Consider the following 55,679-nt stretch of genomic DNA (forward strand, 5'->3'; position numbering starts at 1 on the left):
GGCGCGGCCTGCGCCGCGGCGGCCGGGTTCGCCGGTGTCGGGGTGGGCGCGGCCGCGACGGCCAGCGGTGCCCCGGCCGGAAGCGCCGCGATCAGCACCACGAGGGCGGCCAGCACCCTGGTGAGACCCCGCGTTGCCACCGCACGCCGGCTTGCCTGCCCATGCTCGCGCACGACGTTCCTCCCCCGTTTGTACCGGCAGCCCGCCCGCCGTCGCGGCAGAATGCCATGGCGGGTGGCCGCCCGTCCAGGCGGGGCGGCCACCCGTGCGAAAGTCGCGGTTACTCACGCGCGGGAGCCCACCCCGGGTTCCATGCCGGCGGCACAACTCCGCCGGCGGATCCATGTGCGCGGCGCCGATGGTCCACTGTGTCCGCCAGGCGTTCGATGGCGGGATGAGAAGACTCCTGCCGGCCGCGGTCCTGGCCGTCCTCGCCGTCCTCGCCGCCGGGTGCGATTCGTCGGCACCGGCGGCCGGGGCCACCGCCGCGCCCACCCCCGCGCCGCAGGCGCGGTGCCTGAAAACCACGCCCTCCACGCCCACCGAGGTGACCACGGAGGACGGCGTGAAGCTCTCGGCCGCCCGCTTCGGCGACGGCGCGCGCGGCGTCGTGCTGCTGCACCAGTCCAACGGCGACCTCTGCGGCTGGTACGACTTCGCCGCCGACCTGGCCGGCACCGGCTACCACGTGCTGGCGGTCGACTTCCGCTGCTTCGGGTTCAGCGGCTGCGCGGACCGGGGCGAGTTCGTGACCGACGCCAAGGCGGCGGTGGCCGCGCTGCGCGCCGCCGGCGCCACCAGGGTGACCCTCATGGGCTCCTCGATCGGCGCGGCGACCGCCCTGGTGGTGGGTGCCCGCGAGCCGGACTCCGTCAACGCGGTGGTGGCGCTCTCGCCGCACCAGATGTACTTCCGCGCCACCACCGGGGACGGGATCGCCACCCCCTCCGCGGCGAAGGACGCGCTACGGGTGCCGCTGCTGCTCGTGGTCGGTCGCTCCGACCCGAGTTGCATCTCCGAGGCCGACGGGCAGGCGATCGTGGCCGTGGCACCCACGGAAGGCAAGCGCCTGATCGCGCTCAGCACCGCCACGCACGGCTGGGACCTGATCCAGGCCGGGGTGGGGGACGACGTCAAAACCTTCCTCGCCGCGAACGGCTAGCGGCCAGCCAGCCGGGCAGCCGTCCAGGCAGCGCGACGCCTGGACGGCCCCGGCCGGCGAAGCCGCGTCACTCGTAGAAGACGCGCTCGATCGCGGCCCGGCACCGGCGGGCGGTGCGCAGGTACAGGTCGACGAATTCGCCCGGGCCCTCGACCGCCGCCTCCCCGGGTCGCGGCCACCGGCGCGGGCCGCCGGTACGCGACGGCAGGTGCGCCTCGGGCCCATCGAGCAGGAGGACCACACCGGCCAACTCCTGGCCGTGCCGGGGCAACTGGTCCAGGGGGCGGCCCCGGACCAGGGTCAGCGCGTTGCGGACCCGGGACGCCAGCGTCCACCCGTCGGCCAGCGCGGCGGCGTCGGCCCGGTCGACCAGGCCGGCGGCCCGGGCGGCGGCGAGCGCCTCCAGCGTGCGGGTCGTGCGCAGGCCGGGCAGCCGGTGACCGTGCCGCAACTGGAGCAGTTGGACGGTCCACTCCACATCGGCCAGGCCACCCTGGCCGAGCTTGGTGTGCATGGCCCGGTCGGCGCTGCGCGGCAGGCGTTCCGCGTCCACCCGCGCCTTGATCCGGCGGATTTCCACGATCTGCTCGCGGCCCGGCCCGCCGGCCGGGTAGCGCACCCGGTCGGCCAGGGCGAGGAACTCGGCGCCGAGGTCGGCGTCCCCGCACACGTGGCGGGCGCGCAGCAGCGCCTGCGACTCCCACACTCTCGACCAGCGCGCGTAGTACGCCCGGTACGCGGCGAGGCTGCGCACCAGCGGCCCCTGCCGGCCCTCCGGGCGCAGGTCCGCGTCGACCCCGAGGGGCGGGTCCGGTGCGGGCATCCCGAGCAGCGTGCGCAGCCGCTCGGCGATCGCGTGCGCCACCCCGCTGGCCGCGTCCTCCGCCACGCCGGGCGGCGGCTCGTACACGAACAGCACGTCCGCGTCCGACGGGTAGCTCATCTCGTACCCGCCGAGCCGGCCCATGCCGATGACGGCGAACCGCAGGCCGGGCATGGCCCGCGCCGCACCGGCGTCCACGGTGGCCACCCGCAGCGCGGCGGCGAGGGTCGCGTCGGTGACGGCGGACAGCGCGTCGCCGACGGCGAACACGTCGATCGGCGCGGCCGGGGCGAGCGTGCCGGCGGTGCTCAGCGCGTCCGCGCAGGCGATCCGGAACAGCTCGCGGCGACGCTGCGCCCGGACGGCGCGGATCGCCGCCCCCGGGTCGGGCTCGCCCTCCAGGTGCCGGGCGGCGGCCGCGATGAAGCCGTCGGTCAGCGCGGCCACCGGGCGCGGGGTCAGCTCCGCGTCGTCGGCGAGCAGGCGCAGCGCCTCCGGGTCCCGGGTCAGCAGGTCGGTCACGTACCGGGACAGCCCCAGCAGCCGCGCCAGCCGCAGCGCCACCGGCCCCTCGTCGCGCAGCAGCCGCAGGTACCACGGGGTGCTGCCGAGCTTCTCGGAGACCTGGCGGTAGGCCAGCAGCCCGCGGTCCGGTTCGGGGGCGTCGGCGAACTCGGCCAGCAGCACCGGCAGCAGCGTCCGCTGGATGGCGGCGGTGCGCGAGACGCCGCCGGTCAGCGCCTCGATGTGCTTGAGCGCGCCGGCCGGCGCGGCGAAGCCGAGCAGTTCCAGCCGGCGCCGCGCCTGGGTGGACGAGAGCCGCAACTGGTTCGCCGGCACCCGGGCCACCGCCTCCAGCAGCGGCCGGTACAGCAGCTTGGCGTGCAGCCGGCGGACCTCGGCGGCGTGCGCCACCCAGTCGGCCCGGAACGCCTCGACCGCCTCCCGGCCGGGCAGCGCCGAATACCCGAGGGACTGCGCCAGCCAGCGCAACGCGGCCGGATCCTGGGGTACCAGGTGGGTGCGGTGGAGCCGCTGGAGCTGGAGCCGGTGCTCCACCGAGCGCAGGAACCGGTACCCGCGCACCAGCGCCTCGCCGTCCTGCCGGCCCACGTAGCCGCCGGCCACCAGTGCGCGCAGCGCGGCGAGCGTGCCCGGTTCGCGCAGCGACTCGTCCGCCCGGCCGTGCACGAGCTGGAGCAACTGCACGGCGAACTCGATGTCCCGCAGGCCGCCCGGGCCGCGCTTGATCTCCCGGGGCAGCTCCCTCGGCGGCACGTTCTCGATGATCCGGCGACGCATCGCCCGCACGTCCTCGACCGCCTCCGGGCGCTCCGCGGCCGTCCATACCAGAGGCTGAAGCTGCTCGATCCACTCCCCGGCCAGGTCGAGGTCGCCCGCCGCCGGGCGGGCCTTCAGCAGCGCCTGGAACTCCCACGTGCGGGCCCACCGGCGGTAGTACGCGGCGTGGCTGGCCAGCGTGCGGACCAGTGGGCCCCGGCTGCCCTCGGGGCGCAGCGCCGCGTCCACCTGCCACGCCACCTGGCCGCAGATCTCGATCAGCCGCGCCGCCACGGTGGTCGCGGGCGTCAGGTCCGCATCGGACCGTGCGACGAAGATGACGTCCACATCGGATACATAGTTCAGCTCGTTGCCGCCGCACTTGCCCATCGCCACGACCGCCAGCGCCGGCGGAGCCGGCGTGGGCAACTCGCCCACCGCCACGTCGTACGCGGCGCGCAGGGTCGCGTCCGCGAGCGCGGACAGCGCGGCCATGGTCTGCTCCAGGCGGCGCCCGCCGGTCAGGTCCGCCGCCGCGATGCGCAGCAGCGAACGCCGGTACGCGCGGCGCAGTCCGGGTACCGCCGTCAGGTCGCCCGCGAGCGCGCCGTCGGCGGTCGGGGTGAGCTCGTCCGGCCCGGACTCGACCGCGCGCCAGTCGCCGGGGTTGGCCACCAGGTGATCGCCGAGCGCCGACGAGGCACCCAGCACGGCGATCAGGCGGCGGCGCAGCCCGGCATCGTCGCGGAGCGCGGCGAGCAGCCGCTCCCGCCCGCCCGCCCCGGCCCGACGGCCGGCGGCGGCGAGGCGGTGCAGTTGGCGCAGCGCCAGATCGGGGTCGGCCGACCGGGAGAGCGCCACCAGGATCTCCGCCGCGCCCGGATCGGCGGGCTCCTGCGCGGCGGCGTCCCACAGCCCCAGGCCGTCCGGGCCGACCAGGCCCACCGGCGCCGGGCCGGCGCTGACCCCCAGCCCGTACCGGGCGAGCCGCCCCGTCGCACCGGGCCTCGTCATCGCTGCCTCGTCACGAACCCAGCAGCGGCAGCGTGCGGCGGGGCGTCTGCTCGTCGCCCCCACCGAGGGCGAGCTGGGCGAACCGGTACGCGAACGGCTGCCAGATCTCCTCCACCTCGGCCATCAGCGCGTCGCAGGCGGCGACCAGCTCGTCCGGGTCGATGCCCAACTCGGCCAGCACACCGCCCTCGGCGGCCGCCCAGCCGGCCAGCATCGGGGTGTCGCACTCGATGTGGAACTGCGTGCCCCACGCCCGGTCGCCCAGCCGGAACGCCTGCACCGGGTACCGGGTGGAGGTCGCCAGCAGCACCGCGTTCGGCGGCAGCTCGGTGATCTCGTCGACGTGCCACTGGAACACGTCCGGCAGGAACGGGACCCGCTGCCAGAGCGGGTCGGTCTCGGCCGCGTCCCGCCGGGCCACCAGGCCCGGGCCGATCTCCGGACCGGCGGCACTGCGCTCCACCGTCCCGTTGTGCGCCGTGGCCAGCAGCTGCCCGCCCAGGCAGACCCCGAGCGTGGGTACCCGCTCCCGGACCGCGCGGCGCAGCAGCCGCTCCAGCGCCGGGAACCAGGGGGCGCCGGGCGGGTATGCGTGCTGCTCCCCGCCCATCACCACCAGCGCGGTGTACCCCGCCAGGTCCGCCGGGACCGCCTCGCCGGCGTGCGGGCGCACCACGGCCAGCGGCAGCCCCGCATCGGCCAGCCACTCCCCCAGCCGCCCCGCCGGATCGGTCGGGTCGTTCTCGATCACCAGCGCGGGTGCCACCTGTCCAGCCACCCGTCGAGGCTAGCCGGTTACCCTCGGCCCTGATGAGTGACGTTGCCGGTGCCGAAGCCCCCGTGCGCCCGGCCGCCCTGCGGCCCGGCGACACCGTCATGTTGGTCTCCCCCTCCGGGCCGACCAGCCCCGAGCGGATCGCCCGCGGGCTGGAACTGCTCGCCGCCTGGGGGCTGACCCCGAAGCTGGGGCCGAACGCCTACGGCCGGCACGGCTTCCTGGCCGGCACCGACGACCTGCGCCTCGCCGACCTGAACGCCGCCCTCGCCGACCCGCGGGTCCGCGGGATCATCTGCACCCGGGGCGGCTACGGGGCGCAGCGCGTCGTGGACGCCCTCGACATGACCGCCGCCCGCCGGGACCCGAAGGTCGTGGTCGGCTTCTCCGACATCACCGCGCTCCAACTGGCCCTCTGGCGCGGCGCCCGGCTCGCCACCCTGCACGGCCCGACGATGGGCTGGGACGACGCCCGCCTGCCGGCCGGCTCCGCGGACTCGCTGCGCGCCGCCCTCACCACCACCGAGCCGGCGGTGATCCGCCCGGTCCCCGCCGAGGAGACCGCCGCGGTCGGGGTACCGGGGCCGCCGGTCACCGGCACGCTGCTCGGCGGCAACCTCTCGCTGCTGGTCTCCTCGATCGGCACCCCCGACCTGCCCGACCTGACCGGCGCGATCCTGCTCCTCGAAGAGGTCGACGAGCCCTCGTACAAGGTCGACCGGATGCTGACCCACCTGCGCCGGGCGGGCGTGCTGTCGGGCCTGGCCGGCGTGGCGATCGGCCAGTTCACCGGGTGCGGCGACAACTGGGGCATGCCGGTCGCCGCCGTGCTCACCGACCGGCTCGGCGACCTGGGCGTACCGGTGCTGGGCGGCCTCCCGGTCGGCCACGGCCCCGCCCAGGTGACGGTGGGGGTGGGCGTCCCGGCGACGCTGGACGTGGCGGCGGGCACCCTGACCGTCGAGCCCGCCGTCCGCTGACCACCGGCCGATCGGGCCGCGCACTTCATCGCACGCGGACAGACCACGAGATCTTGGTATAGACACGCCGATGTATGGACAGATCCGTACCAGGATCGCTGGGCGCCGCGAGCGCTCAGGCGGCCCGGCGCAGCGGCGCCGGAGGGGATGCGGGGACGGGGAAGTCCGCCGGTGTCAGCGACCGGACCGGGGCGGTCTCCTCCATGACCTCGCCGCGCCGCAGGCGGTCGGTGCGGAACACCCGGGGTGCCCCGCGAAGCCGGCACCAGGCCAGCAGGTACCCGTGCTCGCCCTGGTCGCTGAGCGCGACCGGCTCCACGCAGCGCTCGGTGAGGGTTCCCGCGCCGTCCGCGTAGCCGATGCGCAGCACCCGGTGCTCCCGCAGCGCCCGCTCCACGGCCGGCGGGACGGCGCCGGGAACGGCCCCGGAGGCCGCCGGAACGCTCGCGGGGGCCGCGGGCGGCTGGCCGGTGCGGGCGGCCAGGTGGCGGGCGGCGTCGGCGTCGCCGGGCGGCATGACGGCGGCGAGCTTGCGCAGCGCGGAGCGCGCCGCCGCGGCGAGCGGCTCGCTGCCCAGCCGGTGCAGGGCGACGGACATGGCCAGCGCCTCGGCGGGCGTGACGTTGAGCGGATGGAGGGTGAAGGAGCGCTCCAGCACGTACCCGCCGGAGCGGCCGGAGACGGCGTAGATGGGGACCCCGGAACTCTGCAGCGCGTTCACGTCCCGCTCGACGGTCCGGGTCGAGACCTCGAACCGCCGGGCCAGCCAGCGCGCGCTACGGGGCCGGGGCGCCACCGCACGCAACTCCTCCACCAGCGCGGACAGCCGATCCCTACGACTCATACCCCGCACCATACGAGCCCCCTACGACGAACCCACCCCCCTCAATCGTCTGACATCCCGTACGCGAACCATCCCCGCTCGGCGAACCCGGCCGCCTCGGCGACCCGGGCGGACGCGTGGTTGTCCAGGGCGTGCAGGTACGTGGGGATGCCCCGCTCGTCCAGGATCCGCCGGGCGGCCTGCGCGACCAGCGCGCGGGCCAGTCCCCGGCCCCGGGCGGCGGGTTCGGTGCCGACGGAGATCTCCCGCCCGTACCCGTCGTGCCGCTTGATCCCGACGCCCGCCAGGTACCGCCCGGTCTCCGGGTCGGTGGCGACGAGCACGCCGCCGTTGAACGGCTTGAGCCAGGGCGGCACCACCGGGTCGGCGGTGGACGTCCAGACGCCGGCGTCGGGCAGCGGGGCCGGCGCGGTGGTCCAGCGGAACGCAGCGCGAAAGAGGGGGCCGTCCCGGCCGACGGCGGCGGGCACCCGCGCCAGGGCCTCGTCGAGCGGGCGCCCCTGGACGGTGGCGCGCACCGCGCCGACCCGCTCGCGGCGGACCGACAGGAGCACGTCGGCGTCGTGGCCGACCCCGACGAGCGGGCGGACTCGGCCGTCCCACGCCGGCACGGCGCGCCGCCCGGAGCCGACCACGTCGAGCCCGCCGCGCGGCGGCCACTGGCCCAGCCAGCAGACCAGGTGCAGAAACAGCCGCCGGTCGATCATCGTGGAGCGGGCGGGTTACAGGGCGCCGAGGTAGCGCTGCCGCTCGTACGGGGTGACCTCGCGGCGGTACGCCTCCCATTCGGCGCTCTTGTTGCGCAGGAAGAAGTCGAACACGTGCTCGCCCAGCACCTCGGCGACCAGTTCCGAGGAGGCCATCACGTCGATCGCCTCGGAGAGGTTCTCCGGCAGCGTGTCGTACCCCATCGCCTTGCGCTCGGCCGAGCTGAGCGACCACACGTCGTCCTCGGCGCCCGGCGGTAACTCGTACCCCTGCTCGATGCCCTTGAGACCGGCGCCGAGCAGGAGCGCGAAGGCCAGGTACGGGTTGCAGGCCGAGTCCAGCGAGCGGACCTCGACCCGGGCCGAGTTGGGCTTGCCGTAGGCCGGCACCCGGACCAGGGCGGAGCGGTTCAGGTGACCCCAGCACACGTACGCGGGCGACTCGGTGATCCGGTCGAGCAGCGGCTGCGGGAACAGCCGCTTGTACGAGTTGACCCACTGGTTGGTGACCGCGGTGAACTCGCGGGCGTGCACGAGCAGCCCGGCGATGAACGCGCGGGCGACCTTCGACAGCTTCATCGGGTCGTCGGCGTCGTGGAACGCGTTGCGTTCGCCCTCGAACAGCGACAGGTGGGTGTGCATGCCACTGCCGGGCTGGTCGGTGAAGGGCTTGGGCATGAACGTGGCGCGCACGCCGTGGGTGATCGCCACCTCCTTGACCACATGCCGGAACGTCATGACGTTGTCGGCGGTGGTGAGCGCGTCGGCGTACCGCAGGTCGATCTCCTGCTGGCCGGGGGCGACCTCGTGGTGGCTGAACTCGACGGAGATGCCGATCCGCTCCAGCGCCAGCACCGCCTGCCGGCGGAAGTCGCGCGCGACGGAGTGGGTGGTGTGCTCGAAGTACCCGCCGGCGTCCACCGGCCTGGGCACCGAGCCGTCCAGCGGGCCGTCCTCGACGAGGAAGAACTCGATCTCGGGGTGGGTGTAGAAGGTGAAGCCCTTCTCCGCCGCCCGGGACAGGGCCCGGCGCAGCACGTGCCGCGGGTCCGCCCAGGAGGGCGTGCCGTCGGGTTGGAGGATGTCGCAGAACATCCGGGCGGACTCGCCGCTGGCCCCGCCCTCGAACGGGAAGACCTGGAAGGTCGTGGGGTCGGGCATGGCCACCATGTCGGACTCGTACACCCGGGCGAAGCCCTCGATGGCGGAGCCGTCGAAGCCGATGCCCTCGTCGAAGGCGGACTCCAGCTCGGCCGGGGCGACCGAGACGCTCTTGAGCGTGCCGAGCACGTCGGTGAACCACAACCGCACGAAGCGGATGTCCCGCTCTTCCAGCGTGCGGAGCACGAACTCCTGCTGACGGTCCACTCCCACCCCTCGCCCGGTTGCCCGACGGTCAGTCTCGCCCCGCCTCGTTACACAGACGTTACGCCATCCCGTACCGGCCGGCGGCGCAACCTGGGGCGCCCCGAGCACGTTGGTCATCAGCGGTGACGGGAGGGATGCGATGGGGTGGCGAACCGGGCGCACGGTGCTGCGCGGCGTGGTACTGGGCGGGGCGTTGCTGGCGGCGTTGACGGTGGTCGGCGCGCTGGCCCGGGCTCCGCGCGGGCCGGCCGGGCCCGCCCTCGCGCCGCCGTCGCCGAGCCGATCCGGCCCGCTGACGGCGATCCAGCCGGAGTTGCGCGAGGCCCTGCTCACCGGGGCGGATCTGCCCGGGTACGAGCCGCAGCCGCAGCCGCGGCACACCGGCTCCGGCCCCGGGCAGCGCGTGTGGGAGCGCGACGTCGCGGGCTGCGCGGCGCTGGTCGAGCGGCCGTGGGAGGTGACCGGGGAGCCGGTCGGCGAGCGGACCGAGATCGGCGACGGGCGTGGCCTGCTGACCCAGACGGTCACGCTGCTGACCGGCCCGGACCGGGAGGCGCCGGTCGGCCGGGTGGTCCGGACCGCGCGGGAGTGCCGGGAGTTCGCCGCCGAACTCGCGGACGGCGTGCCCGTCCCGGTACGCGCGAACCCGGTGGCGGTCGACGACACCGCGGGCAGCGGCACCGGGTACGCGCTGCGGTTCGCCGGCGGCGGGCGGTACGGCTACGTCGTGGTGTTCCGGCTGGGCCCGATGTTGTCGGTGCTCCGCGGCCTGGGTACCCGGCCGGTGACGGACGCCGAGGTGGTCCGGACGCTGCGGCTGGCCACGGCGCGGCTGGGTGACGCGACGCCCCCGAGGGGTACCCGGAGTGAGCGCGCACACTTGGTCGGTCCGGCCGCCCGGTGAGCCCGCGCCCCCGGGTGGGGGAAGATGAGGGCATGCCGACCCTGCGCCTCGCCCTCGCCCAGGTGGACCCGACCGTCGGTGACGTCGGCGGCAACGCCGCCATCGTCCGGGAGTGGGCCCGGGCGGCCGCCGACGCCGGGGCGCACCTGGTCGCCTTCCCGGAGATGACGCTGACCGGGTACCCGGTGGAGGACCTGGTCTTCCGGGAGTCGTTCGTGGCGGCGTCCCGGCACGGGCTGGGGGCGCTCGCCGCCGAACTGGCCGCGGACGGCCTCGGCGACCGGGTGGTCCTGGTGGGGTACCTGGACGCGGACGGTCCGGCCCGGGTCAGCGCCGACGCGCGGCCCGGCACCGGTCCGCGCAACGCGCTCGCCGCGCTGCACGGCGGCCGGGTGGTGGCCCGGTACTTCAAGCACCACCTGCCCAACTACGGCGTCTTCGACGAGGACCGCTACTTCGTCCCGGGCGACACGCTGACGGTGGTGCGGGTCGGCGGGGTGGACGTGGCGATGACGATCTGCGAGGACCTGTGGCAGGCCGGCGGCCCGTTCGCGGTGGCCCGCGCGGCCGGCGCCGGCCTGGTCGTCAGCGTCAACGGCTCCCCGTACGAGCTGGAGAAGGACGACCTGCGGCTGCCGCTGGTCCAGCACCGGGCGGCGGAGGCCGGCGCGACGGTCGCGTACGTGAACCTGGTCGGCGGCCAGGACGAGCTGGTCTACGACGGTGACTCGATGGTCGTCACCGCCGCGGGCGAGGTGCTGACCCGGGCGCCGCGGTTCGTGGAGCACCTCACGGTGCTGGACCTCGACCTCCCGGCGGCCGGCGAGCACCCCGCCGAGCAGGAGTTGGGCGAGATGCGGGTCCGTCGGGTGCGGATCAGCGGGGCGGCCGACCTGCCGCCGGTACCCCGGGCTCCGCTGCCCGAACCCGTCGTGGCCGAGCGCACCCCGGCGGAGGAGGAGGTCTGGCAGGCCCTGGTCCTCGGGCTGCGCGACTACGTGCGCAAGAACGGCTTCCCGTCCGTCGTGTTCGGCCTCTCCGGCGGCATCGACTCGTCGGTGGTCGCCGCGATCGCGGTGGACGCGCTGGGCCCGCAGCGGGTGGTCGGCGTCTCGATGCCCAGCCGGTACTCCTCCGAGCACTCCCGGGACGACGCCGCCGACCTGGCCAAGCGCACCGGCCTGGACTACCGGGTCCAGGCGATCCAGCCGATCGTGGACGCGTTCCTGGCCGAGCTGGCCCTGTCCGGCCTGGCGCTGGAGAACATCCAGGCGCGGGTCCGCGGGGTGATCCTGATGGCGCTGTCCAACCAGGAGGGTCACCTGGTGCTGACCACCGGCAACAAGACCGAGCTGGCGGTCGGCTACTCGACCCTCTACGGCGACTCGGTGGGCGGGTTCAACCCGATCAAGGACGTGCCGAAGACGATGGTCTGGCGGCTCGCGCTCTGGCGCAACGCCGCGGCCGGGGCACGCGGCGAGGAGCCGCCCATCCCGCGCAGCTCGATCACCAAGCCGCCCAGCGCCGAGTTGCGCCCCGGCCAGCTCGACTCGGACTCGCTGCCGGACTACGACCTGCTTGACGAGATCCTGGCCGGGTACGTGGAGGGTGACCGCGGCCGCGCCGAGCTGATCGAGGCCGGGCACGACCCGGCGGAGGTGGACCGGGTGGCGAAGATGGTGGACCGGGCCGAGTACAAGCGGCGCCAGGCCGCGCCCGGCCCCAAGATCACCATCAAGGCGTTCGGCCGGGACCGCCGGCTGCCGATCACCAACCGGTTCCGGGAACCCGAGGCGCCGCCGGAGGGCCGCAAGCGGCGACAGGCGGAGAGCGCTGTGAAATCTTCCACTGAAGGCTGACGGCGCCGCGGCGGCGGATGGCACCATCGGCCTTGACACCCCGGGGACCGCGGGCGCGGCCTCGAGGGGAGAGGAGACGATGATGTCCCAGGCAGAGGTGCCCAGCCTGTACGGCGGCGCCGCCAACCGGCGCGTGCGTACCCGCGACCTGATCGCCGCCAAGGAGCGCGGCGAGAAATGGCCGATGCTCACCTCGTACGACCAGTACACCGCCGCCGTCTTCGACCAGGCGGGCATCCCGGTCCTGCTGGTCGGCGACTCGGCCGCCAACAACGTGTTCGGGTACGAGACCACCGTGCCCGTCACCGCCGACGACCTGCTCCCGCTGGTGCGGGCGGTGGTGCGCGCCACCTCCCGCGCGCTGGTCATCGGGGACCTGCCCTTCGGCTCGTACGAGGAGGGTCCGGCCCAGGCGCTGCGCACCGCCGTCCGGTTCATGAAGGAGGGCGGCTGCCACGCGGTGAAGCTGGAGGGCGGCCGGCGCATCGCCGCCCAGATCGAGGCCATCACCGGCGCCGGCATCCCGGTCTTCGCGCACGTCGGGTTCACCCCGCAGCGCGAGTTCGGCATCGGCGGGTACCGGGTGCAGGGCCGCGGCGACGCCGCCGAGGAGGTCGTGGCGGACGCCCACGCGGTGTACGAGGCGGGCGCGTCGGCGATCGTGCTGGAGATGGTGACCGGCGACGTGGCCAAGCGCATCACCAACGACCTGCCGGTGCCCACGGTCGGCATCGGCGCCGGGCCGGACACCGACGCGCAGGTGCTCGTCTGGCAGGACATGGCGGGCCTGCGTACCGGCAAGACGCCGCGCTTCGTCAAGCGGTACGCGGACCTGGCCGGCGCGCTGACGGAGGCCACGCGCCGGTTCGCGGAGGAGGTCCGGGGCGGCCAGTTCCCCGCCGAGGAGCACACCTTCCGCTGACCCGCCGGGTCACACGTCGGTGATGCGCACCCCCGCGTGCGCCCGGTACCGGCGGTTGATCGCGATCAGGTTCGCGGTGAACGCCTCCACCTGGTGGGCGTTGCGCAGCCGGCCGCCGTAGATGCCCCGGACCCCGGGGATGCGGCCGGCGAGCGCCTGCACGGTCTCGGTGGCCGCCCGGTCGTCGCCCAGCACCAGCACGTCCAGGTGCATCTCGTCGACGGCCGGGTCGGCCAGCAGCGGCGCGCTGACGTGGTGGAAGGCGGCGCAGACGCGCGCCTCCGGCAGGATCGCGGCGGCCTGCTGCGCCGCGCTGCCCTCCTCGACCGGCAGCGGGTACGGGCCCTGCTTGTCGAAGCCGAGCGGGTTCACGCAGTCCACGACGATCTTGCCGGCGAGCGGCTCGCGGAGGCTCGCCAGCAGGTCGCCGTGCCCCTCCCAGGGGACCGCGACGATCACCACGTCGGCGCCGGCCGCCACCCACGGGTTGGCCCCACCGCGTGGCGTCGCCCGCACGCCCGGCAGCTTCGCCAGCTCCTCGGCGGCCTGCTGGCCCTTCTCCTCGGTCCGCGAGCCGACGAGGACGGGCACGCCCGCGCGGGCGAACCGGTACGCCAACCCCCGCCCCTGGTCGCCGGTGCCGCCCAGGATGCCGACCGTGATGCTCTGCTCCGCCATCCCGCCATCCTGTCAAACCTGGCGGCTCGGGGCCCCGGTACCGCCGCGGCCGGCGGCTGCCGGAGGTGCGGCCGTCAGGGGTGGCGGAAGAGGACGTGGCGGCGCTTCGGGTCGGCCTCGGCGAGGCGGACCGGCACCCGCTCACCCACCGGTAGCTCGCCCTCGCACCGGGCCCGCACCGCCGGCTCGTCGAGGGCGACCGTCCCGCGGGGCTGCCGGGTGGCGGCGCGGCGCGGCGCGTCCACGTCGATCACGGCGGCGTCGAAGGTCTCGCCGACCCGGCCCGCCAGCAGCACCGCCTCCGCCAGGTCCACGGCGCCCCGCTCGGCGGCGCCGGCCACCCGCCCGGTCGCCGTCATCACCTCCGGCAGCCCGGCCAGCGCGGCACGGGCCCATTCGGGTACCTCGGCGCCGGCGTGCAGCGCGAGGCAGACCTCGGTGGCGTACCGGTCGGCCAACCGGCGCAGCGGGGCCGTGACGTGCGCGTAGGGGGCGCCGACGCCCGCGTGCCCGGTGCGCTCCGGCGGCGCGCCGTCGAACGGCGTGTACCCGGCGCCGCGCAGCAACTCGGCCGCCTGGTCCAGGAAGGCGGCGCCGCGCGGGTCCCCGGGGTCCACTTCGGCCACCACCTCGCCGACCCGGGCCCCCGCCGGCCAGGAGACGCCCAGCGCCACCGCCGCGGCGCGCAGTCGCGCCACCGCGTCGACCGGCGGCGCCGGCATGGTCCGCAGCAGCCCGACGCGCCCGGCCAGCATGATCTCCCCGGCCGCCATGCCGGTCAGCAGCGAGATCTGGGCATTGAACTCCTCGACCGGCGCGGTGCTGCGCAGCACGAGCCGCCAGCCGCCCCCGTTCACCGGCGCGACCTCCTGCTCCGGCGTCGGCAGGTTGATGGCGCCCCGGTCCAGGCCCCGGCGCACGAGCAGGCGCCCGATCTCGGGCAGCAGCGCCACCGGCTCCGGCGCGGTGCCGGACTCCAGCGCGGCCTGCACGCCCGCGTAGTCCAGCTTGGCCCGGCTGCGGACCCGGGCCCGTTCCAGGCGCACCGCGACGGTCGCGCCGTCGGCGTCCAGGTCGATGGTCCAGAGCACGGCGGCGCGGTCGCCGTCGGGCAGGAGGCTGGCCGCGCCCTCGCTCAGCGCCGGCGGGTGCAGCGGCACGTTGCCGTCCGGCAGGTACACCGTCTGCCCGCGGCGCCAGGTCTCCCGCGCCAGCGCGCCGTCCGGGCGCACGTACGCCGCCACGTCGGCGATGGCGTAACACACGCGGAACCCGCCGCCCGCGCGCCGGCGCAGGCACATCGCCTGGTCCAGGTCGCGCGAGGACGGCGGGTCGATCGTCACCAGGTCCAGATCGGTCCGGTCGGTACCGGGCGGCGGCGCACCGGCCGCCTCCTCGGCCTCGCGCTGCGCCGCGGGCGGGAACCGCTCGGGCAGTTCCAGCTCACGGCGCAGCGCACCGAAGTCGATGCGGGGCGCTCGGACGCGTCGGGTCACGCGTCATTCTTACCCCGCCCGCCTCAGGAGGCCCTGGCCGCCTTCCGCGCCGCCTTGGTGGCGGACTTGGTGGCGGCGCTCTTCTTCGCCGGCGCGGTCTTGGCCGCCTTCTTCGCGGCGGCCTTCTTCGCCGGTGCCGCCTTCGTCGACTTGGCCGGGGCCGCCTTCTTGGCCGCCGCGGTCCGCGTCGCCGCCTTCGTCGCCGTCGTGGCGCCGGTGCGCTTGGCGACCGTGGTCTTCTTCGCGGCCGCCTTCCGCGCGGTGGTGCTCTTGGCGGCGGTGGTCTTCTTCGCCGTCGCCTTGGCCGCCGTCTTCTTGGCGGTGGCCTTCGTCGCCGCCGCGGACTTCTTGGCGGCCGTGCTCCGGGCGCCGGCGCTCTTGGCGGCCACGCTCTTCGACGGGGTCGCCTTCTTCGCCGTCACCTTCTTGGCGGCGCCCTTCGTCGGCGTCGCCTTGGTGGCGGCCGTCTTGCGGGTGGTGGCCTTCTTGGCCGGCGCCGTCTTCTTGGCGCCCGCCGCCTTGCGGGCCGTCGACTTCGCCGCCGACGGCCGCGAGGTCGTCGACTTGGTGGACCGGGCGGTACCCGTCGCCGCGGTCACGGTCTTCTTCACCGGCGCCTGCGCCGCCACGCTGGACCGCGCCGCTGCCTTCCGCCCGGCGGCCTTCGTGGCCGGCTTGGTCGCCGCCTTCTTCGCCGCCGGCCGCGTGCTCGACGCCCGCGTACCGGTCGCCTTCGCCGCGGTACCCCGAGTCGCCGCGGCCTTCTTCGCCGCCGGCCGCCCGGCCGCCTTGCTCCCGGCGGCCTTCGTCGCCGACTTGCTCGCGGTCGCCTTCGACGCGGCCTTGCTCGCCGTCGCCTTCGACGCGGCCTTCGACGCAGCAGCCTTCGACGCAGCGGCCTTGGTCGCCGTCGCCTTCGACGCAGTCTTGCTCGCGGCGGCCTTGCTCGCAGCAGCCTTCGACGCAGCAGCCTTCGAGGCGGCCTTGCTCGCGGCGGCCTTCGACGCCGTCGCCGTTGACGCAGCCTTCGACGAGGCAGCCTTGGTCGCAGCCGCCTTGGCGGCAGCCTTGCTCGCGGCGGCCTTGCTCGCCGCCGCCTTCGACGCGGCCTTCGACGCGGCAGCCTTGGTCTCAGTGGCCTTCGACGCGGCCTTGCTCGCCGCGGCCTTCGTCGCGGCCTTCGTCGCGGCAGCCTTGCTCGCGGCCGCCTTCGACGCCGTCGCCTTCGACGCGGCCTTCGACGCGGTGGCCTTGCTCGCGGCCGCCTTCGAGGCGGCCTTCGTCGCGGTGGCCTTGGTCGCCGTCGCCGTCGCGGCGGCCTTCGACGCGGCCTTGGCCGGCGCGGTGGCCTTGCTCGCCGCGGCCGGGCGACCCGTGGTCTTGCCCGCGGCCTTGCCGGCCGCCTTCCCCGCGGCCTTCGCGGCGGCCGTGCGGGTGGTCGCGGCCGGGCGCGTGGCGCTGGCCCGGCCCGCCGAGCGGGTCGCGGTCGCCGGGCCGGTCGCCTTGCCGGCGGCGCTCTTCGCCGCCCGCGCCGTCGTGCCCCGCGCCGCCGACGTGCCGCCCGTCTTGCCGCGCGCAACGGCGGTCTCGCGAGCCGCACCCGTCGCGGCCGCCCGCGCGGAGGTGCGCTTGGCGCTCGTTGCCTTCGCGACGGCAGCCCGGCCGCTGACCGCCCGCTCGCCCGTGCCCGCGGCCGCGGCCTTCGCCGCCGTCTTGGTCACCGCCGTCTTGGCAGCGGCGGTCTTCGCGGCGGCGATCTTCGTGGCCGCCGTCTTCGTGGCCGCGGCCCTCGTCGCCGTCTTCGTCGCCGGGGTCGTGCGGGTGCCGGCGGCGCGGCGCCTGGCGGTTGCCGGCTTGCTGCCCGCGGCGCCGGATTCCACGCCGGCCCTGTCGTTGTCATCCCCCGGGGTGACGGCGTTCTCCACGGACCCGGTCCCGTTCAGCACCGCACCCGCGACGCTCTTGACCGCGTCGATGGAATCGCTCGCGGAACCGTTCGCGGAACCGTTCGGCGGCATGGCGAGGTCGGCCGGGGCGGCTTCGGTGGCCGGGCGTCTGCCGGCCGGTTCGGTGGTGGGCCACTCGGTTGCGGCCATGGTCGTTTCCTCCTAGGAATGGGTGGGGCACTGTCCCCTTTGGTAATTCGGTGATCCGTCGGTGCCGGTCGGCCCCCTCGGCACGCGCCCCGTCCGCGCCTTCGGAGGGGAAAACGAGCCGGCACCACGGATGGCGACGCTTCGCGCTGCGGCGGGCTAGTCGGTCTCCCCTTCCCAGCGGGCGTCCTCCGCGTCCCAGGCGACGTTGCGCTCCTGGACACGACTGAGCGCGCCCTCGGCCTCGGCGGCTGACGCGTACGGCCCCATGCGGTCCGTGGCCGGGCACGCATCGGCGTCCGTCTCCACGCGAGAGTGGCGCACGCACCAGTAGTACCGCCCACCGCCTTCGCTACTCATGCCATCACTGTGCACCGCAAACGGCACATCCGCCACCGATTCGCGCGAAACTCACAACCGCTTCCACAGTAGACGGGCAGCGCCGGAGCATTGGGTGGGGTACGCTTTGCGGCCCGCAACCCTTATCGGCAAAGGAATTTACCGCTGTCAGGGCCCATTAGGGGCTCCGGCGAGGGCCGCGCGGAAGCCTGCCGAAAAAGCCGGGGCGGCGTTCACCCGAAAGGCCAACGTCGGACCGGGCCGCACCGCGTGCCACACCGCTGGAGCCGTGAACCGGCACGCGCCAAGCCAGGGCGGGATCAGGGCGCCGGTGGCCATCGCGCGAGCCAACGCGGCATGGTTCATCGCCAGCGGGATGATGCGCACGCGGCGCCGTTCCCCGTCCCGATCGCGGCGGTTGACCGCGCTCGGCGGCCCGGCCGCGCAACGCCTTCGCCGCGCAGCAGCGCCGCTGTCTCCCGCCCACACAACACCTCTACCGCGCAGCAGCGCCGCCGCCTTCGTCCCACACAACACCTCCAACGCGGAACAGCGCCGCCGCCTCCGTCCCACACAACACCTCCAACGCGGAACAGCGCCGTGGCCGGCCCGGAGCGAGTCCGGACCGGCCACGGGAGATGACGCGGGATCAGCAGGGGCCGTTGCAGGCCAGTACCTTCAGCCGGTCCAGGGCGCCGTTCCACTGGTTCGAGTCGCCGGCGAACGGGCCGGAACTGGAGTACTGCCAGAACGACCAGGTGGGCGCGCCCGCCGGCAGGGTGCCGGGCGAGCTGGCGTACCGCGCGAGCCACAGCGGCGAGTTGGCCCAGAAGCCGGAGTAGTTGCCGGTGCAGGTCGTCCACCAGTCGGTGGTGGTGTAGATGACCGCCCAGCGCCCGGTCCGCGCGTGGTACTGGTTGATGAACGCGGAGATCCAGCTGCGCATCGACGCCTGGGAGAGCCCGTAGCAGGTGGCGCCGTATGGGTTGTACTCGATGTCCAGCGCGCCCGGCAGCGTCTTGCCGTCCTTGGACCAGCCGCCGCCGTGGTTGACGAAGTAGTCCGCCTGGGCGGCGCCGCCGGAGTTGCCCGGCAGCGCGAAGTGGTACGAGCCGCGGATCATGCCCACGTTGTACGACCCGTTGTACTGCTGCGCGAAGTAGGGGTTGGTGTAGCCGGTCCCCTCGGTCGCCTTGACGAACGCGAAGCGCGATCCGGCGTTCCACTGCGCGGTCCAGTTCACGTTGCCCTGGTAGCTGGAGACGTCCTGCCCGTAGGTCACGGTGGCGGCCGAGGCGGGTACGCCGGCCAGCAGGCTGCCGCCGATGGCCAGGGCCACCGATAGGCAGAGCGTGCGGATCCTCATGTGCTCCTCCTTGGGGGTGAGGGAGGGACGAAGAATAGCTCCGTACATCTGAGCAGAGGCGTAACTAACTTTCAAGAGATACCCGTCGAATTGTTGCGGAACCGGCGCGGGCTGGGCGGATACGGACCGGGCCGGCGGGAGAGCGCTCCCCCGGCCGGCCCGCACCATTGACAGCGGTCTTATCAGCGGTCATCGTGTCGTTTGAGAGAGCGCTCTCTCACCGGCCGGTCATCGACCGGTAACCGCGCCGACACACACGAAGGAGCAGCCATGGATGGGGCTGTCCCCCCGCCCGTCCGGCGGCGCCGGCCGCTACACCGATGGCGCCTGGCCGCGCTGTCCACCGCCCTGGCCGCGCTGCTGGGCTCGTACCTGACGGTCACCGCGCTCGTCGCGGACGCCGCCGAGACCCTGCTCTCGCAGGGCCGCCCGGCGACCGCCTCGTCCACCGAGAACGCCGGCACCCCGGCCTCCGCCGCGGTCGACGGCAACACCTCCACCCGCTGGTCCAGCGCGTTCAGCGACCCCCAGTGGATCCAGGTGGACCTGGGCTCGTCCGTCCCGATCACCCGGGTGGCGCTGACCTGGGAGGCCGCCTACGCCACCGACTTCACCATCGGCGTCTCCACCGACGGCGCCACCTTCACCACCGTCAACACCACCGTCGGCGGGACCGGCGGCAACCAGAGCATCACCGTCGCCGGAACCGGCCGGTACGTACGGCTGACCGCCACCAAGCGGGCCACCCAGTACGGCGTCTCGCTCTGGGAGTTCCAGGTCTTCGGCGGCGGCACCACCGCCGGGTGCGGCACCGCCAACGCCGCGCAGGGCCGGACCGCCACGGCGTCCTCGACCGAGTCGGCGGCGTTCCCCGCGTCCGCGGCGGTGGACGGCGACGCGGGCACCCGTTGGTCGAGCGCGGCCGCCGACCCGCAGTGGCTCCAGGTCGACCTGGGCAGCACCCGGTCGATCTGCGGGGTCACGGTGAACTGGGAGGCCGCCTATGGAACCGCCTTCCAGATCCAGACCTCCGCGAACGCCAGCACCTGGGCCTCGATCTACTCCACCACCACCGGCACCGGCGGCGTACAGAACCTCACCGTCTCCGGCAGTGGCCGGTACGTGCGGCTGTACGGCACCGCGCGGGCGACCCAGTGGGGGTACTCGCTGTGGGAGTTCCAGATCCGGGTGGGCGACGGCGGCACCACGCCGCCGACAACCACCCCGCCGACGACGACCCCGCCGACCACTCCCCCGCCGGGCGGCAGCGTCCTGCTGTCGTACCGGAAGCCGGCGGTGGCCTCCTCCGAGCAGAACGACGTGAACTGCAACCCGTGCACCGCCGACAAGGCGTTCGACAACGACCCGGCGAGCCGCTGGGCGACCAGTTCCACCACCGGCTGGGTCGACCCGGGCTGGATCTACGTCGACCTGGGAGCCACGGCGACCGTCACGCAGGTCGTCCTCCAGTGGGACCCGGCCTACGCGACGGCGTACCAGATCCAGGTGTCGCCGAACGCGTCCACCTGGACGACGATCTACTCCACCACCGCGGGCAAGGGCTTCAAGGAGACCCTGAACGTCTCCGGCACCGGCCGGTACGTACGGATGTACGGCACGGCGCGGGTGGGCCCGTACGGGTACTCGCTGTGGGAGTTCAAGGTCTACGGCACGGGCGGCGCGCCGACCCAGCCGCCGGCCGGCCCACCGGACCCGGCGTTCCCCGCCACCCGGCTGGTGTTCAGCGACGAGTTCAACGGCGTCGCGGGCAGCAAGCCCGACCCGTCGAAGTGGACGATCGACCCGGGCACCGGGCAGAACAACGAGGTCCAGTACTACTCGAACAACAACAACGCGTCGATGGACGGCACCGGCTCGCTGGTCATCGAGGCGCGCCGGGAGACCGCCGGCGGCCGCGACTACACGTCGCACCGGATGAACACCGGCGGCCACTTCACCTTCCAGTACGGGCGGGTCGAGGCGCGCATCAAGGTGCCGAAGGGCAACGGGCTGTGGCCCGCGTTCTGGATGATGGGCGCCGACTTCCTCACCGGGCGGCCGTGGCCGTACAACGGCGAAATCGACATCATGGAGGTACTCGGTCGCAACACAGTGGAGAGTTACTCCACCCTGCACGCGCCCGCCTACAACGGCGGCGGCGGGTACGGGCAGAAGTACAACGCGCCCGGCGGCGCCGACTTCGCCAATGACTTCCACGTCTGGGCCGCCGAGTGGGACAGCACGGGCATCACGTTCAAGGTGGACAACCAGACGGTCTTCGTGGCCAGCAAGGCGACCGTGGAGTCCACCCGCGGGCCCTGGGTCTTCGACCACCCGTTCTACCTCATCCTGAACCTCGCGGTGGGCGGGGACTTCCCCGGCCCGGTGGACGGCACGACGCCGTTCCCGTCCCGGATGCTCGTCGACTACGTGCGGGTCTACCAGTAACTCAGGCCGGGGGGCCGGCGGCGTGGCGCCGAACCGCCGCCGGTCCCCCTCTCACCAAGGTCCGCTTCATCAGGGGAGGCTTCATGAAACGGATACCCGTCCTGGCCGCCGCCACCGCGCTGGCCGCCCTGCTCGGCACGTACGCCACCACGCTCGCCCAGGCCGCGGAGACGCCGCTGTCGCAGGGGCGCCCCGCCACCGCTTCGTCGGTCGAGAACGGCGGCTCCCCCGCGTCCAACGCGGTGGACGGCAATCTCGGCACCCGGTGGTCGAGCGCGTTTAGTGATCCACAATGGATTCAGGTGGACCTGGGCGGCACCGCCACCGTCAATCGGGTCGTGCTCGCCTGGGAGGCGGCCTACGCGACGGCGTACACCGTCCAGACGTCCACCAACGGCAGCGCGTGGACCACCATCTACAGCACCACCACCGGCACCGGCGGCACGCAGACGCTGAACGCCAACGGCAGCGGTCGGTACGTGCGGGTCAGCACCACCAGGCGCGCGACGCAGTACGGCGTCTCGCTGTGGGAGTTCCAGGTCTTCGGTACCGGCGGCGGCACGACCACCCCACCGACCATCCCGCCCGGAGCGGTGCGGGTGGCCGAGTTCCTGGCCGACTGCCCGTACTCCCACCAGTTGCCGGACGACCCGATCATCTTCCCCGGTCTGCCCGGCGCCTCGCACATGCACAGCTTCTTCGGCAGCGTGGTCACCAACGCGTACACCGATCTGGCGGCGCTCCAGAACGCCGCCACCACCTGCAACCCATCGGTCGACAAGTCCTCGTACTGGGTGCCGACGCTGTACGTGAACGACGTGGCGGTGCAACCCACCGGTACCACCTTCTACTACCTCGGTGAGGGTGTGCGAGACGACGTGATCGCGCGCATCCAGCCGTTCCCACCGGGGCTGCGGGTCGTGGCGGGCAACGCGACGGCGACCGGCCCGGAGGACAACACCATTTCGCGCTGGTCCTGCCTGCACCACGGCGAGGTGAACCCGGGCAAGGACTTCGTGAACTGCCCGGCCGACGGCCTGCTTGAGTCCTATCTGGACTTCCCGCAGTGCTGGAACGGCCGGGACCTGGACTCGGCGGACCACAAGAGCCACATGGCGTACCCGGTGAACGGCGACTGCCCGGCCACCCACCCGGTGCCGGTGCCGAAGCTGCGCCAGGTGCTCCGGTACCCGGTCACCGGCGACCCGGCGCGGCTGCGGCTCTCCTCCGGGCCCGGGTACACGATGCACGGTGACTTCTTCAACGCGTGGCCCGCCGACGAACTGGCCCGGCGGGTCAACGACTGCCTCCGGATCATCGTCAAGTGCGGTGCCGACGGGCGTCCGTGATGCGCTCGCGCCTGCTCTGGGTCTCGATCGCGACGGCGGTGCTGGCCGGTGCGCTGGTGGCGGGTTGGACCGTCCACCGGCCCCGGCCGGCCCGCCAGGCGGCTCCACCGCCGGCGGTCGCGTCCCCGGCCGCCGCGGGCGCCTTCGGGGCCACCGACGTCGCCTGGCTCCAACTGATGATCCCGATGGACGAGCAGGCGCTCGCCCTGCTGGACCTGGTGCCGTCGCGCACCACCGACCGGGCGGCGGCCGAGGTCGCCGCCCGGATCGGCGCCGGTCACCGCGCCGAACTGGCCGACCTGCGCGCGCTGCGCGACCGGGCCGGGCTGCCCGACACCAACGTGCACGCCGGGCACGACCTGCCGGGCATGGTCACCCCGGCCGAACTGGCGGAGATCGGCCGGCACCGGGGCTCGGCGTTCGTGACACGGTTCACGTCGACCCTGCTGGAGCACCTGGACCAGGGCGTCCTGGTGTGCGCCGGGGAGCGTGACGCGGGCACCGATCCGGCCACGAAAGCGCTGGCAGCGGCGGCACAGAACCGCCGCCGTGCCGACCTGGACCTGCTCGCCGGCCTGCCCGGCGGCGCGACCGGCGGCACCCCCGGCGGCCCGGCGTCGTGACGGCACCGTGGGTCGACGGGGGCAGAGAGAGCGCTCTCCGGGTGCTATAACTGGTCGCATGGCGAGGTCGACCGGTGGGGGACGGCCGCCCACCCTGGAGCAGGTGGCGGAGTTCGCGGGCGTTTCCCGGGCGACCGTTTCGCGGGTCATCAACGCGGTACCGACGGTCGACCCGAGCATCCGCGAGAACGTGGAGCGCGCCATCGCGGCCATCGGCTACGTGCCGAACATCGCCGCCCGCTCGTTGGTCAACCGGCGCACCGACTCGGTCGCCCTGGTCATCTCCGAGCCCGGCAGCCGGCACTACGACGCCGACTTCCTCAACCGCATCTTCACCGACCCCTACTTCGGCCGGCTCACCGCGGGCGCCCAGGAGGTGCTCCGCCCGCAGGGCGTCCACCTGGTCATCATCCCGGCCGACGCGCCCGCCCACCACCAGGTCCTGCGGTACCTGCGGCAGGGCCACGTCGACGGGGTGCTGCTCATCTCCAGCCACGTGGCCGACCCGCTGCCCAGGCAGGTCACCGACCTGCACGTGCCGGCCGTCCTCTCCGCCCGGCCCGGCCAGCCCATCCCGATCAGCTTCGTCGACACCGACCAGCGGGCCGGCGCCCGCCTCGCCGCCGAGCACCTGCTCGCCCGCGGCCGGCGCCGCGTGGCCACCATCGCCGGGCCGCAGGACATGCCCGCCGGCGAGGACCGGCTCAGCGGCTTCCGCTCCGCCCTGGCCGCGCACGGCATCCACGACGTGCCCGCCGTGCCGGGCGACTTCACCCAGGCCAGCGGCGAGGCCGCCGCCCGCGACCTGCTCGCCCGCCACCCCGACGTGGACGGCTTGTTCGTCGCCAGCGACCTGATGGCCGTGGGCGCCCTGCGCACCCTCGCCGAACTCGGCAAGCGGGTCCCCGAGGACATCGCCGTGGTCGGCTTCGACGACAGCAGCGCGGCACTGGCCTGCCGCCCGCAACTCACCACGATCCGCCAACCGGTCGAGGAGATGGCCGGCGAGATGGCCCGCCTGCTCCTGGCCAGCATCCGCGAACCCGGCCACCTGGCCCGCTCGGTCATCTTCAACTCCACCCTCGTGGAGCGGGAGTCGGCCTGACCGGTCGGCGTCACGAGATGTAGTGCAGGATCACATTGTGGACGTGGTGGCTCTTCTGCTCGCCACGGAACTCCACCTCGTACGTCTGCGCACCGACGTGGATCGCGATCGCGCCGGTGGAGAAGAACGAACCGCCCCACGACTTGTTGCTCACCACGCTCACGCTCGTGATCTTCGAGTACGGGATGCTGGTGAGCGCCACCTTCCGCCCCACGAACGACCGGTCCTGCACGATGACGCGCCGGTTGGTCAGCCCGATGAACCCGGTTCCCGTGCCGATCGCGTCGTAGACCGCGATGACCTGCTCGCCCTCCAGCAGACCGCTCTCGATCTGGCGCAGCTGGTCCCGCCGGTCGTGGGGCGGATTGGATGCCATGCCGCGAGGCTAACCGCCGTACGCCACAGCCGCTCGGCGCGCTCGGCGCGCTACAGGCTTGGCGCGCTACAGCCGCTTGCGCATCTGCACGGCGGCGACCTCGAAGCCCACCTTCTCGTACAGCCCCCGCGCGGCGTGGTTGAAGCCGAACACGTTCAGCCCGATCTCGACCGCACCCCTCTCCCGGCACACCGCCTCGGCCGCCTCGATGATCGCCGCACCGTACCCCTTGCGGCGCGACTCCTCCCGTACCGCGATGTCGTAGATGAACGCGTGCAGTCCGTTCGACCGCTCCTTCACGCCCAACCACAGCCACCCGACCTCCGCGTCGCCGTCGTACGCGATCCACAGGTAGTGGTCGGGCGTCCGGTGGCCCTGCGGCAGGAACGTCGCCTGGTCCCTGAGCGCCTTCTCCCGCGCCTCCGCGGCCGGAAGCAACCCCGAAGCCTCGATCTCCTGGGCGTACCCCTCTACAGTAGACTCACAGAAGGCGGCGAACTGCTCATCGGTCATCGGCCGGAGTTCGACGGAAGCGCTCATACCCGCGACCCTAGCCACCCGACCCTGTCTCTGGCATGGATCACCAGCCGATGTGCTCGTCGGAAACCTCAACCCCGTACGGCACGACCGGCAACCGATCCGCCTCGACGGATCGGACGAACGGTTCGACTGCCGAGTAGAGGAAGATCTCGCCAGCACCGTCGGCCCATCGACGTCCGAGATGGTCGCCCCAGGACTGTGCGTCGTCCGCGCTCGCGGCCTCCACGACGAAGACCGCCGGCCACTCGTAGTCCTCATCGTCGGCCGGCAGGGCCGGATTCCTGAACCACACCACGTACTCGTAACGCTGCAAGGCCGACGTCCTTTTCCTACCACGCTTCCTTGGTCCAGCCGTTCACCAGCCGAGGCCACGACAGCGACTCTCTTCTTGACCAATACCGAAACCGCCGCTGTCATCCAAGAGCACGCGGTACCTGGTTACCCGAGCCGCGTTCGCTGACGACGCTGCGGGCGGCAAACGAACGTGGCGGGGCCTCTCGGCACCCGCCACGTCCTTCCAACGGATTGAGCTTACCGCGACACCGGTGTGCCCGGATCCGGCGCCAGCAGCCCCACAAGCGCTCCGCAAGCACCGCGCGGCGTTGATCGCGGGTGGGAAGCGCATCCCTCACCGAGAAACGATAGGGATGCCACATTCCCTACGGCACGGGCGCCACCCGTACGGGATTAGTAGCCCAACCGCCACTTTTGGTAACCACTGGAGTTGCACTCAAGGTAGTAGACCTCGCCAGCGCCATTGCTGTCGAGACAACCGCCTATATGGATATCCCTGAATTGCACCATCGTCCAGCTCGTGCCCCACGCCTCCCAGGCTCCGAGGTCCTGAATGCAGTCGGCGGATGTGTAGACGGTGCCCCTGTTAGCGACCGGGTAACCCCACCTCCCCCAACTGATACACATGCCAGTCTCGACGTTCTTCAACCGGACGACGTCATGGTCCTGTTGGCCGATTTTCTCCGGTTGCCACAGCTGGAACCGGTTTCCGCGGCTGGCGTCGCACGGCGACGTGTAGACGTTGCCGTTTCGGTTGCTGTCCAGGCAGCGGCCGGTCGCCCAGTTGCGCAGCAGGTTCGGACCGACGTATGCCTGTGCCGGAGACGCGGAAACCAGGACCGCCCCGGCGAGCACACCGACGGCGACCAACAAACGAGCCAGCCATCCCGACCGCCACGACCGCCGCAGGCCACCACCGCCGTCGTTGATACCCGACATGTACCAATCCTTCCCACCCTCGCGGGCATGCTAGAGCCTCTCCGCACACCACCCGCCGCTGCGACGACCGAGGATCGCGCATCGACACAGCGCGCACCGTGCGGCTCACGAGGGACGACGAGCCACGGCCCCGTTCCGTTCATCCAATCCTTTCCCAACCGACCCCAAACCACTGTGTACGCCGAGAAAGCGGCTGGCGGCTCTTCGCACCACGCTGCCGCCCGGTTGGAGCAACGTGGCGGTGAGGGCGTGGGGTGGTCTGACGGCTGCCTTCTGCCGCGAACACCGGTCGAGCGTGATCGTGCGTGGCGTCCGGAACCGCGCCGATGTGTGCCAGGAGTACCGGTTGGCGGCAATGAACGAAGAACTCGGCATCACGACGCTGTGGCTTCCGGCCCGCCGAGGACTAGCGACGATGTCGTCCACAGTGGTGCGAGCTGTTTCAGCTTGAAGCTGGCGGCCGCCTTGCTCACGAGACGGTACGCGAGGTGGGACGTCGGGGGCGCCGGATGCCGACCAGCAACGCCCATCGAGGCAAGTCAATGACTTGAACTCAGCCGCTCCCCACCACGCCGAGCGGGGGCGACGGACGAGTCGACCTGTACGCCGGATCCTGTGCACCGACGGGAGTTGCTCCCCGTCGGCCGGCGGTCATCCATCTCGGCCTGCCGTCGCCGGCAGGCTCCAGCGGCCTACCCGCAGGCTCGGGCGGGCCGCCCTCGAACGCCTGCGCGGGTCACCGCCTCGCGGCGGGGACCCTACTTGGCCTTGCTCCGGGTGGGGTTTACCTAGCCACCCCGGTCACCCGGGGTGCTGGTGGGCTCTTACCCCACCGTTTCACCCTTACCGGGCACCATGGTGCCCGGCGGTTTGTTTTCTGTGGCACTGTCCCGCGGGTCGCCCCGGGTTGCCGTTAGCAACCACCCTGCCCTGTGGAGTCCGGACGTTCCTCGGCGGCGGTCAATGGACCGCCGACGCGACCGCCCGGTCGACTCGTCCGTCGTCGTCCAAGACTACCGTGTCGTACCGATGGAGATCTCGCAGGCGCTGCTACTGCTCGCCGCCGGCCTGGCGGCGGGCGCGGTGAACGCGGTGGCGGGGGGCGGTTCGCTGGTGACGTTCCCCACGCTGGTGGCGATCGGGTTGCCGCCCGTGCCGGCCAACGTCAGCAATTCGGTGGCGGTATTCCCGGGGTATGTGGCCTCGGTGTTCGGCAGCCGGGCCGATCTGGGTGGGCAGGGGCGGCGGCTGCGGATGCTGCTGCCGACCGCGGTGGTGGGTGCGGTGGCGGGGTGTGCGCTGTTGTTGTTGACGCCGGCGCGGGCGTTCGAGGTCGTTGTGCCTTTTCTGGTACTGGGGGCAGCGGCGCTCCTGGCGTTCCAGGAGCGGCTGCGGGGGCTGGTGGGGCATCCGCGGGAGATGTCGGCGCGCCGGCAGGCGGTTTCCCTGCACGTGATGGTGGGGCTGGGTTCGGTCTACGGCGGGTACTTCGGTGCGGCGCTGGGCGTCATGCTGGTGGCGGCGCTGGCGCTGGTCCTGGATGAGCGGCTGGCCGTGGTGAACGCGTTGAAGAACGTCTTCTCGGCGCTGGTGGGCCTGGTGACGCTGCTGGTGTTCGCGTTGTTCGGCCCGGTCAACTGGGCGGCGGTGGTGGTGTTGACGCCGGCGACGCTGGCCGGCGGGTACGTCGGGGCGCGGGTGGCGCGGGTGTTGCCGGCGCCGGTGCTGCGGGCGCTGATCGTAGGCTTCGGCACGGTCATCGGTCTCGTCCTGCTGGTCCGCGCCTTCGCCTGAGCACCCACCTCGCCAACCTTGCCTGCACTACCGGTGCGAAATCTTGGTACGACACGCCGCTTTTCTGGCCAGATCGGTACCAAGACCTCCCGCCCGCGCCCGCCACGGTCAGTAGACCTCGCCCAGGACCTCCTCGGGCACGGCGGCCGTGTTGGCGTGAGCCGGCGGAAGGGGACGGGCGGCCCGGGTCATGGCGCCGGCCGAGAGCGCGTAGACCAGGACGCCCGCGGCCAGGATGCCGAAGCCGACCCAGTACGGCAGGGCGGCGCCGTGTTCGGCGAGCAGGCCGGCGACGACCGGGGCCGGTGCGGCGGCGCCCCAGCGGACCAGGTTGAACGCGCCGGTGGCGACCCGGCGGTCGGCGGAGCCGAGGATCAGGGCCAGGTCGGTGAGGTTGGCGTTGGCCAGGCCCATGAACAGGCCGGAGCCGACCAGGACGATCAGCGATTCGACCAGCCCGGTGGAGGTGGCGAACAGGGCCATGCAGGCGAGCAGGCCGACGATGGCGACACCGAGGGTCTGCACGGCGCCGATGCGGTGGGCGAGGCGGTGGCCGACGCCGAGGATGCCGACAGCGAGGCCGAGGCCCCAGCCGGTGAAGGCCAGGCCGAGCGGGATCACGGCGAGCTTCAGGAACAGCGGCGTGTAGCCCAGCACGATGAAGAACACGAAGTTGTACGCGGCGGTGACCACGCAGAGGGCGACGAACGGGCCGCGGCGGAAGGTGCGGCCGATGTCGGCGAGACGCACGGGGGGCTGGGTCCGGGGCGGCTCGCGCAGTTGGGTGGCGGCGACGGCGAGGGCGACGAGCATGAACACGCCGCACATGAAGAACGGCAGGCGCCAGGTGACCCGGCCGAGCACGCCGCCGATCAGCGGGCCGACGGCGAAGGCGAGGCCGAGGGCGGTCTCGAACAGGCCGACCACCCATTCGCGGTCGTTGGCCAGGGCGACCATGACGACCAGGGCGGTGGCGAAGAACAGGGCGTTGCCGAGCCCCCAGACGCCGCGCAGGGCGGCGAGTTCGACGATGTTCCGGCTGAACGAGGCGACCACCGCGGCGCCGCCGACGGTCGCGACGCCGGCGATGAGCACGGGTTTGAAGCCGAAGCGGCCGGTGGCCAGCGTCGCCGGGATCATCCCGAGGGCCATGACCGCGATGTACGCGGTGAACAGCAACTCGACCTGCCAGGCGGACAGGCCCATGGCGCTGCCGATGACCGGGAGGATGGGGTCGACCACACCGATGCCGGCGATACCGAGGAACGCGGCGAGGGTGGTGGCGTAGATGGCCTTCCGATGGGGTTCCGGGCCCTGCGGCACTGCGCCTCCAATAACTGCATCCTACAGATAACTAGCTGTATGATACAAGCAGTACACTCGGTACCGCCACTGACCCCAGGGAGGCACGGTGACCAGGCAGGATCCGGCGATCGGCGCGATCGAGACCGAGGTCGCCCTGCTGATGCGTCGGGGCGACGCGGCGCGGCGGGTCACGCCCGTGGCGGCGCACCGGGCGCTCGACCGGGCGGCGTACCTGCTGCTGCGCCGGCTGGAGCAGGGCGGCCCGCAGAACGTCTCGGCACTGGCGGCGGCCCTGCACCTGGACGGGTCCACGGTGACCCGGCAGGTGGCGGCGCTGCTGCGCGAGGGGTTGGTGAGCCGCGAGCGAGACCCGCGCGACGGCCGCGGCGCCGTGATCGCGATGACCCCCGCCGGCGCCTCCCGGCTGAGCGGGGTGCGGGCCGCGCGCGAGCAACTCTACGAGCGCATCCTCACCGGCTGGTCGGCGGAGGAGCGCGAGACCCTGGCCCGGTACCTGCACCGGCTCAACCACGCCATGGACGAGCACACCCGGGCGCCCGGCCGGTAGCGGCGGCTCGGCGGGCGTACGGGCCCCGGCCCACGGGGGCAGAAACCGGAGCCCGTACGCGACTGCGCGGCGGTGGCGCCTACACCTTCGGTGCGGGCTGCGTGTCGTCCGCCGGCGCCTCCTCCTCGGGAGCCGGGCCCGCCTGGGCCGGCACCCGGGCGTCCCCCTCGTCGGCGAAGTAGTCGTCCGGCCGCGTGCCGTCCGGGCCGTCCGGCACGTTGCCCGCCCGCAGGGCGAGCGTGACGAGGGCGGCCACGACGAGGTTCACCAGGACGGCGACGAAGCCCACGTACACCGTCGCCTGGGTGTCGAAGCCGAACTTGGCCAGCGGGAACGCGGACCCGCCGAAGTGGGCCCGCTTCGTGGCCGCGTTCGGGATCACGTAGAGCATCCACATACCCAGGCCCATACCGGCCACCCAGCCGGTCACCAGGGCACCCCGGTGGAACCACCGGGTGTAGAGGCCCAGCGCGACCGCTGGCAGCGTCTGCAGGATGATCACGCCGCCGATGAGCTGGAGATCGATGGAGAACTGCGGGTCCAGGAACACGATGCAGGCGACCGCGCCGACCTTGACCACCAGCGAGGCGATCTTCGAGACGTTCGCCTCCTGCGCCGGGCTGGCGTCCCGCCTCAGGTACTCCTTGTAGATGTTGCGGGTGAACAGGTTGGCCGCCGCGATCGACATGATCGCCGCGGGGACCAGCGCACCGATGCCCACCGCCGCGAACGCGATCCCGGCGAACCAGCTCGGGAACTGCGAGTCGAACAGCAGCGGTACCACGGTGTTGCTGTCGACCGAGCCGGCCTTGGTCCCCGGCAGCGGCTTCACGCCGGCCGCGATCGCCGCGTACCCGAGCAGCGCGATCAGCCCGAGCAGCAGGCTGTACGCCGGCAGCGCCGACATGTTCCGCTTGATCACGCCGCGGTTCCTGCTGGCCAGCACGCCGGTGAGGCTGTGCGGGTAGAGGAACAGCGCGAGCGCCGAGCCGAACGCCAGCGTGATGTACTGCCACTGGTTGTTGCCGTTGAGCAGGATGCCGTCCCCGGGCGCCGGGGTCGCCTTGAACTTGGCGTCCGCCGCGTCGAAGATCGCGCCCCAGCCGCCCAGCTTGTACGGCAGGTAGAAGATCGCCACCAGGATCACGACGTAGATCAGCGTGTCCTTGACGAACGCGATCAGCGCCGGGGCGCGCAGCCCGGACTGGTACGTGTAGGCGGCGAGGATCGCGAAGGCCACGATGATCGGCAGGTGCCGGGCGATCGCGGACTCACCGGTCACGCCCATCGTCTTGAGCACGGCCTCGATGCCGACCAGTTGCAGCGCGATGTACGGCATGGTGGCGACGATGCCGGTGATCGCGATGATCAGCGCCAGGGTCGGCGAGCCGAACCGGGCCCGGACGAAGTCCGCCGGGGTCACGAAGCTGTGCCGGTGCGAGACCGACCACAGCCGGACCAGCACCAGGAACACCAGCGGGTAAATGATGATCGTGTACGGGACGGCGAAGAAGCCCGCCGCGCCGGCGCCGAACAGCAGCGCCGGCACCGCCACGAAGGTGTACGCGGTGTAGAGGTCGCCGCCGATCAGGAACCAGGTGATCCAGCCGCCGAAACTGCGCCCGCCCAGGCCCCACTCGTCGAGGTGGAGCATGTTGTCCGGGCGGCGCCACCGGGCGGCGACGAAGCCGACGCCGCTGACCGCGAGGAACAGCACCGTGAAGATGATGATCTCGGTGAGGTGGTCCTGCCACACGGTCGCCTCACCCCTTCCGCTTGGTCATCCGGTAGACCAGCGTGGTGGTCCCCACGCCGAGGACGATGAACGCGAGTTGCAGCCAGTAGAACCCCGGGAAGCCCAGCAGGCGCGGGGTGTCGAAGTTGAACAGTGGCGTGATCAGCGGGACGAGGATCGGCACGAACAGCAGCCAGTTCCACGGGCTGTGGTCCCTGGCGCGGGCCCGCCGGGTGGCCGCCGCGGGTGGCGCCGCGGCGGGATCCAGGTCACTCATCGGACCTCCTGGACGGTAGGAAGTGATCACTGTGGATCTCGGTGACGGCCGGACGATATCCACGGTGTGACCTGGACCACGCCGCGCAGGAGGCGCGCTGCGCCGAGCGGCGCCCCGCCTGCGCCAAGCGGTCGCCGTGCTTCCCAGTAGCTGCTTCCCAGCCGGTGCTTGCTAGCCGGCGCCCAGTTCCGGAAGGTGCGCGGTGTCGTTGACGGTGCGCACCGCGACGTTGCCGTCGGGCCAGGAGTCCACGACCGAGACACCGGCCGCGTCCAGGTAAAGGCGGTGAAGGAAGGCGTCGCCGGCGGCGAGGGCGTCGCGCAGCAGCAGCTTGATCGGCGAGACGTGCGAGACGACCACGACGCTGCCGCCGGGGTGGGCGGCGCGGATGCGGGCCGCCGCGGCGCGGACGCGCTCCGCCACCGCCTGGAACGACTCGCCACCCGGCGGCGCCGCGGCCGTGGACCGCAGCCAGGCCTCCTGCTCCCCCGGCCAGCGCTCGCGGGCCTCGGCGAAGGTCAGCCCCTCCCACTCGCCGAAATCGCACTCGATCAGATCCGGGTCGGTGGTGACCTCGGCATCCCCGGCGATCGCGCCAGCGGTCTGAAGGCACCGGGACAGCGGCGAACTGACCACCGCCGTGATCGAGGGCAGCAGCGCCCGGACCCGCCGCGCGGCGGCCCGCGCCTGCACCCGCCCCGCCGCGGAGAGCGGGACGTCGCCGCGGCCGGAGTACCGCCGCCGCTCGGTCATGGCGGTCTTGCCGTGCCGGACCAGCACCAGGCGGGTCGGCGGCGTGTCCGGCGGCTCCCACGACGGTGCCGCCGCGGTGGCGCCCAAGGTGGACGGTGGCGCGGCGTCGACCAGTTCCTGCCGCGCGGGCTTGCCGGCGGCGGCGTCCATGGCGGCGTTCGCCAGCGCGTCGGCCGCCCGGTTCCGCTCGCGCGGCACCCACTCCAGGCGCACCGACTCGAACCCGGCCAGCAGCGTGGCCGCCTCGGCGGCGAGCGGGCGCAGCCCGGCGTTCTTGATCTGCCACCGGCCGGCCATCTGCTCGATGACCAGTTTGGCGTCCATCCGGACGGTGACGTCCCGGGCGCCGAGTTCGGCGGCGGCGCGCAGGCCGGCGATCAGACCCGAGTACTCGGCCACGTTGTTGGTGGTGACCCCGAGCGCCTCGGCCCGCTCCAGCAGCACCTCCTCGGTGCCGGCGTCGCGCACCAGGGCCCCGTACCCGGCCGGACCCGGGTTGCCCCGGGACCCGCCGTCCGCCTCGACGATGACCCGCACCGAGCCCACCCCTTCCGCTAGAGGCCGCTCTCCGCGGTGCGGACCATGATCCGGCCACACTCCTCGCAGCGGACCACCTCGTCCGGGTCGGCGGCCCGGACCCGGCCGCGCTCGCTGCCGGCCAGCTCCAGCCGGCAGCCACCGCACCGGCCGGCGCGCAGCAGCGCCGCACCGATGCCGCCCGACGACTCCCGGAGCCGGTTGTACAGGGCCAGCAGGTCGGCCGGGATCTGGGCGGTGAGCGGACCGCGGGCCGCGGAGCGGAACTCCTCGTCCTTCGCGATCCCGGCGAGCGCCTCGTCGCGCCGGCTCGCCGCGCCGGCCCTGGCCTCCCGCGCCTCGGCCAGCCGGCCCGCGACGCCGTCCAGCACCCCCTGCGCCTGCTCGCGCTGCTCCATCAGCTCCAACTCGGCGTCCTCCAGGTCGGACTGGCGCCGGTTCAGCGAGACCAGTTCGTGCTGGAGCGCCTCCAGCTCCCGGGCCGGCCCGGTGCCCATCGTGAGCCGGGCCTGGTCCTTGTCCTTGCGGGCGCGCACCTGATCGACGTCCTTCTCCAGCCGGGCGATGTCCCGGTCCAGGTCGTCGACCGCCACCTGTGCCCGGACCCGCTCGTCCTCCAGGCCGGCCAGCCGGGCGTCCAGCGACTGGAGCTCGGCGTGCTCCGGCAGGGTCCGGCGCCGGTGCGCGAGCTGGGCCAGCGCGGTATCGATCCCCTGCAGGTCGAGCAGGCGGAGTTGGGCTTCCGGGTCGGCCTTCACGGCTGGTGCTCCTTCAGGGGGGACGGCACGGGTGGGGACGGGGCGTGCAGGGTCCACGGGTCGGTGTCCAGGTCGCTGACGGTGACCTCGACCGGGAACCGCCCGGCGAGCCAGGCGGCCAGCTCGTCGAGCCAGGGGCGCTCGGTTGCCCAGTGCGCCGCGTCCAGCAGCGCCGGCCCCCCGGCGGCCAGATGCTCGCCGGCCGGGTGGTGGCGCAGGTCGGCGGTGAGGTACGCGTCCGCTCCGGCGGCGGTCGCGTCGGCCAGGAAACTGTCGCCCGAGCCGCCGCAGACCGCGACCGTCCGAATCAACCGGTCCGGGTCGCCCGCGGCGCGCACCCCCCACGCGGTCGGCGGCAGCCGGTTCGCCGCCAGCTCGGCCAGCTCCGCCAGGCGCAGCGGGGCGGGCAGCTCGCCGACCCGGCCGGCGCCCCGGCCCTCCCCCGCGGCCGGCGAGCCGGGCGCCGCCGGGCGCAGCGGGCGCGGGTCGCGCAGGTCGAGCCGGGCGGCGAGGGCGTCGGAGACGCCCGGGCTGGCCACGTCCGCATTGGTGTGCGCCACGTACAGGGCCGTGTCCGCCTTGATCAGGTCGTGCACGATCCGGCCCTTGTAGGTCGTGGGGGCCACCGAGGACACCCCGCGCAGCAGCAGCGGGTGGTGGGCCACGATCAAATCCGCGCCCCGCCGGCGCGCCTCGGCCACCGTCTCGGGCACGCAGTCCACGACGCACAGCACCCGGCGCACCGGCTGGCCGGGTTCGCCCAGCACCGGGCCGACCCGGTCCCACTGCTCGGCCCAGGCCGGCGGGTACCGCTCGTCCAGCGCCGCCACCAGATCGGCGACCGTGGGCGGGTCGGCGGCGGGCGGCGCTGTGTAGGTCACGGCCGCGAGGCTACCAGCGCGATCAGTGCTCGACGGTAAGCCGTGCGTACAGCGCCCGCAGGGGTAGCTCCCACGGGAACTCGTCCAGGTGCCGGTCGGACGAGCCGGGCGGGTGCAGGGTCAGCACGTCCTCCCCGTACAGCATGGTCACGCCCCAGCCGCGCAGCCGCTCGACGGCCTCGCCGAACGCCGGGTGCCGGGCCATCGCCGCGTTCGTGTACGGCACCGCCACCATCGGCAGGCCGAGGCCCACGCCCTCCACCAGCAGGCCCAGGGCCAGCGTGTCGGCGATGCCGGCGGCCCACTTGGTGACCGTGTTGACGGTGGCCGGCGCGCAGATGACCGCGTCCGGCGCGGGCAGGACGTCCGGTTCCCCCGGGTTCTTGAAGAAGCTGCGCACCGGGTGGCCGGTCTGCGCCGCGATCGCGGGCACGTCGAGGAACTTGCGCCCGTCCGGGCTGGAGACCACGCAGACCTGCCAGCCGTCCCGGCGCGCGAACGAGACGAGCCGGCCGACGTTGCTGGCCACGGCGGCGCCGCACACGACGAGATACAGCACCCGGTTCCGGCCGGGGACGCCGATCACGCGGCACCCCCGGTCATACACCCACCCCCATGTGCTCGGCCAGCTCGGCGATCGTCGCGGGCGGCCCGCCCCGGGTGCGGCGCAGCACGTCGGAGAGCACCTCGTGGGCGATCGGCCGGCATCTGATCTCGGACGGCGCGAGCCGGTCGCCCTCCAGCAGCATCTCGCTGGCGTGCTCCACGTCCCCGATCTGCGCGTACCCGCGGGCGATGTCCAGGTAGTGGTGCGCCCGCCGCTCCGGCAGCAGGCTGGCGAAGCCCTCCGGGTCGATCGCCGCGTGCGTGTCGACGGCGAGCCGCCCCTCGCCCAGCTCGACCGATGCCGCGGCCCGGTGTAACAGGACATTGGTCGGGCCGAACGAGGTCCAGTAGTGGTTCTGGTCCCCGCCCACCCCGGCCGCGGCCTCCTCGGCGCCGCTCACGAGGTCCCGAACGGTGGCGTTGTCGCCGATCCGGGCGGCCGCCATCGCGCCGTTGAGCAGCAGCATCCCGTACACCGAGAGGCGTTCCCGGGTGGTCGGCTCGGCCCCGCCGGGCGCCAGCCGGTTGGCGATGTTGACGTTGACCTCCAGCGAGGCCCGGGCCCGGCCCAGCGCCAGCAGCGCGCTGCCCACCCGGTAGCTGGCGATGCCGGCCAGCAACTGGTCGCCGGCCCGCTGGGAGACCGCGATCGACCGGTCCGCCGCCAGCCAGGACAGCTCGTGCTCGCCCAGCTTGCGCAGGGTGGACGAGGCGATCTGGTACACCTGGCCGAGCAGGTGGGCGGCCTCGCGCCCCTCCTCGGTGTGCGCGTACGCGGTGTCCGTCGCCTGCGCGTCGCGCAGCAGCCGGGGCAGCGCCCGGGCGAGCACGCCGTACCTGGCGTGCTGGTAGGTCAGCCAGGCGTGGCCGACCGCCTTGTGCACCTCGGCCAGCGGCGGCGGCTCCGGCGCGGCGTAGAAGAAGGCACTGATCTGGTCGTACCGCTCCAGCGCGGCCCGGATCTCCTCGACCTCCACCTGGTCGACGCAGTTCGCGCTGTCCGGCCGGCGCTCCACGTCCTTGCCGAGCAGCAACTGGACGTCCAACTGGAGCACGTCGGCGATCTCGTAAATCACGGAGAACTTGTCCAGCCGGCGCACCCCGCGCTCGACCTTGTCCACCCAGCTCTTGGACTTGCCCAGGCGGTCGGCGAAGACCTGCTGCGACATCCGGCGCCGGCCCCGCCAGTAGGCGACGCGGCGACCAATGGGCAGCCCGTCCACGTCAGGTACCTCCCTTGTTCACCGGCGATCCGGGCCGGCCGGGTACCGATGCCAACGCCCCCCGTGGGTGCGGGTCGCACACCTGCGTGCGGGGCCCAAGGCACCGATGCTCGTGGTTTTCGACGGGTGGCGCAACCACCCGCCTGCCCTCAGAACGATGTGAGCGTCGCTCAGGTGACGCCGCCGGCCCGGTGCGGGTCGATCCGCCGGTGGTGGACACTCAGAAAATACAACTTTCCAGGACTTGAGGGCGGAAACCGCCCAGGTTCCCCCGACCCCTCAAAGGTTCTCAACTCGCCTCTAGCGGGTCTTTTCCGGCGCCCGCACGCTCCCCCCGGGCCGGCAATCGGCCCGGCATGTCACGAACCGGAATCCTGGGGAGCACAACCCATGACGCTCATCGATCGGCGGCCGTCCCGGCTGGCCGCGCTGGCCGCCGCCGCCCTGCTGACCACCACCGCGACCGGCTGCTCCGGCAGCCCCGAGGCTGGGCGGACACCCGCACCGCACCGGGTCAAGGTCACCTACCTGACCGGCCTCGGCAGCTTCGGCCGCGAGGGGTACGCCTGGGTGGCCCGCGAGAAGGGGTACTTCGCGGAGGCCGGCCTGGACGTGGAGATCCAGCCCGGTGCCGCGGGCGACAGCAACCTGAGCCTGGTCGCCGCCGGTCGGGCCCAGTTCGCCGTCATCGACTACGCCGGTGCGGTGGTGCGCGCCGGCACGGATGCCTTCACCGGGTACCGCCTGGTCAGCGTGGTCACCCGGCAGACGCTGATCGCGATGATGGCGCTCGGCGGCGGCGACATCGCCAACCCGCGCGACCTCGCCGGCCGGACCATCGCCCAGGCCACCGGCGCCGTGCCGAAGACCCTGTTCCCCGCGTACGCTCGGCTGGCCGGCTTCGACCCGTCCGGCGTGCACTGGATCCAGGCCACGCCGCAGCAGCTCCCCGCCCTGCTGGCGGCCGGCCGGGTGGACGCCATCGGGCAGTTCGTGGTCGGCGAGCCGAGCGTGCGTCGCGCCGCGCAGGGCCGCCCGGTCGTCGTCATGCCCTACAGCGACTACGTGACCGACCTGTACGGCAACGTGGTGGTCGCCTCGACGGCGCTACTGGAGAGCGACCCCGATCTGGTCCGGCGCTTCACCCGGGCGCTGGTGAAGGGGCTGCTCTACGCCGTCGACCATCCACAGGAGTCGGGCCAGATCCTGCACCGCGCGGTACCGGCGGTGGACGCGGCGACCGCCGCCGAGGAGATCGCCCTGATGCGCCCGTACGTGCTCGGCGACCACACGCCCGGGGCGTTCGACCCCGCCCGGGTGGCCCGCAGCGTGGCGCTCATCCAGAGCCTGCGGCTGATCCCGGCGGCGATCCGCCCGGAGGAGTTCGTCAACTTCGACACGATGGGGAGCTGACCGCCCCGATGACGACCCGGTACGCCCTCGACAACGACGACCCCCGCGCCGTCACCCACCACATCCTGCTCTCCCGCCTGCTCGACCCGTACTCCTGCCGGCGGGCGATGAGCCTGCTGGACCTGCGCGGCAAGCGCTGCCTGGAGGTCGGCGCCGGCGCCGGGCGGTTCGCGTTCTGGCTCGCCCACCAGGTCGGCCCGCACGGCGAGGTGCTGGCCACCGACGTCAAGCCGCTGAGCGTCCCGTACCACCCGCAGCTCACCGTCCGGCAGCACGACCTGACCGCGTCCGCGTTCCTGGACGGCACCGACCCGTCGCCGCTGGAACCGGCCGGGTGGGACTTCGTGCACGCCCGGCTGACCCTCGGCCACCTGCCCCAGCGCCGGACCATCCTGACCCGCCTCGCCGACTGCCTGCGCCCGGGCGGCTGGCTGCTCGTCGAGGACTGGGACGCCAGCCGCACCGACATGGTCCTCGCCGCCCCGGACCCCGCCTCGGCCCGGCTCTACGGCCGCTTCCAGGAGATCCTGGGCGCCCGGGTCTTCGCGGCCTCCGGCACCGATCGGGGCTGGGCCCGCCGGATCCACGCCGCGATGCTCGCCGAGCGGCTGGTCGACGTGGAGACCACGATCCAGGCGCAGTCCTGGGCCGGCGGCAGCCCCGGCAGCCAGCTCGTCGGGGGGACCATCCGCCAGCTCTGGGACCGCCTGCTGGCCGCCGGCCTCACCGCGTCCGAACTGGAGCAGGTGCAGTTGCTGGTGCAGAACCCCCGCCTGGTGCTGGCCGGCCACCCGCTCTTCTCCACCAGCGGCCGCCGCTCCCCCTGACCGCTCTCCACCCTCGATCGTGGAGTTGTGGCGGGCGAATCTCCACCACAACTCCACGATCGCGCCGTGGTCGCGGGGCGGGACGAGGGACTAGGGGGTGCGGCGCTTGTTGGACTTCGTGATGACGAGCACCACGGCCACCGCCACGGCGGCGACCACGACGAGGCAGCACAGGCACGCCATCAGGTGCCAGGGCTTGAGAGCTCCCATGGCAGGGCAGCCTACGGGAGCGGACGACGGGACGGGGGGGCCGGTCGGCGGCGGCCCCCCCCGTCCCTACTTCGTCAGGCGCACCCGCAGCCCGATGCCGTGCGCGGTGATCTCGGCACCGCCGAAGGCGCTCTCCGCCGCCAGTTCGCGGAACCGCCGCGGCGACATGGCTCGCCGGCGGAGCCAGCCGAGGGTGGTGCGGGTCAGGAACACGTTGGGGCCGCTGAGCCCCATGCCGCCGACCTCCTCAGCGATCTGGGCCCGGGTGGCGTCCCGGTTCATGTCGTCGATCACGGCGGTGCCGCCGGCGTGCAGCACCCGGTACATCTCGTTGAGGGCGCGGACCGGTCGCAGGAAGTTCTTGAACGCGGCCTGGCAGACGACGAGGTCGAAGGCGTCGTCGCCGAACGGCATGGCGCCCACGTCGCCCTGCCGGAAGTCGACGGTGACGCCCTGGCCGCGGGCGTACTCGGCGGCGAGACCGACGAACGTGCGGCTGATATCCAGCCCGGTGACCCGGTGGCCGAGGCGGGCCAGTTCGACCGCCATGTACCCCGGGCCCGGGGCGACCTCCAGGATCTCGATGCCCACCGGGAGTTCGGCGGCCAGCGCGGCCGCCTGGTCGTGGTATCCGGCCAGTTGGCTGGCGGACCCGCGCTGCCGCGCGTACCACCGGGCCACCGGCCCTTCCATCTCGGGGACGAGCTTGAAGTTCCTCCGCATGGAAACTCCTCCGTAACGGGTCGTGCGACGGCGCCCGTGGGTGGAGCCCGGCTATCGTTTGGTTGCCACCTCGGGCCAGGTTCCGTTCCCGCGGGCCGATGCGAGGGTGACCCCGGCGCGGTGTTCCCGCACCTCGCCGGGGTCTTCTTTGGTCTACTCCGGGTGCCGGCCCCCCTCCCGCTCCGGTGACTCGACGAACAGGCTCTCCCAGTCCTCGGACAGCTCGGCGGGCATCCGGCCGGTCCGGTGGTACTCGCGCCACATCTCCAGGTCGGGGAAGGTGCCCTCGGTCAGCTCGACCAGCAGCGCGCGCACCCAGCCGGCCTCGGCCTCCCGCATCGCGAGCGCGTACTCGGCCTCGATCAGGAAGAGCCGGGGCACCGGGTACCCGGAGAGTGCCGCACGCTCGGCGGCAATGCCCGCCTCCAGTGCGCGCAGGCGCTGGCCGAGCAGGTCGGTCACCTCCTCCGGACCGAGCACGCCGATCACCGACAGCGCGGCCTGGAGCCGGGGGTACTCGGATTCCGGGGCGGCCACCAGTTCGCGCAGCCACTCCCGCAGTTCGACCCGGCCGGCGTCGGTGATCGCGTACACCGTGCGCTCCGGCCGGCGGCCCTCCCGCCCGCTGCTGGTCGCCTCGATGAGGCCGTGCTTCTCGAGGTTCCGCACCACGGTGTAGAGCGAGCCCCACTTGATCCGCAGGTCGTTCTCCTTGCCGGTGCGGCGCAGCACGGTGGCCATCTCGTACGGGTGCATGGGCCGGCCGGGCGCGAGCAGGGCGAGCAGGGGCAGCGCGAGCAGGTTGCCCACCTTCCGCCGCCGCGCCATGACGCACTCCTCGCCGCCAGATACTCGCGGACGAGTATACGTAGACGGGTACCGCTCCGGTCAAGCTCGCCCGGTCGGTCGCCGCCTGCTCCAGCTAGACCCGGGCATCCTGTCGCCGCTGCTGAAGCGGCTGGAAAGATGGACGCCGCGGACGCGGGCTCGCCGCCGGAGTGACCGCACCGCCCGGCCGGGCGGGTGCTCACTCGGTGGCGCGGTCGAGGCCGAGCGTGGCGACGAGATCCTCGTGGAGTTCGAACCAGACCCGATGACAGGAGTCGATGTCGGTGCGGTCGACCCAGCCGCCGTCCCCGGCCAGGGCACGGTGTCGGGCGGCGGTGAATCGCGCGTGGTACCCGCGAAACCGGGTGAGAACGTTCCCGAGCCGGTCGGCGAGTGGGGCCAGGGCGAGGTCGATGGCGGCGAGGTCGTCGAGGACGGCCGCGTCCCAGACCGGATCGGCGTGGTCGTTGGCGGCGAGCCGGTCGTTGGCGGTCGGCCGAAGCTGCCAGTCGGCGCAGGCCCGCTGGAGCCGGGCGTTCAGCGGGCGGAAGGCGGCGTGGACCTCGCGAACCTGCGCCGTACCGCCGGCGTGGGCGAGTTCGGCGGCCACCTGGCGTTCGTTCTCCGCACGCCCCGACTCGGTCAGGGCCCAGCCGTGCAGGTCGGCGAAGGTGGCGTGGCGCACCCAGCCACGCGCCCGCGCGTCGCCCAGGAACTCCACCGTCTCGGCGGCGTCGAGTCCGAACCGCTCGGCGATCACCGGAGCGTCGGCGAACCCCTTGAGCCGTACCGCATGCAGCACCAGCAGGTCGAAGGAAGACTCCCGCGTCACGAGTCGGCCCCCTGCCGCGCGGTCAGCCGGGTGTAGTGCTGCTGGCATGCCTGCGGGGAGTTGAAGCCCATCGCCTCCGCCATCTGCGCCCAGGTGAGCCCGGCACCGCGGGCCACGAACAGCAGGCCGGTCTCGAGCCCCTCGACCTCGGCACGCGCGGCGGGCAGGAGCGCGAGCGCGTTCAGGAGATCCTCGGGGGCCAGGTCGGCGGAGCGCCAGAGCGCGAAATGCGCCAGATCGACCGCCGAGGGCGGAGCGGGGGCAGGTCGCCACGGGCGAGCGGCGAGCGCACCCCCAGCCAACCCGAGAAGTCGCGCGGTTGCGTCCTGTTCGCGGCGTGCCTGAGCGCGATCGGCGCGGGCCGCGTGGGCGGCGTCCTGCTTGCGTGGCATGGCACCGAGCATGCAGAATCAACAAGTTGTTGTCAACGTTCTGTTGAAGGGTGCGACGGATGATCGTGCCGCTCCTGACCGCCGCCGCGGAGTCGTGCGGGGGAAAGGCGGGTGCGCTCGGCACCCTGTTGCGCGCGGGCCTACCGGTTCCGGACGGCTTCGTCGTCCCGCTCGACGCGTACCGCGCCGCCGCCCCCGACCTGGGCCTTGAGACGCGTGCCGGCCAGCCCGACGCGGCGCGGCAGGCGATCGATGCCCACCCACTCCCCGCCGACCTGCTCGACGCGCTCGGCCGCGGGCTCGACGCGCTCGGCGATCCGCCGGTGGCGGTCCGGTCGTCGGCGGCGAACGAGGACACCGCTGCGGCATCGGCGGCCGGGCAGCACGAGAGCATCCTCGCCGTCCACGGCGCCAGCGCGGTCGTACGGGCAGTCCGCGCCTGCTGGGCCTCGCTGCACTCCCGGCGCGCCATCGACTACCGGGGGGTCACGGGTCGCGACCAGCCGTCCGGCGATCCGGCGATGGCCGTCCTCATCCAGCGTCACGTGGACGCCGACGTTTCCGGGGTGATGTTCACCCCCAGCGGCCCGAGCGGCGTGACCACGATCGAGGCATCCTGGGGTCTCGGCCCCAGCGTCGTCGGCGGCACCGTCACCCCGGACGCCTACCACATCGCCGCGGACGGGTCGGTCACCCACACCACCGGCACCAAGCGGACCCGCCTGGACCGGCACGGCGCGCACCTGGTCGCCAGCGACGTGCCCGCCGCCCGCCGCCACCTGCCATCGATTGACGACGCTACGGCCGCGCGGCTCACCAGGCTCGGGCACGACGCCGCCGCCGTACTCGGCGGAGCGCAGGACATCGAGTGGGCCATCGCCGACCGGAGGATCTGGCTGCTCCAGGCCCGACCGGTCACCGCCGCGCCCCCACCGCGGTCCGGCTCCACGGTCGCTACGGCCGCCACGCTGGCTGGCACCCCGGGCAGTCACGGAACCGCGACCGGCACCGCGCGCATCGTCCGCGGTCCCGACGACTTCACCCGCGTCCACCCGGGTGACATCCTCGTCTGCCCCTACACCGACCCGGCCTGGACCCCGCTGCTACGCGTCGCCGCCGGCATCGTCACCGAAACCGGGGGCGTGCTCTCCCACGCCGCCATCGTCGCCCGCGAGTACCGCATCCCCGCCGTCCTCGGCATCCCGACCGCGACCACCGCCCTCCACGACGGCACCACCATCACGATCGACGGCACCGCCGGCACCATCACCACGCACGCCTGACCCGCAGATCGAAAGGAGCCGAGACGCGGGCCCGCCCGGGACCTCGCCTCCCCTGACCCATGGGAACTCGACACCTCTACCTCGCCCGCCACGGCTCGGCCGACGCGTTCGGTGAGCTCACCGACATCGGCCGCCGGCAGGCGAGCCTGCTGGGCGAACGCCTCGCCGCCATCCCTGTCGACGCCGTCTGGCACTCCCCGCTACCGCGCGCCGCCGCCACCGCGCAGATACTCGCCCGGCACCTGCCCGATGCCGCCGTGGGCGCGGCCCCCGAACTCATCGACCACGTGCCGTACGTCCCGAGCCCGGCCGAAACACCCCGACCCTGGGCCGGCTTCTTCGACGGCTACGACGACGCCGAAGCCGCCGCCGGCCACCGACTCGCCCACGCCCTGCTGGCCCGGTTCGCGGTGCTCCCCGACCCGGCCGTGACCGCGATCGACACCCACGAGGTGCTGATCACGCACGCCTACCAGGTCGCGTGGCTGGTGCGCCACGCGCTGGCCGCACCAGCGTCCCGGTGGCTCGGCCTGAACAGCGCCAACGCCGCCCTGACGGTCATCCAATACCGCGCGGGCCTGCCGCCCACGATCGTCATGTTCAACGACATGAGCCACCTGCCGGCGGACCTACGCTGGACCGGTTTCCCGGCGGCCATCAGGCCGTAAGGCTCTCCTCGGGGCCGGTCAGGTATCGCTGGAGCGTAGGGCTGATCCACTCGACCACCTTCTCCGCCGGCATCGCGGTGATGGGGGGAAGTCGCAGCACGTATCGACACAGGGCGAGCCCGAACATCTGGCTGGCGATCAGCCCGGCCCGGTCGGGGGCCGCCGCCGGTGCGGGGCAGAGTGTCGCTACCACCGGGGCGAGTTGGGCGACGAAGATGTCGCGCATCTGGTCGCGTGCGGCCTCATTGGTCACGGCGGCGCGCAGTAACGCGACGAAGGTGCCATCGGACTCCCATCGGTCCAGGAAGTGCCGGACCAGTGCGGGGCCGTACTCGGTTTTCGGTACGCCGGTGAGGCTGGGCAGCCGCAGGTCGAAGGTGGCCGCGGCGGCGAACAGCTTCTCCTTGTTGCCGTAGTAGCGCAGGGAGACGGCCATACGCTGACAACGATCGTTGGCCAACGCTTGTTGACACGAGGAGCCGTCATGATCCCCACCGGGGCGGATGTCGTCATCGTCGGCGCCGGACCCACCGGCCTCATGCTCGCCGGCGACCTCGCCGCCGCGGGCGTGCGAACCGCCGTGCTGGAGCGCCGCTCGCGGGAGTCCAACCTGACCCGGGCCTTCGGCGTGCACGCCCGCACGCTGGAGGTGCTGGACGCCCGGGGCCTGGCCGACGAGCTCACCGCCACCGGCGAACCGGTGCGCGAGCTACGCCTGTTCGACCGCGTCCACGTCGACCTCACCCGGCTGCCCAGCCGCTTCCCCTACCTGCTCATCACCCCGCAGTACCAGGTCGAGCGAGTCCTGCGCCGCCGGGCCGAGAGCCTCGGCGCCACCCTGGTGGGCGGCGTCCAGGTGGTCGACCTACGGCAGGATGCCGGTGAGGTCCGGGTCGACATCGCCGGCGGGCAGTCCATCCGTGCGTCCTATGTGGTGGGTACTGACGGCGTCCACAGTCGGGTCCGGCAGGCGCTCGGCCTCCCGTTCCCCGGCAGGGCGGTCCTTCAGTCGATCATGTTGGCCGACGTGCGGATGACCGCGGCGCCCACCGGGGTACTCGCGGTCAACGCGGTCGGGGACTGCTTCGCATTCGTGGCACCGTTCGGCGACGGTTGGTTCCGCGTCTTCGCCTGGGACCGGCTCGACCAGCAACCAGACAGCGCACCGCTCGACTTCGAGGAGATCCGCGCCGTCACCCGACGCGCGCTGGGCACCGACTTCGGGATGCACGACCCGCGGTGGATGGCACGGTTCCACAGCGACGAGCGGCAGGTCCCGACCTACCGGGTCGGCCGGGTCTTTCTCGCCGGCGACGCGGCCCACATCCACTCACCGGCCGGCGGCCAGGGCATGAACACCGGCATCCAGGACGCGGCCAACCTGGGCTGGAAGCTCACCGCCGCCGTGCACGGCTGGGCCCCGGAGGACCTGCTCGACAGCTACCACGCGGAGCGGCATCCGGTCGGCCGGCTCGTCCTGCGCAGCAGCGGAGCGATCATCCGGCTCGCGATGATCCAGTCCCAGATCCCACGCGCCGCACGCAACGTCATCGGCGGAACCGCGCTCAGAATCGGACCGATAGCTCGCAAGGTCGCCGGCACGATCTCCGGCATCGGCATCGCATACGCCCCACCGCGCGGCGGCCACCCCCTCGCCGGTCAACGCGCCGCCGACGTGCCGCTTACCGGCGACGCCCAGCCCGCCGCCCGGTTGTACGAAGCACTCCGCGACGGCGTGTTCGTGCTGGTCGCCCCGCCCGAACTGGCGACGATCGCCGCGCCATGGGCCGACCGGGTACGCCAAGCCACGCCCGCCGACACGCACACCCCGACCATGCTGGTGCGCCCCGACGGGTACGTCGCCTGGGCCACCGGCGACACCCTTCCGGAGCGCCGCGACACCGCGATCCGCGACGCGCTGTCCACCTTCTGCGGCTCACCAACCAAGCTGGGCCGGTAGGAACGCCCTCCTGGAAGCGAGCCACCGCCCGGCCGCCACCGCAAACGACGGCTGGCGGGCCGGCACCCGCGCACAGTCGTGCGGATCAGCTCATACCGGGCGCGCGGCCGGTCGGGGCCCGCCTCGCGGTGACGCCAACCACGGCAAGCAGGAAGACCGTGCACATGGTCAGCATCGGCGGCAGTACCTTGATCGAGTCCGCGAGCTGCCGGTACGCCCCGTCGACCAGGCCCGGGTCCCACCAGCTCATGGTCGACACGTACCACAGTGGCGCGTTGTGCCGCGGGCACGCTCGGGCGACAGCGCGGTGACCACATACACGGCGGTGACCGCGTCGAGCAGCAGCAGCGCCCCCACCCCGCTGCTGAGCCAGGCGGCGGCGCGGCGGCCGCGGCGCAGCAGGACGCTCACCGCCCAGGCGAGCCCGGCGGCGCCGATCGCCCAACCGCCCACGGCCACCAGCGAGCCGGCACGGACCTCGCCGAACACATCACCGACGTACGGTGCGGCGTTGATGCCCGCGACGCCCAGCGCGAGCGCCACCGGAACCACGACGGCGGGCACGGCGATTGGCCCGGAGCGGGCCACCCGCCGGCCGAACCACCACATCGAGGCCGCAGCGAGCGCCACCGCCAACGCGTACCCGTAGGGCGCGGCCTGGTGCGCGCCGGTCACGTCGGCCAGCAGACCCCCCGTGGTCAGCAGGGCAAACAGCAGCACACTGAACGCGCACGGCGCGGCGACCAGCTTGGTGAGGGTGACGGCGGCGGTGCGTGCCTGGAACACCGTCATCGTCTCCGTCCGGTGGCTGAGCCGGTCGCGCAGCGCGCACCGGGCGGTGTCGGCCAGGTCCCGGGCCGGGGTGTCACTGGCGGCGAGCAGTTCGGCGATCTCGTCGCCGTAGCGCTCGCGAACCGTGGCCGGGTACAGCGCCAGATGATCCGGGCGCGCATCAGGCCACCGCCAGCCGGCGCAGCCCGGCCGCGGCAAGGGACCGCATGCGCCGCAACTCGGCGCCCAGAGCCGCCCGGCCGGCGTCGGTCAGCCGGTACGGCTTGCGCCGGTCCTGCTCGGGCAGGGCCTCGATGTAGGCGTGCTCCTCCAGGCGCCGGATCGCGCCGTAGAGCGTGCCGGGTCCGGGGCGGGCGCCGGTGAGCTCGCCGATGTCGTCCTGCATGGCGTAGCCGTGCTTGGGCCCCGCGGCGAGGCTGATCAGCACGTGCAGTGCCGGTTCGGAGAACCGGCCGAGGTCGCCGAGCCCGGCCATTGACCCTCCCTTACTACGTTCCGCGTAGCAACGCAGTACGTAGCAACCCCGTCAAGCCGCAACCGTTCACCCCTGCCTCCTCTCTGCGACGGCTGGCGGCCACGGCGACGCGCGTTCAACCAGAGCGCCAGACCTGGTGGGACGGTGAACGCAGCCAGCAGCAGAACATCTGCCCAAAACCAGCCCCTCCAGAGCACAGCGCCCCCGATCTTGCTCCCCTCAGCATGATCGACAAGGGTCACAATACGGTCGCCCAGTACTGGTTCAGTCTGGCCACGGCCTCGTCTTTGGACATGGTCGCGATCTCGCCTTCGCTCAGGGCGACACGGTTCTTGAGCAGGTACACCAACTCAGCCGGCAACGCCTCAGCGGGCAGGTCAGGGACGCCTCGCTTGGGCAGAACCCCGTCCTGGACGCACCTCCAGAAGTCCTCATCCGTGACATCTAGTTGGTCCCGCAATATGCGGCTCCACATGCTCGGCCCGTACACCGTGCGATCGACCGGATGAGAGACGCGGGTACGCAGTACACGACCATCGGGCAGGCCAAGCTCAAACGTCAGGTGATGAGTGCCGGTGCGCCCACGCGCATCGCGGACCCGGGCCCACTGCTCCGTATGGCAGAACTTCTCGTGGGCCTCGCGGGTGGACGATGGATAGCTCACGACGCCGGCCCGACCAGCCATTCGCGCAGCTGGATGTCGCTACTGAGGGTCACCAACTGCACCAGACCCCAGCTGTTTGCGTGGTTGGGCACATCGAGCAGCCGATCCTGCCAGTCCTCGGCATACTCCCGCAGCGCGACGATCATATCGTCCAGCGCCTCGTCGAGGGTCGCGCCGTCCGCCGCGACCGGCAGGCCCGGAATGAAGACCGACCAGCCACCGGCCTCTGCCACCACCCGGGCGCCCGATGGACTCACCGAGGCCAGGAAGTAACGAAGCCGCTCCCGGTCCACGAACGCGGTCATCCGGTTGTCCCGCCGCACGGTCGCGACCCGACCCCGCTCCGCCGCGTCCAGCAGATCCTTCAAGTGGGCGCGGGCTTCCGTGTAGCTGTCGAAGTGCACCCCCGACATGAGACCTCCAGATCCCGGCGACAAGTACGTCAAGTACTTAACGTACCCGGCACCGAGACCAGCGGCAAGCTGCACGGGGGCATGCCCATGGTCGGTCGCCCAGGGGGCACGCTCAAGATCTAGTCGCACACCACCGTGGACACGATGCGCCAGGCGCTGGGCAAATTCGACGGACAGCTCGCGTGACGGGCGTTGCCGTCACCGTTGCCGTCAATGATCCGGCGGCCGATCTTGACGGAAGGGAAACGGCTGGCAGGAATGGGTGGGCGCGGCAGGGTTCGAACCTGCGACCCCTCGCTTGTAAGGCGAGTGCTCTTCCACTGAGCTACGCGCCCAAGATCAACATCACCAACCAGGCGACACGGGGTGGTTGTGCCGCAGCAGCGACGAGAGCCGCGCCGTCCGCCTAGATCTTGGAGTTGTCATGCTACAGGTCCACCCCGAGTTAGCCGAGGCTATACCAGCGGGTACCCACGGGGCTGCGGTCGTGCGAGCGATAACGGTGCGGGCCAGGATGGAGGGGCCGGGGCCGCATCAACCGGGCCCGGCAGGTGCCGGGCGACAGGGCCGACACGTGGCCGGTAACGCAGGCGTACCAGCGGCCCGGCGACACCCCCACCGGGCGGTGACCACGGCCGGTTCAGCCCGCCGCGACCTTGGCCAGCGCCTCGCGCCAGGCGGCCTGGTCGCGGGCCTGGCCGGGATCGTTCTCCTCGGCGTACCGGATGATGCCGGCCCGGTCGATGACGAAGGTGCCGCGGTTGGCGAAGCCGGTGACGTCGTTGAAGACGCCGTAGGCGCGGGCGACGGCGCCATGGGGCCAGAAGTCGGCGAGCATGTCGAAGGTGTAGCCGTCGCGGTCGGCCCACACCTTGTGGCTGAAGACCGAGTCGACGCTGACGGTGAGCACCTCGACGTCGTCTGAGGCGTAGGCGGCGAGATTCTCCTGGAGTTCACGCAGTTCGGTGGAGCAGACGCCGGTGAAGGCGAGGGGGTAGAACACGAGCAGCACGATCTTGCGACCGCGGAAGTCGGCGAGGTGGATCTCCTGGTTGTTCTGGTTCTTCAGGGTGAAGTCGGGCGCCTCGGCGCCTACCTCGATCGGCATGGGTGCTCCTTTGCGGCGGCGGTGGCCCCGGGGCCCGGACCCGGGAACCGTCGCCGTGCGGCTAGCGCTTGGCGCGCGCTCCACGGGGAAGCACCAGGCGGGCGGCGCCCCAGTCCTTGCCGGCGTTCACGGTCGAGGTCTGCTGCAGGCCGGCGGTCTGCGCGGACTCGGTGATGTCGCCCGGCTCGACGTGACCCGGGCGGCCGGCCTTGGGGGTCAGCAGCCACACCACGCCGGCGGGTCCGAGCGGGCTCAACGCGTCGACCAGGATCTCGAACAGGTCGCCGTCACCCTCGCGGTACCACAGGAGCACCGCGTCGACGACCTCGTCGGTGTCCTCGTCAACCAGTTCCCCACAGCGCTCAATCAGGGCGTCGCGGAGACCCTCGTCGACGTCATCGTCGTACCCCATCTCCATGACCACCATGCCCGGTTCGATGCTGAACCGGTCCGCCAGGCTGCGTACGCCCTCGGCGGCCTGACCAGCGGTCGCGCTCACGTTCTAATGCCTCCTCGTCTTCACCGAACATGGTGCCACCCGACCCTGCCGCATCGGCACCGTGCGGGTAGTCCACCCTCCCACAGCGTTTCGCGCAAGTGGCGCACCGTGTTGATACCGAAATTAGCGGTCGAGCAGGGCCCGGGCACCCTGTGCGATGGATTCCTCGCTGACCAGTACCTGCCCGGCGGCGGGGCCGAGCGGCAGGAACGTGTCCAGGGAGGCGATGCGGCTGGCGGCGCCCACGTAACCGGAGTCGACCAGGGCGGCGAGGACCCCCTCGCCGACGCCGCCGGAGCGGCGGGTCTCGTCGACGACCAGGACCCGGCCGGTGGCGGCGGACTCGCGGATGATGTCAGCGACCGGGAGCGGGCTGAGCCAGCGCAGGTCGACGACGCGGGTGCCGACGCCGTCGGCGGCGAGGGTGGCGGCGGCGCGCAGGGCCATCCGGACGCCGTTACCGAAGGTGATCACCGTGACGTCCTCGCCGCCGCCGACCGGGTAGACGCGGGCGCGACCGATCGGGGTGTGCGCGTCGGACCAGGAGTCGGGTGCCCGGTAGGGGGCCAGCCACTCGCCGTCGCCCTCGGCGTAGAGGTCCCTGGTGTGGTAGAGGGCGATGGGTTCGATGAAGGCGCAGACGCTGCCGTCGGCGGTGGCGCTGGCGAGGCAGGCGCGCAGCATGGGGGCGGCGTCCTCGGCGCGGGCCGGGACGGCGACGATCAGGCCGGGGATGTCGCGTAGCACGGCCACCGAGTTGTCGTTGTGGAAGTGGCCGCCGAAGCCCTGCTGGTAGGCGAGGCCGGCGATGCGCACCACCATCGGGTTGCGGTAGGCGCCGCGGGAGAAGAACCGCATGGTGGCGGCCTCGCCGCGCAACTGGTCCTCGGCGTTGTGCAGGTAGGCCAGGTATTGGATCTCCGGTACCGGGAGCAGGCCGGTGAGGCCCGCGCCCAGCGCCAGGCCGAGGATGGACGTCTCGTCCAGCAGGGTGTCGAAGACCCGGCCGGCGCCGAACCGGTCCCGCAGGCCCTTGGTGACCCCGTAGACCCCGCCCCTGGCCGCCACGTCCTCGCCGAAGAGCAGCATGGTCGGGTACGCGAGGAGCGCGTCGGCGAGGGCCGCGTTGATCGTCTGGGCGAGGGTGAGCGGGCCGCCCGACTCGGGCGGCTTGCCGGCGAGGGCGGCGGCGCGGGCCGCCGGGTCGACCTGGGCCACCGCGGCGACGGCCCGGGCCACGCGGGCCGGGCGGCGCGGGGCGAGCGGCCCGACGATCTCGGCGGCGGTGGCCAGCTTCGGTTCGCCGAGGACCTCCTCGGCCACCTTCCGGACCGACCAGCCCACCTCGTCGTACCGGGCGATCAGCTCGGCCGGGGTGGCCAGTGCGGCGCCGACCAGCGTCCGGGCGGTGTGCACCAGGGGGTCGCGGACCATGTCGCGTTCGATCTCGGCGGCGGTGCGGTACGCCTGCTCGGCGTCGGCGCCGGCGTGCCCCATCAGCCGGACCGTGGACAGGTGCAGCACGGCCGGGCGGCGGTGGCGGCGCACCCACGCCTCCGCCTCGGTGGCCACCCGGTGCGCCTCGACCAGGTCGCAGCCGTCCGCGGTGAAGTACCTCAGCCCGGGGCGGGAGCGCAGCGCCGCCGCCACCCAGCCCTGCGGCGAGCGCACGCTGATGCCCAGCCCGTTGTCCTCGCAGACGAACAGGACGGGCAGGCGCAGGCCGCCGTGGTCGCACCAGCCGGCGGTGTTGAGGGCGGCGGTGGCGCTGGCGTGGTTGACCGAGGCGTCGCCGAACGAGCAGACCACGATCGCGTCGGCCGGCCACGGCGAGGCGTCCGGGCTGATCTTGCGGCCGCGCTCGACGGCGAAGCCGACGCCCACGGCCCGGGGCAGGTGGGACGCGATCGTCGAGGTGGTGGGGACGATGGCCAGGCCGGCGTGGCCGAAGACCTTGTGCCGGCCGCCGGCGATCGGCTCCCGGGCCGAGGCGACGACGCCGCGCAGCACGTCCCGCACCGGGTCGCTGCCGTCGACCTGGGCGGCGCGGGCGCAGTAGAACCCGCCGGACCGGTAGTGCAGCAGCGCCGGGTCGGTGGGGCGGACGACGGCGGCGATGGCGGCGTTCCCCTCGTGCCCGGCCGAGGAGATCGTGTAGTACCCCTCGCCGAAGCTGCGCAGCCAGCGCGCCGCCAGGTCCAGGTGCCGGCTGGTGAGCTGCGCCTCGAACAGGTCCAGGGCCTGCTTGCCGGTCAGCGGCGCGCCGGGGCGGACCGGCTGGGCCGGATCGGACGGCGCGCCGGCGGCCGGCAGGCCGCCCACCGTGGACCGGAACCGCTCGTCCAGATCTTGTGGCGTCGTCACGCGGACAGCATTACCGGTTTCCCCACCGCCGGCCACCCGGGTCGCGTCGCACCCCGGGCGCCGGGGCCCGTCATCCACGTCGGACGGGCGCTAGTAATCGGCCGGGCAGCCGCCGTCGGAGATCTTCATGGCCAACTCGTGCAGGGTCCGCAGTTCGGCGTCGCGGAGGCCGGCGAGCAGCCGGTGGTCGGACAGCACCGCCTCGACCGCCTGCCGGGTGGACCGCCCGGCCGCGGTGACCACCAGGGTCTTCACCCGCCGGTCGGCCGGGTCGGTGCGCCGTTCCACGAGGCCCAACTGCTCCAACTTGTCCACCAGGGCGGTCACGTTGGACCGGTCGCACTCGAGTTGCGCCGCCAGGTCCCGGGACGGGATGGGGCGGTCCGGGTCCAGCTTGGCCAGTGCGCGGGCCGCCGCGGGGGTGAGCCCGAGCCGCGCCACGTCCACGTCCATGTGGTGGCGCATCGCGGACGCCACGTGCGTCAGCCGCAGCACGACCTCCCGGGCCAGTTGGGCCCGGTCGGTGGCGCGCGGCGACGTCATGTGATCCATACTACGGTGCGCGGATAGTTGACTAGCTCTACTGTTTAGCTCGTCACGGAACTTGTGGGAGGCATTCCATGTCAGACATCACGGTGCTCGGCATCTCCGGTAGCCTGCGGGCCGGGTCCTTCAACTCCACGCTGCTGCGCCACGCCCAGGGCCTCGCGCCCGCCGGCATGAAGATCGACGTGTACGGGGGGCTGCGCGCGATCCCGCCCTACGACGAGGACGAGGACACCGAGCGGGAATCCCCGGCTGTGGCCGACCTGCGCGCCCGGATCGCGGCCGCCGACGCCCTGCTGATCGCCACGCCGGAGTACAACTACGGCGTCCCGGGCGTGCTCAAGAACGCGCTGGACTGGGCCTCCCGCGCGCCGGGCCGGTTCCTGCCGCTCCAGCACACACCGGTGGCGATCATGGGCGCCTCGCCGACCCCGACGGGCACCGTGCGGGCCCAACTCGCGCTGCGCCAGTTCTTCCTGTGGAACGACTCGGCCGTGGTCACCAAGCCGGAGGTGGCCGTCGCCGCCGCGCACGAGAAGCTCGGCGCGGCGCTGGATCCGCGGACCGAACAGGCGGTCCGGGGCCTGCTCGACGCGCTGGCCGCGAAGGTGCGGCACGCCGCACTGATCACCACCGCCGCCTGAGACGGGCGGGTGGGGCGGGCGGAGTCGCCGGTGGAGCGGGCCAAGAAGCACGAGGCGTTCGGCCCGCCTCACCCGCTGGCAGTCGATGAACCGGAACCACTCGGGCCGGCTGCGACGGGCGCAGAAAGACACCCGGTCGCTGCCCCAGGCCGGGACTCCCGCCGGTAGCGGCGGGCGAGCCGCCAGTCGCCGGGTGGCCCGGAGAGCGCGGCGGCGGGCCGGGCCGCACCGAACGCCGAGGGGGCCGCCAGGGGCACCCGGCCGCGGCGGCGCGGCGGCTACTCCCGCCAGCCGGTCATCTCGACGTTGCGCGCCAGTTCGACGCGCAGGCCGAGGTGGATGTCCTGGGAGTCGCCCGGCCCGAGCGTCAGCCTCCAGGTCAGCACGCCGAGGTCGGTCCGCTCGGCGGGCTCCGGGTCGGCCCGCAGTTCGCGGACGGAGATGCCCTCGTCCCGGGAGACGGGGATCTGGTCCAGCACGGTCACCCGCGCGGTGCCCGGGGTGTGGTTCGCCACGCTGATCCGGTACTCGGCCTCCCGCCGCCGGGAGGAGCCCAGCGTCACCTTGGTGGCCGTGCGGCGGACCAGTTCCCGCTCCACGCGCACCCGGTCGTCCACGCCCAGCGCCAGTTCGACCTCCTCGCCCGGCGCCCACGTCTCCAGGGTCGTGCTGCCGACGAAGTCCGCGTCGTGGAACACCGCCGCCGGCCCGGGCAGCAGCGTGTGCGGGGACCCGTTCACCGCGGTCGCCCGCAGATGCGCGTCCGGCGAGCGGACCGGCGCGGTCACGTAGTCGAGGGTGGCGGTCAGGTCCAGGGCGGCGACCGTCGCGCGGTGGGCGCTGCCGTCCGCCGGGACCGCCACCGCGCGCACCGGACGGTACGTCGCCGCGGACACGCCCTGCTCCACCACGGCGGCCGCCTCGACGACCTCCGCGAGCTTCGCCGCCGCCGGTGCGGGCGGCAGGGCGGCGGCGACCATGTCGGCCGCCATCCCGGCGGTCCCGCCCGGTACCGCCATCCGGCTGCGCATCATGGGCTGGGCGGGCATCGGCCGCGGCCGGTCCAGGAACCAGGGGTCCAGCTCGGGGACGCCGGCCGTCGCCGCCGGGCGGGCGGTGGACAGCCGCAGGTCGCACTCGGGCCAGTCCTCGCCGGTATGCTGGGTGACCAGGCCGAACCAGGTCAGCGCCAGCCGCTCGCCGGTCAGCCGCAGGTCGTACGAGCAGGTCCAGCCGGCGGCACCGACGACGTAGGACAGTTCCAGGCGCACGTCCCCCTCCTCCCGCACGGCGACCGTGACGACGGCGGCGAGCCGGTCCGGCGTGCGGGGCTGGCGGACGGCGACCAGCTCGCGATCGGCGGCGGCGAGCCGGGCGGTGGCGTCCTCCCGGCGGCGGGCCACCTCGCGCTGCTCCGCCTTGACCGCCGCCAACTGCTCGCCGACCGACGCCACGAAACCGGCGACGGCGGCCGGATCGGCCTCCCCACCGGCCAGTGCCCGGGCGAACGTGCCGCCGGCCCGCTCGGCCAGCCGTTCCAGGAACCCGGCCCGCCGCTGCTGCACCGCGTCCAGGTCGGTCAGCTCGGCCAGTTCGGCGGCGATGCCCCGGCGCCGCTCCTCCAGCCCGGCGACCGCCCCGTCCGGCGTGCGCGCGTGGCGCCGGGTGACGACGTCCACCCCGAGGACGGTCGCGGGGCCGTGGCCGCCCACCCGCACCGACTCGCGGTCCAGGCCGGCCGGCAGCGGACCGAGCTCGACCCGGTGCTCGCCGGGCGGCAGCCGCGGTTCGGCCCGGCGGGTCACCCGCGCCCGGTCCGGATACACGGTGACGGCCACGATCGGGGCGGCTGCGTCGGTGGCGGCGGGCTGCTGTGTGGTCTCGGTCACGCGCCTGAGGGTAGCCCCGCCACGCCCGCGCGCCCGCAGCGCGGCGGAAGCCGCGAGCGGGGCGGGGGCGGGTCAGCCGGGGAGGAAGGAGAGGCGCACGTGGCGGGTGGGGTTGTCGCCGTTCGGGTCGACCAGGCAGATCGACTGCCACGTGCCCAGCACCAGGCGGCCGTCCAGCACCGGCACGGTGGCGTACGGCGGGATGAAGGCCGGCAGGACGTGGTCGCGGCCGTGGCCGGGCGAGCCGTGGCGGTGGCGCCAGCGGTCGTCGGTCGGCAGCAGGTCGTCGACCGCGCGCAGCAGGTCGTCGTCGCTGCCGGCACCGGTTTCGATCAGGGCGATCCCCGCGGTGGCGTGCGGAGCGAAGACGTGCAGCAGGCCGTCACCGTGGCCGGCGACGAACTCGGCCGCCTCCCGCGTGATGTCG

General features: G+C 73.3%; 56 protein-coding genes, 1 tRNA gene and 1 other RNA gene (1 of these 58 cut by a window edge). 18 read left to right on the plus strand and 40 right to left on the minus strand.

The annotated features are described in order from the left end of the window. Positions 1-394: 394 nt before the first annotated feature. Complete coding sequence (locus tag KJS59_RS03500) at positions 395-1,162, plus strand: alpha/beta hydrolase (RefSeq protein ID WP_213450796.1); 768 nt, start codon at positions 395-397, stop codon at positions 1,160-1,162. Positions 1,163-1,229: 67 nt separating this feature from the next. Here the strand turns inward: KJS59_RS03500 and KJS59_RS03505 are convergent, their stop codons facing one another. Next, positions 1,230-4,280: a bifunctional [glutamine synthetase] adenylyltransferase/[glutamine synthetase]-adenylyl-L-tyrosine phosphorylase gene (locus tag KJS59_RS03505; protein ID WP_213450797.1), complete on the minus strand. Its 3,051-nt coding sequence runs from the start codon at positions 4,278-4,280 to the stop codon at positions 1,230-1,232. Between the two features lie 10 nt (positions 4,281-4,290). Continuing rightward, a complete protein-coding gene (locus KJS59_RS03510) occupies positions 4,291-5,046 on the minus strand; it encodes a type 1 glutamine amidotransferase (protein WP_213451026.1) in 756 nt (251 codons plus the stop codon). Between the two features lie 44 nt (positions 5,047-5,090). Between KJS59_RS03510 and KJS59_RS03515 the strand changes: the two genes are divergently transcribed. Continuing rightward, the gene (locus KJS59_RS03515) at positions 5,091-6,035 is read left to right on the plus strand and encodes a S66 peptidase family protein (protein ID WP_213450798.1); all 945 of its coding nucleotides are present in this window, start codon (positions 5,091-5,093) and stop codon (positions 6,033-6,035) included. Positions 6,036-6,150: 115 nt separating this feature from the next. On the opposite strand, the gene KJS59_RS03520 is transcribed toward KJS59_RS03515, so the two are convergent. From KJS59_RS03520 to glnA, 3 genes are read right to left on the minus strand one after another with little or no spacing between them, the layout of a single operon-like run. Beyond that, positions 6,151-6,879 (minus strand): helix-turn-helix transcriptional regulator, encoded by a 729-nt coding sequence (locus tag KJS59_RS03520; protein WP_213450800.1) that lies wholly within the window; start codon positions 6,877-6,879, stop codon positions 6,151-6,153. Positions 6,880-6,920: 41 nt separating this feature from the next. Next, positions 6,921-7,586, minus strand: coding sequence for a GNAT family N-acetyltransferase (locus KJS59_RS03525; protein ID WP_213450801.1), 666 nt, complete (start codon positions 7,584-7,586; stop codon positions 6,921-6,923). Positions 7,587-7,601: 15 nt separating this feature from the next. After that, positions 7,602-8,954 carry a type I glutamate--ammonia ligase gene (gene glnA, locus KJS59_RS03530; protein ID WP_213450802.1) on the minus strand — a complete coding sequence of 451 codons (1,353 nt, stop codon included), beginning with the start codon at positions 8,952-8,954 and terminating at the stop codon, positions 7,602-7,604. A 139-nt stretch (positions 8,955-9,093) separates the two neighbouring features. Here glnA and KJS59_RS03535 point away from each other — a divergent pair, with 139 nt between their 5' ends. The 3 genes from KJS59_RS03535 (at position 9,094) to panB (ending at position 12,639) form a co-directional block, all read left to right on the plus strand. Next, on the plus strand, positions 9,094-9,858 hold the full coding sequence (locus tag KJS59_RS03535; RefSeq protein WP_213450803.1) for a hypothetical protein: 765 nt from the start codon (positions 9,094-9,096) through the stop codon (positions 9,856-9,858). A gap of 32 nt (positions 9,859-9,890) precedes the next feature. Continuing rightward, a complete protein-coding gene (locus KJS59_RS03540) occupies positions 9,891-11,717 on the plus strand; it encodes an NAD+ synthase (RefSeq protein ID WP_213450805.1) in 1,827 nt (608 codons plus the stop codon). A 79-nt stretch (positions 11,718-11,796) separates the two neighbouring features. Next, entirely contained in the window at positions 11,797-12,639 is an 843-nt protein-coding gene (panB, locus tag KJS59_RS03545; RefSeq protein ID WP_213450807.1) for a 3-methyl-2-oxobutanoate hydroxymethyltransferase, read from the plus strand. A 9-nt stretch (positions 12,640-12,648) separates the two neighbouring features. Here panB and npdG read toward each other — a convergent pair whose 3' ends face one another. The 3 genes from npdG to KJS59_RS03560 form a co-directional block, all read right to left on the minus strand. After that, positions 12,649-13,317: an NADPH-dependent F420 reductase gene (gene npdG, locus KJS59_RS03550; protein ID WP_213450809.1), complete on the minus strand. Its 669-nt coding sequence runs from the start codon at positions 13,315-13,317 to the stop codon at positions 12,649-12,651. Between the two features lie 74 nt (positions 13,318-13,391). After that, positions 13,392-14,813: an RNB domain-containing ribonuclease gene (locus KJS59_RS03555; protein WP_213450810.1), complete on the minus strand. Its 1,422-nt coding sequence runs from the start codon at positions 14,811-14,813 to the stop codon at positions 13,392-13,394. Between the two features lie 23 nt (positions 14,814-14,836). Then, positions 14,837-15,412: a hypothetical protein gene (locus KJS59_RS03560; RefSeq protein ID WP_213450811.1), complete on the minus strand. Its 576-nt coding sequence runs from the start codon at positions 15,410-15,412 to the stop codon at positions 14,837-14,839. On the opposite strand from KJS59_RS03560, the gene KJS59_RS03565 reads away from it, so the two are divergent. Beyond that, positions 15,378-16,925: a hypothetical protein gene (locus KJS59_RS03565; protein WP_213450813.1), complete on the plus strand. Its 1,548-nt coding sequence runs from the start codon at positions 15,378-15,380 to the stop codon at positions 16,923-16,925. The two genes, KJS59_RS03560 and KJS59_RS03565, sit on opposite strands and share 35 nt — an antisense overlap. Positions 16,926-17,065: 140 nt before the next feature. On the opposite strand, the gene KJS59_RS03570 is transcribed toward KJS59_RS03565, so the two are convergent. Then, positions 17,066-17,266 carry a hypothetical protein gene (locus tag KJS59_RS03570; RefSeq protein WP_213450814.1) on the minus strand — a complete coding sequence of 67 codons (201 nt, stop codon included), beginning with the start codon at positions 17,264-17,266 and terminating at the stop codon, positions 17,066-17,068. Between the two features lie 628 nt (positions 17,267-17,894). Next, positions 17,895-18,611, minus strand: coding sequence for a lysozyme (locus KJS59_RS03575; protein WP_213450816.1), 717 nt, complete (start codon positions 18,609-18,611; stop codon positions 17,895-17,897). A 270-nt stretch (positions 18,612-18,881) separates the two neighbouring features. Between KJS59_RS03575 and KJS59_RS03580 the strand changes: the two genes are divergently transcribed. From KJS59_RS03580 to KJS59_RS03595, 4 genes are all read left to right on the plus strand, one after another. Next, on the plus strand, positions 18,882-21,059 hold the full coding sequence (locus KJS59_RS03580) for a discoidin domain-containing protein (RefSeq protein ID WP_213450817.1): 2,178 nt from the start codon (positions 18,882-18,884) through the stop codon (positions 21,057-21,059). A gap of 83 nt (positions 21,060-21,142) precedes the next feature. Further along, entirely contained in the window at positions 21,143-22,408 is a 1,266-nt protein-coding gene (locus KJS59_RS31985; protein ID WP_213450819.1) for a DUF1996 domain-containing protein, read from the plus strand. Next, positions 22,408-23,031 (plus strand): DUF305 domain-containing protein, encoded by a 624-nt coding sequence (locus KJS59_RS03590; RefSeq protein WP_249713863.1) that lies wholly within the window; start codon positions 22,408-22,410, stop codon positions 23,029-23,031. The genes KJS59_RS31985 and KJS59_RS03590 overlap by 1 nt, the downstream gene beginning before the upstream one ends. Positions 23,032-23,089: 58 nt before the next feature. Continuing rightward, on the plus strand, positions 23,090-24,136 hold the full coding sequence (locus KJS59_RS03595; protein WP_213450822.1) for a LacI family DNA-binding transcriptional regulator: 1,047 nt from the start codon (positions 23,090-23,092) through the stop codon (positions 24,134-24,136). Positions 24,137-24,146: 10 nt separating this feature from the next. On the opposite strand, the gene KJS59_RS03600 is transcribed toward KJS59_RS03595, so the two are convergent. From KJS59_RS03600 to rnpB, 5 genes are all read right to left on the minus strand, one after another. Next, positions 24,147-24,512: a PH domain-containing protein gene (locus tag KJS59_RS03600; RefSeq protein ID WP_213450824.1), complete on the minus strand. Its 366-nt coding sequence runs from the start codon at positions 24,510-24,512 to the stop codon at positions 24,147-24,149. Between the two features lie 66 nt (positions 24,513-24,578). After that, positions 24,579-25,052 carry a GNAT family N-acetyltransferase gene (locus KJS59_RS03605; RefSeq protein ID WP_213450826.1) on the minus strand — a complete coding sequence of 158 codons (474 nt, stop codon included), beginning with the start codon at positions 25,050-25,052 and terminating at the stop codon, positions 24,579-24,581. A gap of 40 nt (positions 25,053-25,092) precedes the next feature. Beyond that, positions 25,093-25,365 (minus strand): hypothetical protein, encoded by a 273-nt coding sequence (locus KJS59_RS03610; protein WP_213450828.1) that lies wholly within the window; start codon positions 25,363-25,365, stop codon positions 25,093-25,095. A gap of 374 nt (positions 25,366-25,739) precedes the next feature. After that, positions 25,740-26,285 carry an RICIN domain-containing protein gene (locus KJS59_RS03615; RefSeq protein WP_213450830.1) on the minus strand — a complete coding sequence of 182 codons (546 nt, stop codon included), beginning with the start codon at positions 26,283-26,285 and terminating at the stop codon, positions 25,740-25,742. A 586-nt stretch (positions 26,286-26,871) separates the two neighbouring features. Next, positions 26,872-27,281: RNase P RNA component class A (gene rnpB / locus KJS59_RS03620), an RNA gene on the minus strand. 33 nt (positions 27,282-27,314) lie between these two features. Between rnpB and KJS59_RS03625 the strand changes: the two genes are divergently transcribed. Beyond that, positions 27,315-28,079, plus strand: a complete 765-nt coding sequence (locus KJS59_RS03625; protein ID WP_213450832.1) for a sulfite exporter TauE/SafE family protein — start codon at positions 27,315-27,317, stop codon at positions 28,077-28,079. Positions 28,080-28,187: 108 nt separating this feature from the next. Here the strand turns inward: KJS59_RS03625 and KJS59_RS03630 are convergent, their stop codons facing one another. After that, positions 28,188-29,402 (minus strand): MFS transporter, encoded by a 1,215-nt coding sequence (locus KJS59_RS03630; protein ID WP_213450833.1) that lies wholly within the window; start codon positions 29,400-29,402, stop codon positions 28,188-28,190. Positions 29,403-29,490: 88 nt separating this feature from the next. Between KJS59_RS03630 and KJS59_RS03635 the strand changes: the two genes are divergently transcribed. Then, positions 29,491-29,952: a MarR family winged helix-turn-helix transcriptional regulator gene (locus KJS59_RS03635; protein ID WP_249713839.1), complete on the plus strand. Its 462-nt coding sequence runs from the start codon at positions 29,491-29,493 to the stop codon at positions 29,950-29,952. A 79-nt stretch (positions 29,953-30,031) separates the two neighbouring features. Here KJS59_RS03635 and mctP read toward each other — a convergent pair whose 3' ends face one another. The 7 genes from mctP to KJS59_RS03670 form a co-directional block, all read right to left on the minus strand. After that, a complete protein-coding gene (gene mctP, locus KJS59_RS03640) occupies positions 30,032-31,708 on the minus strand; it encodes a monocarboxylate uptake permease MctP (protein WP_213450835.1) in 1,677 nt (558 codons plus the stop codon). 7 nt (positions 31,709-31,715) lie between these two features. Then, the gene (locus KJS59_RS03645; RefSeq protein WP_213450836.1) at positions 31,716-31,964 is read right to left on the minus strand and encodes a DUF3311 domain-containing protein; all 249 of its coding nucleotides are present in this window, start codon (positions 31,962-31,964) and stop codon (positions 31,716-31,718) included. A 171-nt stretch (positions 31,965-32,135) separates the two neighbouring features. After that, entirely contained in the window at positions 32,136-33,254 is a 1,119-nt protein-coding gene (locus tag KJS59_RS03650) for a bifunctional RNase H/acid phosphatase (RefSeq protein ID WP_376771115.1), read from the minus strand. A 17-nt stretch (positions 33,255-33,271) separates the two neighbouring features. Next, positions 33,272-34,012, minus strand: a complete 741-nt coding sequence (locus KJS59_RS03655) for a zinc ribbon domain-containing protein (RefSeq protein ID WP_213450840.1) — start codon at positions 34,010-34,012, stop codon at positions 33,272-33,274. Next, the gene (locus tag KJS59_RS03660) at positions 34,009-34,845 is read right to left on the minus strand and encodes a Nif3-like dinuclear metal center hexameric protein (RefSeq protein WP_213451028.1); all 837 of its coding nucleotides are present in this window, start codon (positions 34,843-34,845) and stop codon (positions 34,009-34,011) included. Before KJS59_RS03660 ends, KJS59_RS03655 begins: the two co-directional genes overlap by 4 nt. Before the next feature lie 70 nt (positions 34,846-34,915). Further along, complete coding sequence (locus tag KJS59_RS03665; RefSeq protein WP_249713840.1) at positions 34,916-35,479, minus strand: flavoprotein; 564 nt, start codon at positions 35,477-35,479, stop codon at positions 34,916-34,918. Positions 35,480-35,492: 13 nt separating this feature from the next. After that, a complete protein-coding gene (locus KJS59_RS03670) occupies positions 35,493-36,722 on the minus strand; it encodes a helix-turn-helix domain-containing protein (protein WP_213450842.1) in 1,230 nt (409 codons plus the stop codon). A gap of 390 nt (positions 36,723-37,112) precedes the next feature. Here KJS59_RS03670 and KJS59_RS03675 point away from each other — a divergent pair, with 390 nt between their 5' ends. Then, positions 37,113-38,135: an ABC transporter substrate-binding protein gene (locus KJS59_RS03675; RefSeq protein WP_213450844.1), complete on the plus strand. Its 1,023-nt coding sequence runs from the start codon at positions 37,113-37,115 to the stop codon at positions 38,133-38,135. Positions 38,136-38,143: 8 nt separating this feature from the next. Then, positions 38,144-38,962: a class I SAM-dependent methyltransferase gene (locus tag KJS59_RS03680; protein ID WP_213450845.1), complete on the plus strand. Its 819-nt coding sequence runs from the start codon at positions 38,144-38,146 to the stop codon at positions 38,960-38,962. A gap of 276 nt (positions 38,963-39,238) precedes the next feature. Here KJS59_RS03680 and KJS59_RS03685 read toward each other — a convergent pair whose 3' ends face one another. The 4 genes from KJS59_RS03685 to KJS59_RS03700 all read right to left on the minus strand — a co-directional run bounded on the left by KJS59_RS03685 (position 39,239) and on the right by KJS59_RS03700 (position 41,947). Then, positions 39,239-39,895 (minus strand): class I SAM-dependent methyltransferase, encoded by a 657-nt coding sequence (locus KJS59_RS03685; RefSeq protein ID WP_213450846.1) that lies wholly within the window; start codon positions 39,893-39,895, stop codon positions 39,239-39,241. Positions 39,896-40,048: 153 nt separating this feature from the next. Continuing rightward, positions 40,049-40,723 carry a PadR family transcriptional regulator gene (locus KJS59_RS03690; protein WP_213450847.1) on the minus strand — a complete coding sequence of 225 codons (675 nt, stop codon included), beginning with the start codon at positions 40,721-40,723 and terminating at the stop codon, positions 40,049-40,051. Between the two features lie 199 nt (positions 40,724-40,922). Continuing rightward, positions 40,923-41,555, minus strand: coding sequence for a transcriptional regulator (locus KJS59_RS03695; protein ID WP_213450848.1), 633 nt, complete (start codon positions 41,553-41,555; stop codon positions 40,923-40,925). Beyond that, a complete protein-coding gene (locus KJS59_RS03700; protein WP_249713841.1) occupies positions 41,552-41,947 on the minus strand; it encodes a DNA-binding protein in 396 nt (131 codons plus the stop codon). Before KJS59_RS03700 ends, KJS59_RS03695 begins: the two co-directional genes overlap by 4 nt. A 59-nt stretch (positions 41,948-42,006) precedes the next feature. Here KJS59_RS03700 and KJS59_RS03705 point away from each other — a divergent pair, with 59 nt between their 5' ends. Continuing rightward, positions 42,007-43,230: a PEP/pyruvate-binding domain-containing protein gene (locus KJS59_RS03705; protein WP_213450852.1), complete on the plus strand. Its 1,224-nt coding sequence runs from the start codon at positions 42,007-42,009 to the stop codon at positions 43,228-43,230. 59 nt (positions 43,231-43,289) lie between these two features. Further along, positions 43,290-43,898, plus strand: a complete 609-nt coding sequence (locus KJS59_RS03710) for a histidine phosphatase family protein (RefSeq protein WP_213450854.1) — start codon at positions 43,290-43,292, stop codon at positions 43,896-43,898. On the opposite strand, the gene KJS59_RS03715 is transcribed toward KJS59_RS03710, so the two are convergent. Then, positions 43,888-44,334 (minus strand): TetR/AcrR family transcriptional regulator, encoded by a 447-nt coding sequence (locus KJS59_RS03715; RefSeq protein WP_213450856.1) that lies wholly within the window; start codon positions 44,332-44,334, stop codon positions 43,888-43,890. The genes KJS59_RS03710 and KJS59_RS03715 overlap by 11 nt on opposite strands. Positions 44,335-44,382: 48 nt before the next feature. Here KJS59_RS03715 and KJS59_RS03720 point away from each other — a divergent pair, with 48 nt between their 5' ends. Then, complete coding sequence (locus KJS59_RS03720; protein ID WP_213450858.1) at positions 44,383-45,858, plus strand: FAD-dependent monooxygenase; 1,476 nt, start codon at positions 44,383-44,385, stop codon at positions 45,856-45,858. 85 nt (positions 45,859-45,943) lie between these two features. On the opposite strand, the gene KJS59_RS03725 is transcribed toward KJS59_RS03720, so the two are convergent. The 10 genes from KJS59_RS03725 to KJS59_RS03770 form a co-directional block, all read right to left on the minus strand. Further along, entirely contained in the window at positions 45,944-46,108 is a 165-nt protein-coding gene (locus KJS59_RS03725; protein WP_213450859.1) for a hypothetical protein, read from the minus strand. Next, complete coding sequence (locus KJS59_RS03730) at positions 46,105-46,848, minus strand: hypothetical protein (RefSeq protein WP_213450860.1); 744 nt, start codon at positions 46,846-46,848, stop codon at positions 46,105-46,107. Before KJS59_RS03730 ends, KJS59_RS03725 begins: the two co-directional genes overlap by 4 nt. Continuing rightward, positions 46,811-47,125, minus strand: coding sequence for a PadR family transcriptional regulator (locus KJS59_RS03735; RefSeq protein WP_213450863.1), 315 nt, complete (start codon positions 47,123-47,125; stop codon positions 46,811-46,813). Before KJS59_RS03735 ends, KJS59_RS03730 begins: the two co-directional genes overlap by 38 nt. A gap of 238 nt (positions 47,126-47,363) precedes the next feature. Further along, entirely contained in the window at positions 47,364-47,789 is a 426-nt protein-coding gene (locus tag KJS59_RS03740) for a hypothetical protein (RefSeq protein WP_213450864.1), read from the minus strand. After that, positions 47,786-48,202 carry a type II toxin-antitoxin system HicB family antitoxin gene (locus tag KJS59_RS03745; RefSeq protein WP_213450866.1) on the minus strand — a complete coding sequence of 139 codons (417 nt, stop codon included), beginning with the start codon at positions 48,200-48,202 and terminating at the stop codon, positions 47,786-47,788. The genes KJS59_RS03740 and KJS59_RS03745 overlap by 4 nt, the downstream gene beginning before the upstream one ends. 263 nt (positions 48,203-48,465) lie before the next feature. Then, positions 48,466-48,537, minus strand: a tRNA-Val gene (locus tag KJS59_RS03750). Between the two features lie 305 nt (positions 48,538-48,842). Next, positions 48,843-49,310 carry a peroxiredoxin gene (locus tag KJS59_RS03755; RefSeq protein WP_213450867.1) on the minus strand — a complete coding sequence of 156 codons (468 nt, stop codon included), beginning with the start codon at positions 49,308-49,310 and terminating at the stop codon, positions 48,843-48,845. A gap of 61 nt (positions 49,311-49,371) precedes the next feature. Continuing rightward, entirely contained in the window at positions 49,372-49,809 is a 438-nt protein-coding gene (locus KJS59_RS03760; RefSeq protein ID WP_213450869.1) for a DUF3052 domain-containing protein, read from the minus strand. Between the two features lie 123 nt (positions 49,810-49,932). Continuing rightward, positions 49,933-52,173 carry a transketolase C-terminal domain-containing protein gene (locus tag KJS59_RS03765; protein ID WP_213450871.1) on the minus strand — a complete coding sequence of 747 codons (2,241 nt, stop codon included), beginning with the start codon at positions 52,171-52,173 and terminating at the stop codon, positions 49,933-49,935. Between the two features lie 90 nt (positions 52,174-52,263). Beyond that, positions 52,264-52,725, minus strand: a complete 462-nt coding sequence (locus KJS59_RS03770; protein WP_213450872.1) for a MarR family winged helix-turn-helix transcriptional regulator — start codon at positions 52,723-52,725, stop codon at positions 52,264-52,266. Positions 52,726-52,793: 68 nt separating this feature from the next. On the opposite strand from KJS59_RS03770, the gene KJS59_RS03775 reads away from it, so the two are divergent. Continuing rightward, a complete protein-coding gene (locus tag KJS59_RS03775) occupies positions 52,794-53,363 on the plus strand; it encodes an NADPH-dependent FMN reductase (RefSeq protein WP_213450873.1) in 570 nt (189 codons plus the stop codon). A gap of 278 nt (positions 53,364-53,641) precedes the next feature. Here KJS59_RS03775 and KJS59_RS03780 read toward each other — a convergent pair whose 3' ends face one another. Continuing rightward, positions 53,642-55,252: a mucoidy inhibitor MuiA family protein gene (locus tag KJS59_RS03780; RefSeq protein ID WP_213450874.1), complete on the minus strand. Its 1,611-nt coding sequence runs from the start codon at positions 55,250-55,252 to the stop codon at positions 53,642-53,644. Between the two features lie 72 nt (positions 55,253-55,324). Then, on the minus strand, positions 55,325-55,679 hold the 3' portion of the coding sequence (locus tag KJS59_RS03785; protein ID WP_213450875.1) for a YjbQ family protein. 50 nt of this gene lie beyond the right edge of the window; the window shows 355 of its 405 coding nt (coding positions 51-405); the start codon falls outside the window, past its right edge; its stop codon occupies positions 55,325-55,327.

The sequence above is a fragment of the Rhizomonospora bruguierae genome (genome assembly GCF_018397995.1).
Classification (GTDB): domain Bacteria; phylum Actinomycetota; class Actinomycetes; order Mycobacteriales; family Micromonosporaceae; genus Rhizomonospora; species Rhizomonospora bruguierae.

Bases quoted from the DNA above. Each gene is read 5' to 3' on its own strand.
- KJS59_RS03500 (WP_213450796.1), top strand. From the start codon at position 395: ATGAGAAGACTCCTGCCGGCCGCGGTCCTGGCCGTCCTCGCCGTCCTC.
- KJS59_RS03505 (WP_213450797.1), bottom strand. From the start codon at position 4,280: ATGACGAGGCCCGGTGCGACGGGGCGGCTCGCCCGGTACGGGCTGGGG.
- KJS59_RS03515 (WP_213450798.1), top strand. From the start codon at position 5,091: ATGAGTGACGTTGCCGGTGCCGAAGCCCCCGTGCGCCCGGCCGCCCTG.
- KJS59_RS03520 (WP_213450800.1), bottom strand. From the start codon at position 6,879: ATGAGTCGTAGGGATCGGCTGTCCGCGCTGGTGGAGGAGTTGCGTGCG.
- KJS59_RS03525 (WP_213450801.1), bottom strand. From the start codon at position 7,586: ATGATCGACCGGCGGCTGTTTCTGCACCTGGTCTGCTGGCTGGGCCAG.
- KJS59_RS03535 (WP_213450803.1), top strand. From the start codon at position 9,094: ATGGGGTGGCGAACCGGGCGCACGGTGCTGCGCGGCGTGGTACTGGGC.
- KJS59_RS03540 (WP_213450805.1), top strand. From the start codon at position 9,891: ATGCCGACCCTGCGCCTCGCCCTCGCCCAGGTGGACCCGACCGTCGGT.
- panB (WP_213450807.1), top strand. From the start codon at position 11,797: ATGATGTCCCAGGCAGAGGTGCCCAGCCTGTACGGCGGCGCCGCCAAC.
- npdG (WP_213450809.1), bottom strand. From the start codon at position 13,317: ATGGCGGAGCAGAGCATCACGGTCGGCATCCTGGGCGGCACCGGCGAC.
- KJS59_RS03570 (WP_213450814.1), bottom strand. From the start codon at position 17,266: ATGAGTAGCGAAGGCGGTGGGCGGTACTACTGGTGCGTGCGCCACTCT.
- KJS59_RS03575 (WP_213450816.1), bottom strand. From the start codon at position 18,611: ATGAGGATCCGCACGCTCTGCCTATCGGTGGCCCTGGCCATCGGCGGC.
- KJS59_RS03580 (WP_213450817.1), top strand. From the start codon at position 18,882: ATGGATGGGGCTGTCCCCCCGCCCGTCCGGCGGCGCCGGCCGCTACAC.
- KJS59_RS31985 (WP_213450819.1), top strand. From the start codon at position 21,143: ATGAAACGGATACCCGTCCTGGCCGCCGCCACCGCGCTGGCCGCCCTG.
- KJS59_RS03590 (WP_249713863.1), top strand. From the start codon at position 22,408: ATGCGCTCGCGCCTGCTCTGGGTCTCGATCGCGACGGCGGTGCTGGCC.
- KJS59_RS03595 (WP_213450822.1), top strand. From the start codon at position 23,090: ATGGCGAGGTCGACCGGTGGGGGACGGCCGCCCACCCTGGAGCAGGTG.
- KJS59_RS03600 (WP_213450824.1), bottom strand. From the start codon at position 24,512: ATGGCATCCAATCCGCCCCACGACCGGCGGGACCAGCTGCGCCAGATC.
- KJS59_RS03605 (WP_213450826.1), bottom strand. From the start codon at position 25,052: ATGAGCGCTTCCGTCGAACTCCGGCCGATGACCGATGAGCAGTTCGCC.
- KJS59_RS03615 (WP_213450830.1), bottom strand. From the start codon at position 26,285: ATGTCGGGTATCAACGACGGCGGTGGTGGCCTGCGGCGGTCGTGGCGG.
- KJS59_RS03625 (WP_213450832.1), top strand. From the start codon at position 27,315: ATGGAGATCTCGCAGGCGCTGCTACTGCTCGCCGCCGGCCTGGCGGCG.
- KJS59_RS03645 (WP_213450836.1), bottom strand. From the start codon at position 31,964: ATGAGTGACCTGGATCCCGCCGCGGCGCCACCCGCGGCGGCCACCCGG.
- KJS59_RS03675 (WP_213450844.1), top strand. From the start codon at position 37,113: ATGACGCTCATCGATCGGCGGCCGTCCCGGCTGGCCGCGCTGGCCGCC.
- KJS59_RS03680 (WP_213450845.1), top strand. From the start codon at position 38,144: ATGACGACCCGGTACGCCCTCGACAACGACGACCCCCGCGCCGTCACC.
- KJS59_RS03685 (WP_213450846.1), bottom strand. From the start codon at position 39,895: ATGCGGAGGAACTTCAAGCTCGTCCCCGAGATGGAAGGGCCGGTGGCC.
- KJS59_RS03690 (WP_213450847.1), bottom strand. From the start codon at position 40,723: ATGGCGCGGCGGCGGAAGGTGGGCAACCTGCTCGCGCTGCCCCTGCTC.
- KJS59_RS03700 (WP_249713841.1), bottom strand. From the start codon at position 41,947: ATGCCACGCAAGCAGGACGCCGCCCACGCGGCCCGCGCCGATCGCGCT.
- KJS59_RS03705 (WP_213450852.1), top strand. From the start codon at position 42,007: ATGATCGTGCCGCTCCTGACCGCCGCCGCGGAGTCGTGCGGGGGAAAG.
- KJS59_RS03710 (WP_213450854.1), top strand. From the start codon at position 43,290: ATGGGAACTCGACACCTCTACCTCGCCCGCCACGGCTCGGCCGACGCG.
- KJS59_RS03715 (WP_213450856.1), bottom strand. From the start codon at position 44,334: ATGGCCGTCTCCCTGCGCTACTACGGCAACAAGGAGAAGCTGTTCGCC.
- KJS59_RS03720 (WP_213450858.1), top strand. From the start codon at position 44,383: ATGATCCCCACCGGGGCGGATGTCGTCATCGTCGGCGCCGGACCCACC.
- KJS59_RS03725 (WP_213450859.1), bottom strand. From the start codon at position 46,108: ATGAGCTGGTGGGACCCGGGCCTGGTCGACGGGGCGTACCGGCAGCTC.
- KJS59_RS03735 (WP_213450863.1), bottom strand. From the start codon at position 47,125: ATGGCCGGGCTCGGCGACCTCGGCCGGTTCTCCGAACCGGCACTGCAC.
- KJS59_RS03745 (WP_213450866.1), bottom strand. From the start codon at position 48,202: ATGTCGGGGGTGCACTTCGACAGCTACACGGAAGCCCGCGCCCACTTG.
- KJS59_RS03755 (WP_213450867.1), bottom strand. From the start codon at position 49,310: ATGCCGATCGAGGTAGGCGCCGAGGCGCCCGACTTCACCCTGAAGAAC.
- KJS59_RS03770 (WP_213450872.1), bottom strand. From the start codon at position 52,725: ATGGATCACATGACGTCGCCGCGCGCCACCGACCGGGCCCAACTGGCC.
- KJS59_RS03775 (WP_213450873.1), top strand. From the start codon at position 52,794: ATGTCAGACATCACGGTGCTCGGCATCTCCGGTAGCCTGCGGGCCGGG.